Below are 41230 nucleotides of genomic sequence, written 5' to 3' on the forward strand. Positions count from 1 at the left end.
AGCTGGGATCTGAGCCTTGCCAACGTAAACGGAGCGACCTTCAGCTTTGCCAACAGCGGCAGCGATTCCAGCAAAATTGCCGCTACGGTTACAGCCGATGCCACGGCCATGGGAACCAAGGTGGTGGGCAGCTCTGGCGCACAGAGCTTTACGGCCAGCACGGCCGTTACCTTCGACAGCGCAAAACTCAGCGAAAAGCTCGGCGGCACAAGCGCCGACGCCTCAAAAAGCTTTACCTACACTATCGTTGGGCACGACGGCACGACCCAAAGTTTCAGCCTGACCCAGGACAAGACCTATCAGGACCTGCTGACCCAACTTTCCAGCTACGGTGCGGCGAGTGGCAATACGGTGACCCTTGCCAACACGGAGAGCTTTTACCTCAGCGGCGGCGGCACGGGCGGCGGCATGGATGGCGTTACCGCCAAAACAGACGCAACCACCACCGTCACCAACATGACGGCGGCCTCTACCCTGGAATCGCCGCCAGACCTGGTCTACACCTATACCACCAATGCCAGCACCACCCCGCAAACGGTTACCCTTTCGGGCGGTTCCAGCATGACCAGCATCATAGCTGCGCTCAAGGCCAAGGGGCTCACGGGTTCGCTGGTGAGCTCGGACGGCGCAACCACCATCGACCTGCAAACAGGCACCCTGCCGACCACGGGCAACTACTACCTCAAGCTCAACAATATCGACACGTTCAGTGGCCCCAGCATTGCCGGTCAGGTAACCACCTCATCCAACTGGAACATCCGCGCAGCGGCCAACGCCAAGTACACGGTAGACAACTGGCCTGTTGAAATGGAATCTGACACCAACAGCGTGAGCAATGTCATTGAAGGTGTGGTATTTACCATCAAGGACAAGGGCAGCTCTACACTTTCGGTCAATACAGACATTACCTCTGTTGAAAAATCCATTCAGAACTTTCTGGATTCCGTAAACTCGGTCCTGCTGACCATCAACGAACTCAGCAAGTTTGACAAAGACAAAGAGGTCACAACCAACGACCCCAACAAATCTACCAGCAAAAATTACAGCACTTCGCAGCTAACCGCAGAAAAGGGCGGCCTGTTGCAGGGTAACTACGGCGTGCAGCTTTTCAAATCCCGTTTCATGAGCATGCTCAACAGCGCCCCTCCTGGCTTTACGAGCCGCACAACTGCCAGTGATGTACTTTCGGGCGACGTATTGGCCAACCTGGCCAACATGGGCATCAAGGTTGAAACTGACCAGAGCAGCTCAAACTATGGCCTCCTGCAGATTGCGCCTTCGTCCGGCATTGCTGAACTGAAGCAGATGGACCAGAGCAACTACGAAAACATGATCAACAGCCATCTGTCGGATGTGGTGGATTTTTTCTGCTCCACCGGCACGGGTGTGAGCACAAGCCCCGACTTTCGCTACGGCAGCCATATTTCAGGCATTACCAAGGGCGGCACGTACGATGTAAATTACAATGTTGACGCATCGGGCAACATTACCAAGGTTACCGTGGGCGGCGTGGAAGCCACACGCGACACGAGCCAGCCCGGCTACTACTACAGCGTTAGTTCTGGTGACGCACGAGGTCTTTCGCTGCAGGTAGACAACCTTACCCCTGGCGCACACTCTGGCCAGATACGCATCAAGGAAGGCCTGGTGCAGACAGTCAGCACCTTCCTCAAGAGCGAAATGACCTTCACAGATGTGAACGTTACGACCACGGGCACGGCGCAGCAAAACGCCGACGCCATTGCTCTTAAATCGCAAAACGGCGCATTGATGGTGCTGAAAAACAACTATCAGTCCATCATGGAAAATATCGACAAAAAAATCACTCAGGAACAGACACGCCTCGACCAGTGGGAAGCCCGGCAAAAAACCTATTTTGCCAATCTGGAAACCCTGCTCAAAAAGTACAATACCCAGCAGACGCAGCTGGAATCGCAGATCAAGAGCCTGACAAGCTCAAGCAGTTCCTAGCCCCAGGGCCGGGCTACGATAAAAATCGCCAACGAACACCGCCATAAGGACAGCATATGAACAAAGCGGCGCAAGCATATTTTCAGACCAAGGTAGGAACGACGGATCAGGGGCAACTTTTGCTCATGCTTTATGACGGCGCGCTCACATTCCTGCAGCAGGCGCGCACCAAGATGATTGCCAATGACTATGCCGGCAAGGGAATACTTATTTCCAAGGTCATAGACATAATCAACGAACTTTCTGCCTCGCTGAACATGGACAAGGGCGGCAGCCTGGCCGTAAACCTCAACAACCTTTACCTGCTCTGCACGGCACGGTTGCTGCGGGCCAATCTGAAGATGGATCTGGACTCTCTGGACAGCGTGGAATCCATTCTTTCTGGCCTGCGCGGCGCCTATGCCCAGATCATTGAAACTCCCGAGGCCCGCAAGGTGGCTGATGACATTGCCAGCCGCATGCAGCCCATGGGCTCGGTAACAAAAACGACGCAGCCAATCATACAGACCAGCGTTACCGCCGTACCGCGGGCGCATGCCCAGGCGGCTTATGGCCGTAGCGCCATGGGTCAGGCAACACCCGCCGCAACGTCCGCGGGTTCCCCGGCAGAGGCTGCAACGCCGCGCGCGCATGTGCAATCTTTTGACCAGGCCATGCCGCAAACGGCTGCCCCCAGGCTGCCCGGAGCCTACGGCAAGCCCTGAGCCTTTTCAGACAGTACCATGCTACAGCCCACAGGGCTGACAAGGAAAATGACAAAAAGGCGACAGATTAAAATCTGTCGCCTTTTTGCGTTAAATAACACCCTGTTCAAAAAAATACCGCCACCACCTCAGCAGAAAATCCCACACTTTTTCTGACAACCGATTATCACAATCTTTGACATGACCATCCACAGAAGTTACTACTCCAAGAATTGGAACAATCCCGGTGCAATCCCGGTTTTTCCCTCATTGTTACAAAGACACAGATAACGCCACCATGCCAAAATCCAGAACATCTTCAGCTGACTGCACAAACACCTACATCAAACTCTTTGAGATGTTTGACAAGGCGGGCGTTCCTCCGGAAACGCGCTGGCGTTCTCTTTTGCTCTTTTTCAGGGAAATGAAAGATTACCATTATCTTGATCAGGATCAAAAAATCGCCCTGCTTGCGCAGATGGAAGACATATTAAAAAGCAAGCACTATACTGAAGAACATCTGGTATCCACCATCCGCCGGTGCAGCGAAATTTTCAGCAAGCCCATTGTGAAGCAGCTCGACAGCATGGTTCACGAAACGGCTTCAGTTATTGACCAGTTTTTCAGCAAGCTTTCTTCCCGTTATGGCGATATCAGCCACCTGGAATCTGAAAGCATGGCCATTGTTGCCGAAAGCGCAGACAGCACCATGATGCTTGAAAAACTTCAGTCTGCCTTTCACCGGGTGAAGGTGCTTTTTGAAGAAGACATCTGCACGCTTGAAAATCTGGCCTTTATTGACCCCCTCACTGAGGTTTCCAACCGCCTGAGCCTTGACCTGTTCATGAAAAATGCCAGCGGACGCTGGCTGGCCGACAGGCACCCCGTTGCCATCGCCCTGTTTGACATTGATCACTTCAAGGATTTCAACGATACCTTCGGGCATCTTATCGGCGATCAGGTTCTCAAGGTAGTGGGCTCTCATCTAAAACGGGCGCGCGAAGAATTTGACGCGCAGACCGAAGCCATGGCTGGCCGTTTTGGGGGCGATGAGTTTTCCCTTATGGCTTCTGGCCCGGACGCGCACCAGATGGCACGCGTCATAAACCGCTTCTGCTCGGCCATCAAGAATTTCAACCTTCTCATCCGCGATACGGAAGGGAATGTTGTAAAAAACAACCTGCACATCACCGTAAGTGCAGGAATTGCAGTGCTGGACAGCAACACACCGCAGGTTCAGACCATCGAGCAGCTTTTTGAAAGGTCGGACAAGGCGCTCTATCATGCCAAACACAATGCACGATCACGCGCGGTGGTTATCAAGCCCAACGACAAGTTCCTGATTCTGGACGAAGAGAACGACGTTTCGATCTAGAAGACGCTGCCCGCACAGCCGCCTGCAAGACAAAGCCGGGGCAATCGTGCCGCACTGCCCCACAATGGATGGCATTCGGGCAGAGATGCATGGCTGATGAAGACGGCGTGGAGCGTTCCTGCTTCAGGGGTTCCACCACAGGGCAGCAGCGCCCCGAGCATCTGCCCTGTCAGGACACAGCCTGCAGCCTTTCCTGTGGTGTCAGATACTTGCCCCACAACATTTCATCTGCCTTTGTTCCAGCTACCGCTCCAGCATTCCCAGATCCAGCCGAGTTTCATGAAAAGCATCCTGCCGCCATTGGTGGTCTATGGCGGCACCAATCCTGTCCAACAGACTATTCGGGAGGGAATCGCATGAAATCAGCGTGTAAAGTACTGGTAATTGGCCTTTTGGCCCTGAGCATGTTTGCCTGCGCCAAAACCCCGCCGCCCCCAGCGCCCGACACCACCACACCCCTTACCTGGCAGAGCTCTGAACTGAAGACCACGGTAGCCACGGTTACTGCTGTCAATCTCAAGACCCGCAAAGTAACCCTGCGCTCGCCCGAAGGCCGTGCCTTTACCATCCACGTTGGCAAGGATGTCGTGAATCTGCGGCAGGTGAAAAAAGGCGATGTCATTACCGTCACCTTCAGCCGCGAACTGGAAGTTTTTCTTGCTGAACCCGGCGAACAGATCAACGAGCAGACCGTTGTTGTGGCCACGGCCAAGCCCGGCTCAAAGCCGCGTGGCGTAGGCGTGACGCAAACCATTGTGACCGCCAAGATATACGCCGTGGATAAGGCTAACCAGCTGGTAAAGATGGAATTTATTGACGGCACCGATGTGGTCGTGAAGGCGCAGAACCCCGCCAACCTCGACAAGGTCAAGGCTGGCGACACCATTGCCATCAGCTACATTGAAGCTGTGGATATCGCCGTGAACAAGAAGGTCAAACGCTGATCGCAGCGTAACAGCCTGCCATCTGCCATACTCGGGCTCGGCAGGCCGATGTGCCAATCCGCTACAAATCCAACAGGCGGGCTGCATCTGCGGCTCGCCTGTTCTGTTTTTGCACCCGCCGTCAAGTGGGCGGTACGGATGCGCTTTGGATATGCCCCCAAAAACAGAAGAGCTGGCCACCCAGGTGACCAGCTCCCGTATTTCTGAAACGACAATCCAGTCCAGAACAGGCAAACACCTGCACGGCTAATGCACGCCCTTGCTGTTCAGGAAGGGCCCGTAGCGTTTGTCTGTGCCCATGATATGCCCCACCAGCCAGTCTTTCAAAAAACGCATGATTTCCATGGTAACCTTGGCGCGCCCGGATCTGAGCTCGGCTTCAAAAGCCAGAACCTTTTCCACCAGATCATGGTGCGCCTTTTTGTGGGAGGCCGTATCGGGATAGCCAAACTTGTCAAAAAGTTCTTCTTCCGTGGCAAAGTGCTTGACGGTGTACTGCTTGAGCCGTTCGAGCACACCCACAAGCACGGAATCTGAACGGCGCTGGCGCATGGCGGCATTGAGCTCGTTGATGAGATCCACAAGCCCCTTGTGCTGCTCGTCAATAATGCCCACGCCCACAGAGAGATCGTCTGTCCAGCTGATGAGCTGGTCAGAATCAACCACGCCCGCAAGCTTGCCCTTGCCCATGGCGCCGATAATGGCATCGAGCTCTTCTGCCTGGCCGGATATTTCTACCAGTACCCGGATGGAATTGTTCACATGCTCTGCGGTGGCCGCGGCAACGGTGTTTACCTCTGTTACGCCCCGTCGCACCTGCTCGCTGGCGGCGGTTTGCGCGTTGCTGGCCGCGGCGATGGCCGAGACCTCGTTGGCTGCCTGCTGCACAAAATCGGCGATGTGGTTCACATCTTCGGCGGCCTGCTCAGCGGTGCTGGCGCTGTTGATGATATCCTGCGCGGCAGCGTCAACTGCCTGCACGTTTTCGCGCGCCTTGGTCTGAATGCTGCGCAGCGATTCACCAACCTCGCGCGTGGCGTTCATGGTTTTTTCTGCCAGTTTGCGCACTTCGTCGGCAACCACGGCAAATCCACGCCCGGCCTCACCGGCACGGGCAGCCTCAATGGCGGCGTTCAGCGCCAACAGGTTTGTCTGGTCAGCGATATCGGTAATAACGCCCACTACCGCGCCAATGCCCTCGGCCTGCTGGCCAAGGCTTGTCATGGTTTCCTTGAGCGAAAGAATGCGCCCTTTGACCTGCCCGATGGAGGTTACCGCCGCCCGTACTCCCTGCGCACCGGTAACGGCACCATTGCGGGCCATCTCCGCATCTTCCGCAGCCTTGCCCGTATTGTGCGCTATGTCCTGAATGGCCGTGTTGATCTGTTCAATGGCCTGCGAGGCTTCCCGCATGCGTTCGCGCTGCATGATAACGTCGTTATCAACATTTTCCATGTTCTGGCCCAGCTCGCGCACCCCGGCAAAAATACTGGCAGAAGCATTGGCTGCCTTTTGCGAAGCAATATTCATGTCGTTGAGCAGCTTGCGAATCTGCACCTCTGCCTCGCGGCTTTCCTGCAGGGCCTTGTTGCTGTCGGCGGCAAGCCGCTGGGCCTCATCGCCCTTGCGCTGGGCGTCGTCCAGAGCCTTTGCCAAAGATTCAACCATGGCGCAGATGCTGTCACGCAGGTCGGAATATTCCTTGGGCATGGGGTCCAGAGGGCACGCGGCGGAACTTCCGTTGGCAACACCGCGGGCGTAGTTGCGGATAGTACGCAAGGGAAGCATCAGCTGGCTGTGGATTGTCCACAGCAGAAAGAGCCCCGACAGTGCGGCAACGCTAAACAGCGAGGCGTGCACCATCAATGATTCATCCCAAAAAGCGCTATACGCAAACGATGCAGCACCGCCGCACATCAGCACTGCTGCTGCGGAAAACAAACGAATTTTGAGGCTGGTACCTGCTTCCATAGCTATACTCTTCTCTCCCTGAGGGGGGCTGGCACAGTTTTTCTCTGCCCAGTATGAACAGAAATTTTATATACATAAACACCAGGGGGGGGATTTTTGACAACCTTATATAGAGTTTCAGCGCCTTGAATGCAACAGCCGAAAGATATTTATAGAACCGATATAATAATGATAAATTTTATAGTCGGTACTGCGCCTCGCAGAAGCGCCAGCCGTGGGTTGAAAAGCCGATTCGCGGCGTGCTCGCAAGCCGCCCCATTGCGGCCCTTTCAAATGCTTAACGGATAGTTTGGATTTTACCTTATTTAAGGCAAACCAATTTTTTTAAATTGTTAGCTCACAGATTCCAGCATAAAAAAGAGCAGGTGCCACGGGCAACCTGCTCTGTAACAAGAACTGCCACAAAGAGGGCAAAAACACCTTGCAGCTAGCAAGCCAGCTCGCCCAGTTCCTCCAGACGCTGCTCCACAAATTCCCAGCGCTGCAGCATTTCTGTCTGCTCGGCCTCAAGGTCCACAAGACGGTCAGTTGTCTGGGCAAAGGCATCGGGATCGCGCGCAAAAAGCTCCGGATCGGCCAGGGTTGCCTCCAGAGTCTGCTGCTCCTGCTCCAAAGCGTCCAGCCGCTCCGGCAAGGATTCCAGCTCTTTGCCTAGCAGCTCAAATTCGCGCTGTTCCTTAAAGCTGCGTCTGCGGGGTTTGTCGGTGACAAGGCGGGGGGCCTGACGGGCGGCCTTGTCTTCGGTCTTGCGCTCCTGCGCGGGGGTGGCCCGCTGCCGCAACCAGTCTGTATACGCGCCAACATATTCGTGGGCCATGCCGTCGCCCTCAAGAGCAATGACGCTGGTCACCAGGTTATCGAGAAAGCTGCGGTCGTGGCTGACGATGAGCACCGTGCCCGCATAATCTGAAATAAGTTCTTCAAGCAGTTCAAGCGTTTCTGCATCCAGATCGTTGGTGGGTTCGTCGAGCACCAGTACGTTGGATGGCCGGGTAAAGAGCTTGGCCAGCAGCAGCCGGTTGCGCTCACCGCCAGAGAGCACCTTGACCGGCAGGCGCAGGCGGTCGGGCGTGAAAAGAAAATCCTGTAAATAGCCAGCCACATGGCGGTTATTGCCGCCCACGGTGACCACGTCGTTGCCCTCGGCCACGCTGTGCATGACGCTGGCCTCGGGATCGAGGGTTTCGCGCAGCTGGTCAAAATAGCTTACTTCCAGATTCGTACCCAGACGCACCGTGCCCTCTGTGGGCTCCTGCTCGCCCAGCAGCACACGGATAAGCGAAGTTTTGCCCGTACCGTTTTCACCTATGAGCCCCACACGGTCGCCGCGCTGGATAATGGTGGAAAATTCGCGGATAAGCGGCGGTTTGCCGGGGTAACCCACCGAAATATTATCGGCCTCGATCACCAGCTTGCCAGAGCGCCCGGCCTCCTGCGCAGCCATGCGCACGTTGCCCTGCTTTTCGCGCCGGGCGGCGCGCTCGGCACGCAGGGCCACAAGGGCGCGCACTCGGCCCATGTTGCGCGTACGGCGGGCCTTGATTCCCTGACGGATCCAGGTTTCCTCTTGCGCCAGCTTTTTGTCCTGCAGGGCAAAGGCACGTTCTTCGGCGGCTAGCCGCTCCTCGCGCCGTTCGGGGTAACGGTCAAACCCGCAGGAATAATTGTGCAGTTTGCCGCGATCCACCTCCACCACCCGCGTGGCAAGGCGCTTGGCAAACGCCCTGTCGTGGCTGACAAAAATCAGCGTGCGGGCCTTGCGCAGCAAAAATTCTTCCAGCCAGGTGATGGTGGCGATATCCAGATGGTTGGTGGGCTCGTCGAGAATGAGGTCTTCAGAGCAGATTAGCGCTCGGGCCAGCGCCACACGACGCTTGGTGCCGCCAGAAAGGGAGGTAAAGTCGGCATCGGGGTTCAGCCCCAGATGGTTGATGACCGCCAGCACCTCACCGTAGCGTTCCCAGCCGCCAGATATCTCCACACCGTGTTCCGCGCCCGCGTGGGCGGCGGCCAGCGCCTTGCCCTCTTCACCCAGCACCTCTGCCACGAGAGAAAAAACCGTGCCGCTCCAGTGTTCGGGCACGTCCTGAGGCATCTGGCCTATGAGCATACCAGGACGGATAATCATGCCGGAACTGGGCGGCATCTGCCCGCCAAGAAGCGCCAGCAGCGAGGACTTGCCCGCGCCGTTGCGGCCCACAAGGCAAAGCCGGTCGCCAATTTCAACGGATAAATCAGCCGAATCCAGTAACGGCTTGCCGCCAAGGTTCAGGGTAACGCCCTGCATGCTCAAAAATGCCAAAATATTCTCCAAAACGGGTGATATGATTCTGCCCGAGGCCAAATGGCCACGCGTAGTTTTTGGGTTGCCGCCCACGGGGCTGTCAGCATCTGGCCTTCAAAAAAGCCCGCTGTCGCCTCTCCGCAGACGCGTATCATTACCCCAGCGGAGAAGCTGACGCAACGTGCCTGCGCACAGGTTGGCGCCTCGGGCGCGGCTGACGCCGCCATTGTATTGCCCTCTTAAAGAGCGTAACCGAAGCATTGCCGAAAATTTTATCCTTTACCCGCGAGCAGGAACATGCGTAGCGCCATAATTTTTTGCTGGTGTATGATGGCTGTTATTCTTGGTGGATTTGGCCGCGCCTTTGCGGACGACATACAGACGCACGAAACCACCGAGGTCACATCCCGAGGGCCACTGGTGGTCAAGGCATTCCTGGCCGCCGGGCCTGGGCCGCACCCGGCCATTATTGTTCTGCACGGCAGCCAGGGGCTCGAGAAATACCGGAATTTTTACGAACGCAATGCCACTCAGCTGGCACAGGCGGGGTTTGATGCCTACGTGCTGAATTATTATAATGAACAGGATGTGGCGTACTCCAAAACAGTGGAGACCCGGCGCGCCAATTTTTCACGCAGAATTGGCGACTGGGCGCAGATGATCAGCGATGTTGTAACCAAGGTAGAGGCGCAGGAGCCCAAAACCCGGCCCGTGGGCATAGTGGGTTTTTCGCAGGGGGGATACCTGGGTACTGCGGTTGCCAGCCAGGACAAAAGAATTGCTGCCCTGGTGGTTTATTACGGCGGCATTCCCCCCCAGCGCGCTGCTGGCAGCAAACACCCCATCACCCACATGCCGCCCCTGCTGGAACTGCACGGCGATGCAGATACCGTTGTACCCATCGAACGGGGCAGGGAGCTGGTAGAAATGACCCGCAGCCTTGGCCAACCGGCTGAAATGGTGGTGTACCCCGGCGCGGGGCACGGCTTTACCCCCCCTGCCGCCACGGATGCCGAGCACCGCGCTCTGGAGTTTTTTCAAAAGCAGTTGATGGGAAAAAAATAATTATTCAGGCCGGTGAGCAAGAGGCAGGGCGCACAAACGATTTATCCCAGCAAATGGTTGGCCGAATCTTAGCGACCAGACCTAAATTCAGTATATCCCAACAAAAAACCCGGGCAAGCCGGGCTTTTTGTTTTACCACGCGTTCATGTGTATTCGATCCCTTGTATGAATAACCTTCTGCACAGGAATAACAGCGTCTTTTGCGGGATACCCCAGAGCAACGTAACACGGCATTACATAGTTTTCAGGATGCCCGACCACCTGCCTGATGTGTTCAGATTCATCTGTCATCGGTATACGGGTAACTCCCAATATGCCTTCAGCGGCGGCCGCAAGCAGCATGTTTTCGATACAGCACCAGATAGAGGCAAAATCGTTGAGCGAGCTCAGGCAACTTGGCTGCATCAGTGGCCCCCTGACCCTGAAAAAGGGAAGTACCAGGCACCCGGCGTTATAGAGCATGGAAAACTGCCTTGGCATCGCCGCACGATACATATCGCGCTGCACCTCGTCCGTCATGCCGAAACCATCGAGCATGGCCTCGCATTCGTCTTTGTCGGTCATGTTCCTGACCCGGAGAAGCCTGCCCCTCTCCTCCCTGTCGTTCACGATGACAAATTCCCACTGTCGCAGGTGATTGTTGGTCGGGGCTTTGAGGCCCGCGTTGATTATCTGCTCCACAAGGTCCATTTCAACCGGTTTATCCTCAAAATCGCGGATGGTTCTACGAGCGGCAATTGCCTGATAAATATTCACAATACATTCTCCTGATTGTTACTCGTCGCATAGGCCGTGCACGATGCGCCTTTCGGGCTGTTGGCTCTGACGAAAAGACAAAATACCCATGACGGCCACAGGCATGACTGTATAATCAGGAATCGGACAACTGCCTGTCGTATTTCTGCAGCATAAGCGAAATTTTTTCGCGCATCATTCTGCGAAGACTTTGCGGCTCAAGCACATCAAGGCCGTCTGCAAAGGAGAGAAGGTACCCCATCAGCCACTCGTTAACCGGCATTGGCTGGTCAACAATGAAAGAGCCGTCGGGCTGCTGATGAATGTCGAGTTCTGGAAATTCATCAAAAATCCTGAAAGCGTAATTGCCCGTAATGCGCAATACCACTCGCTGGAATTCATATGCCTTGGCATAATCTGGGGTATCCATGGGGTTGGACTGCATGACACGGGTGAAGCTTTCATTCTTCACCACGAGATTGCGCATCCGGGAGGCTCTTACCGCGCATTCTTCCTGCCTGCCCCGGTCAAAAGCCCAGATGTACCAGGCCCGCTCACGAAACAGCATGCACAACGGTTCGGCAATTCGCTGGGATACCTGGTTTTCTGAATTGTAATAGGTAAATTCAATTACCCTTTTTTCCAGAATGGCCTCCTTAAGCCGGTTGAACTTTTCCTTACCAAAGCCGGAATCGTGCCATGAAGAAAAATCCACGCGCAACCAGCGGTCTTCTGCCTTTTTTCTGAACACCGCTGCGAGTTTCTGAAATGATTCGTTTACATCTGGATAACCAGCACCATGCAAGGCCTGCAGGCCATTGAGAACGTCTGCCTGTTCCCTCTCGGTGATGAAGGTCTTGTCCAGGGTAAATTCACGCGGCAGATTCACACCGCCTCTGTACCCACGGCTTGAATGCACCGGAATACCCGCAAGGCTCAGGGTATCTATATCTCGCTGAATAGTGCGAACAGACACGGAGCAGCGCTCCGCAAGCTCTTTGGACGTTGCGCACGTACCATTCAGCAAAAGAAAAAGAATCTTGAAAAGGCGTTCGATCTGCATGCTTTCTGCCTCCTCGCAAAGGCCACAGTACCGTGCAACATCGTGCCGTTTCCTGTTTTTTTGAATCTCAAAAAATCTTCATTATTCTTGGCGGATTGCTTCATGGCAACCCGCCATTTTCGCTTCCCATGTTTCACTGACAATGACAACGGCGCTCTATCCGGCATCAAAGGGACGAAAACAGGCCAGACGTATCGGGCGCATTGTTCGTGCATTGCTGGTCAATCCGTTTCTCTGGTCCGTCAAAAGGTGAATACCAATGTTCTGGCTTTCCGCAAATGGCTCTTCCTCACCTTGCCCAGTGAGCGCGGTTGAATTTTTCGAGAGAACAAGCCGGAAGCTAAAAACTGGCATTTAGGCGTGTCACACGGGGCAATCACCCTTTGGGGTGAACAGAGATTTCGCATAATGCCCTCACCGGGTGATACCGCTGTGTGAATAAATAGAGCAAAAGACGGCTGGAATTGTGCACTTCATTCAGGCCGTTATGTTTTTGTCCTGGAGGAGGCATTTATGGTGGACCCGATTGCCCCGGTTATGCATATGGCGACAGCAGGTATTCTGCTGCGCCGCTTTGCTTTCCGTGCAAGGGCATGTCGGCAAGACGGGCGTGACTGTTGCCGGTTTTCGCAGGCCAGCCAGTGTATTGCTGTTGCTAGTGTTTTCTTCTGGAGCAGGTAATGAATTTTTCCATCTGTCGAAATGTGTTGCGCAGTATGCAGTGTGGTTTTCGGGCTAATAAAAAACATCTGCTGTGTTTTTTACTACTACTAGCCGGAACGTCGCTTATTCACCCCAGTATGGGCATTTCCGCTACTGTTAACTACACCTCGAATTACAAGGATGTTATAGGCAATGCTCCATATCTGAATGGGCCAATAGGCATCGGAGGAACAAATAATATAGCATCACATGCCGAAAATATTTATTCATACGGCAACACCGTGAATATTAACGGTGGCGTCGTCGATTTTGGAATATACGGTGGGTATTATAGTGGAACAGTCCCTGGCATTGATGTCGGGTCCAGCAACAACACTGTGACGATTAATCCGGCTTTTATTGGCAGCAGTACCATTGATATCTATGGCGGATTTGCCAAAAACGTAACCCCTGGTTCAATGACAGCTTCTGGCAATACTGTGAATCTCAATGGCGGAACAGCACGTTATGTATATGGCGGCTTTGCCTATGTGGGCAGCACCACTGGCACAGGAACCGCCACGGCTTCCAACAATATTGTCAATCTCAGCGCCGGATCCATAAACAATATTGTTGGCGGGTATGCCACAGCTGATTTTTTGGGGGGAACGCATGCGGCCTCCGGCAATACCATCAATATCAGCGGTGGTTCGGTATCCAATGTTTACGCAGGGTATGTAAGCGCGCCCAATGGCACCGGACAAGCCACAAACAATACCGTGACCATCAGCGGATCGCCGAATCTGGCAGGCACGACTCTTTATGGTGGATACCTGCTTGCCGGAACAGGTGGAGAGGCATTCAGCGGCAATACCCTGAACGTAAAAACTTCTGGCCTGACGGTGGGCAATCTTTACAATTTTCAGAACCTCAATTTTTACCTGCCGTCCACGCTGTCGGCGGGTGATACTGTACTGACCGTGACCGGCACGGCGAACCTGACGGGCAGCGCTGGGCGGTCCTCCACTGTCAATGTGGGCATTGACGGCAATTCTTCTCCCTTGAAAATGGGCGACTCCATAACGCTCATCAACGCAGGTACGCTGGTCACCAACAGCGGGCTTAACTCCACGGCCAGCGGCAAGGGCATGCAGGGCGTAACCCTGCTGTACAACTTTGACATCACAACAGACAACAACAAGCTGCTTGCTACGGTCTCCACCAGTAGCGGGCCTACCGTAAACGAGCAGACCAAGGCCCTTTCAGAAGGCTTTGTTTCCGGCGTGGGCATGGTGACGCAGGGGGCGGACGTGGCCGCAAGCCAGGGCATGAATGCCGCCGTTTCCGCTGCCAAGGCTGGTCCTGCCGGGGGCGGCAGTGCCCCAGCAGGGTTTGGGGCGCTTTCTGGTGGGTCTGTCAGATACAATACCGGTTCGCATGTGGATATGCACAGCGTATCGCTGCTGGCTGGTTTCGCCTGGGGTGCGAATACCGCCATCGGTCGCCTGACATTCGGACCATTTTTTGAGTATGGCAACGGCTCGTACAGCACGTACAATTCGTTCAGCAACGCTGCTTCGGTTGAGGGTGACGGCAACTCGCGATATCTCGGTGGCGGCATTCTTGGGCGCATGGATTTTGCCCAGACCGGCCCCGGGCACATCTATATTGAGGCTTCGGGACGGGCGGGCGGCCTGCACAACAAATATGAAAGCTCAGACCTGCGCGATGCCAGCGGCCGCAGTGCGGAATACGACTCATCATCCACCTATTACGGTCTGCATCTGGGAACAGGCTATATCTGGAATATAACGGACAATGTGACCCTTGACCTGTATGGCAAGTACTTTTGGACACATCAAAATGGCGATTCCGTCACCCTGTCTACGGGTGACCCCATCGATTTCAAGGATGTGGATTCAAACCGCCTGCGCCTCGGCTCCCGCTTAAGCTACACAGTGAACGAGTACATCAGCCCCTATGTTGGCGCTGCCTATGAGCGCGAATTTGACGGCAAAGCGCGCGCCAGCACCAATGGCTATGACATGAAGGCCCCTTCCATGCGCGGTGATACCGGCACGGGAGAGCTGGGGCTTGTTTACACGCCGTGCGCATCACTGCCGCTGTCTTTTGATCTTGGAGTACAGGGATATGTGGGCAAACGTGAGGGCCTGACTGGCAGCCTGCAGGCCAAGTACGAATTTTAGTTTTCTTGGGAGCGTTGGCATGAGGCGTTTGTGACGCATTGCTGAAAACAGACTGGGGAGAATATACCCTTTCGCCAAATGCTTTTTCCAGTCTGCAAAGCCAGTTATACCGCATACATTCTGCCCCACTCACGCTCGGGGTATTGCCTTTGCAAACGAAACAACGGCGAGCTGCCATCCGGGGCAACTCGCCGTTGTAATTATTTATGATGACGGTGTGTAGGGCTCACCTGAAGGTTGGCAGCCTTTGCAGGCACGCTGGCCAGCAGATGATCATAAAAAACGATTCAAAAACGTGCGCGAGTTCGCTTCACCCCATTCATACCATGGGGATTTCAAGCAAAGCGCTCTGAAATCGTTGCCCAATACTCTGATAGGGCAGCCAACGGCACACCAGCCCATCCCCCAAAAACAGCACGCTACTCGTCAAAACAGGATCGCAAAACATTGATAAATTCGAGAGCGTGCGCCCTCTTTTCTTCTTTCTTATACACACATGAAATTTCTATGTAGCACGCTTCATCTGCGATGGGCACATATATCAGGCCGGGGAGGGTTGCACTGACAATGCTTTTTGAAAACAGCCCGATACAAGAACCAGCGGCAACGGTAGCTAGAGCAGCCAAAAAGCCGTTGGATTCAACCGCAATGCGCGGCACAAACCCAGCTCTGTCACAATTTTCCAAAAACACCCTTCTTGCAATTCCATACTGAGATTCTGGCAGGGTGACAAAAACTTCATTGCGCAGCTCTTCCAGCAAAAGAGATTTTTTACCGGCAAACCTGTGTGTTACCGGAAGCACCGCGTGCACCCGCAATCGCTTGAAAGGTATGTACGCAAGGTCTGCATAGCCCCCATCAAAATGCATACCGTTGGAATATCGCACCAGAGCAACGTCAAGTTGTTCATTGCGCAACGCCTGAATCTGCTCGTGAAAATCAAACTCAAAAAAATGCAGTGCCGACACGTCATATGCGTTATTACGCAGTGTATCTATGAGTTCAAATGCAAGAATACCAGGACAAAACCCAATATTTATTTTTTTAGACTGCTCACATTCACTTTTCACATCGCGAATGGCTTCATTGATCAATGCCAGTATTCTGTTTGTATGTATGTAAAATTTTTTTCCTGCAGCAGTAAGGGTAACACCAGTAGGATTTCTACATAGTAACAATGTATTAGCTTCATTCTCAATCTCTTGTATTGCTCGAGTGACAGATGATTGAGAGATATTTAACATCTCAGCAGCATGAGAAATGTTTTGCGTTGAAGCAACCTTCTGAAAATATTTCAAATGTCGAATTTCCATATTGGCCTCACGCATACTCCATATGAACTATCTTAATAGCATAAAATTGTTCATATAGACTAACAACAGCGCTGCAACTTTTTTTACAAATATATGCCTTACCGTGTTGTTCAATACAACAAAGGCGCCACAGACACCTCATTGTTCCTTAATCCTTATTAACCAATATTACATTTTTTTCAAAGAAATATTCCCAACTTGCAGTTATGCTAAAATTGCATTCCTCATGCATAAAAAACATTTTACATAAATTTTATATTTCCCTACCAATCATATATACTCAAAATACTATCCTGACTTAGGAGACCTTATGACTGGGCAACTCACCCTTCAGCAAAAACTGCTCTCAGGATTCCTCGCCACTTCACTTATCACCCTTGTGGTCGGGATATTTTCGGTTTCAAAAATAGAAACCATGAAATCTGCCGACTCAACGCTTTATGAAAAAGCCACCGCTCCAATGAAAGACCTTATTTCAATTGTCGAGCATTACTACAAAATGCGCATCATTGTGCGTGAGCTTGCCAACAACGAAGAGCTTGCAAATATCCCTCAGCAGATTGAAGAAATAAAAAGGATACGTTCATATATAAATAAAAGAACTGAATCCGTTGAGAGTTCGCTCATTTCTGAAGAGGGCGTGGCCATTATCAATGAATTCAAGCAGGCTGCAGCCACCTATGAGCAAACTTCAAAGAACATGATAACCAAGGTTCTGGATAAAAAATATCCAGAGGCAAGGGCTGTTCTTGCCAATGAGGTGGTTCCTGCTGCAGGCAACTACCAGAAGATCATGGACAAAATAGTGGCCACAAAAAGCCTGCATGCAAAAAACCTGGCCGAGAGCAACGTGGAGCTGGCCGAAGCAACCAGCAGATATCTTTATGGCATACTGCTAGCCTGTCTGTTTTTTTCCATTGGCCTTGGCGTGCTTTTGACTGCCAGCGTTATGAGGCAGCTTGGCGAGGATCCTGGCTATCTCGCGCAGGTAGCAGGTGCCATTGCTGGCGGTGACCTTGACGTTACTTTCCGGGCAAAAAAGAAAGCTGGCGGGGTTTACATGGTCTTGCAGAACATGGTGCAAACCATGAAAGACAAGATCGCAGAGGCAGAAGAAAAAAGCCAGGAGGCCTCCCGTCAGGCGAAGCAGGCAGAAGCAGCCACGCAGATGGCAAAGGAGGCAACTGCCGCTGCAGAACGGGCCAAAGCCGAAGGAATGCTTCAGGCTGCCCAGCATCTGGAAGGCGTGGTGGGAATTGTTTCTGCCGCTTCCGAAGAACTTTCAGCCCAGATAGAGCAATCGAGCCGCGGGGCAGACGAACAATCGGGGCGAGTGCGTGAAACAGCCACTGCCATGGAAGAAATGAACGCAACCGTGCTTGAAGTGGCGAAAAACGCCCAACAGGCGGCAGACATATCACATCAGGCACGGCAACAGGCGCAGGAAGGGTCTCAAATTGTAAACAATGCAGTCAAAAGCATTGAATCTGTTCACACCCAATCCATTGCCATCAAGGAAGATATGAACGCACTGGGCAAGCAGGCTGAGGGCATTGGACAGATCATGGGCGTTATTGCCGACATCGCAGATCAGACCAACCTGCTGGCCCTTAACGCGGCCATTGAAGCGGCACGCGCCGGAGATGCAGGGCGCGGGTTTGCTGTAGTGGCTGATGAAGTGCGCAAGCTGGCTGAAAAGACCATGACAGCCACCCAGGAAGTGGGCCAGGCCATTGCGGGCATTCAGGAAGGCACGCGCAAGAACATACACAATGTGGATCAGGCTGGGGCTTCTATCGAAGAAGCAGCAAAACTTTCTGCACAATCCGGCAAGTCTCTCAAGCAAATTCTGGATTTTGTTCACATGGTTAACGATCAGGTTCAGTCCATCGCCACTGCCAGTGAACAGCAATCAGCTGCCAGCGAAGAGATCAACCGCTCGGTGGAGCAGGTGGCCACCATCTCGGCTGAAACGGCACAGGCTATGGAGCAGGCATCAAGGGCAGTTACAGAATTGGCCCAGCAGTCGCAATCACTGCAACGGCTTATTTCTGAAATGAAGAGCCACAGTTAAGCCCCCAACAAATACGCCATGGTGAGGCCCTTTATAAGAAGGGCCTTTTTCAATTTATGCAGGGACAACTGGCGAAGCTTCATCTAGAAACCAAAGATAAAAACTTAATTGAACCACAAATCGAACTACAAACGGCGCAGAAACAAAAATAGGCTGCCATGCAATTAAGCATAGCAGCCTTAATTATTTACTAATGGCGGAGAGGGTGGGATTCATAATTACAAACAATTACCTGAAATAATTAAATTATCTAACTAAACAAAAAAGATATATACGGTTTGATGTCCAAAATAAATTAGCCTCAAAAAAATTGCGAACAATTATCTATCTAAGGCTTTTCAACTGGATCATGTAACGTTCTCCATAAAAAAGACTAATCAATACAGCAAGTTTATTGTAGTATTTAGTTTGCATATTTTCCAAGTGTAAAAATAGATTTTGCCGTAAGCAAACAATGACGAAACTCAGGAAAACAAAATTCCACACGTCTAATTAGTGACAAGCATCTATTTATTGCATCCTTGTCACTACTAACATTGGCAATTATTGATGATTTTTCTCTCAGAAAATTAAGCGCCTGCTCCGAATTACTGTAAGAATTAAAGACATTCAGAACTGCGCATAGACATAGAAACTCTTCATTTTTATGTTGCTCAACAATCCTTGACAGAATCCATTCAACTATAGTTTCAGCCAGTTCTGTAGAGTAACTTATCGATGCAATCCGGCTCACTCCTTCAACTATCTTAAATAAATCATCATCCTTAATTTCTGCATATGAGGTCTTCAATCGTTTACATGAAATTATTATTTTTTCAATATGTTCAGGGCTAACCCGAAATAAATGAGAGCAGGCATAGAGAGAAAGCAAGAACTCTTTCGCCTCAAACATCTCAAACCTTCTGGCAATCTCTAACGAAATTTCATCAGGAATGATTAGCTCACGATAGTGCTGGCTCAACCCAGAGAACGGCGTTGGATGCAGGACATAAATATTGTTTTCAGCAGTTGCCTTCTTTGAATTGGCACCTAAAAGCAAGTCGCTCCATTCTTTCGGCACGCCTTTCGTGCAAAAGACATCAATAGAAGCTATTATTCTATTACAAAGAAACCCAACAATATACGGCTTTGAAATTTGACAATTTTGCCATAACGGCGATTCAAGCCCGCCAGTTAAACCTGATAACAAAAACAAATCGTTTTGTTCGTCTCTTAAACACTTCAACAACGCAGTTCTATCAAATTCATATTTATTTAAAATTCGGGAAACGTACCCAGACCACCCCCAAGCACAAAGTCGCTGGAAGTAAAGAGGAAAATCTTTCAAAATATTTTTTTGAACAAGCGAGGGGGACACAAAGTGCAAGCTAATCTCAAAATCAATAAATTCATTTGAGGATGATGCTTCGACAATCCTCTTGATGATGTCCTTACCAATCGCAACGTAACAATTATTTTCACAAGATAACGCTGCACAGATATCAAATATAAGCATAAGACTAAATGGATCTTTAAACGTACTTGCACAATGTTGCAAAAACTCAACAGAAAAATCACACCTCTTATGCAAACATGTATCCAACATTTGCTTTGAAGGGATTACAGAGCTTGGCCCAAATTCATACAACGCCTTCTTCAAGTTTCTAGCAAGCAATCGTCCCCGTAGGACAGCTGAACTAAGAAAAAAACCATCAATATTGTGCGACATCGGCTTACCAAACAGCGCAACAAATGTATCAACAGACTGGGGGGTGAGAGAATCAGCCAATAGCTTATGCGTCCGTGATATTTCAGCTTCTATCTTATCCAATACAACAGAAGGTAATTTGCCAATGTCATCAACGAGCTCCCAATAATCAGAGTTAGTCAACTCAACATTAATACTCTTTTTCCACTTTCGAACAAGCTCGCGCGGAAAGTCATATGTTTCCTTGAGGACGTTAAGAATTCTTTGGCGAGCTTTTGTTGAATCCGTAAGGATACAACCTGCGGTTAACTCACAGCTACTGTCCCCATTAACAAATTGAATTGCTCCACTCCCTGTTTTTTCAACCCTTAAACTTGTTTTATTGCCGCTATCATCAATCAAATTATGCACATGACCATTAGCAATTTCTCTTATTTTCCCCAAGAAGTTATTATATGAAAAAGACGCATTGCATATTGTGACTTGCCCAAAACATTCCATATATTTTTCATAGAATTCGGGGTCTTTTAGCAATAGGGATTTAATTCGAGGGTGCAATTGCAACATGCAAAATTTTAATATTTCTGCATAGCTATAAGGGCTACCCTCGCCCTCATGATTGCAGACCATATCGTTTATTACCTTACGAAACAGATCACTAAGCGATGGATAAACAAACGTTGCTAAATAATTATCTGCTTTTAGTATGAAGTCCTCAACAAACTCGAAATAGGCTTTCACCTTACTAGGTTCGTGGAGAAAGTTTGCGTCGGCAAGCAATGCAACAATTGCTCCGGCAGTGCGGGCATATGCTCCCGCAAAGCCCCGCGAATCTGAAGTAGGTAAGCAGCAATACAAAGCATCTAAAATTTTATGTATATAAATAGATTTTTTTCGAGCCGCCTCAACAACTTCCTCATTAATCCAGACATCCTTTATTGCAGTTGTGCATACTTTGACACAAGATAGAATGAAAGGCATTTCATCCGGCAAAACTAGAATAGATGTTTTACCAATCATACAAAAATATTCTATAAATTCAGTTAACTCGATTGATTGTTTATTCTGCTGAAAACTTTGATTTGCAGCCGCAAGAACTTCTTGGCTTGTCAACGGAACAAAGACCGTTCCACACCTTCGCAATTTTTTATAAATATCACTCAAACCTTGTTCAGTAATAACTGATGCACACTGTAGACGCCTTAGCACGTCCAAACTAGACATTATTATCGGGGACTCCCCAATATTTTTATTTACAAATCTATCATCAACTACGATGGCATCACGTTCATGGCCATGGGCTAACAAAGCCTGCAAGGAGAAACCGTCATAATCCTCGTCGCTCTTATTTCTTATCAAAAATTGTATTTTACCTGACGCAATGCCTCCACTAACTTCATTTCTAATCATTGTAATAATATCTTCAACATCAGACTGCCTGTCTACATAAGAAAGTAAACCAAGATAATGAAGACGCATTTCTTCCGATATAAAAACTTCTAAATTAACTTTTAAAAGATTTTCAATGATTCCATACCTTATAAGACAATCCAAGGCATAGCTATCTAGAAAAAGTTGTGTATGCCTTGAAATTTTTTTATGACTGACAGAATATAAATGGTTTGACTTATGATATTGTACAATTTTTTCTTCATTATCTTTTGCAATGACTCCTTCGTGTGAAAGAAAACTTACAATTTCAATTAAATCTATTAACACAGAATCTATAGCAGACAAATCTACCTTTTTTGTTAGAAAACTTGCAGTATCATATTCGTCTTTGGCAATAACGACATATCCATTGTTTTTTTTGGCCTGAACGACCAGCATACTTAAATCCCTGCTCAAGCCAGCAGGGATATCATCAGAAATAGCACACGCCTCACTTTTACAAGTTTTAACTTTTTGTTCGGCAATGAGGCGCTCCACGAGCCGCGCTTCTGTAACTTGTGACGCCTGATGGAAACGAATTTTTTCAATATCTTCTAGAAACTCTGTCATGCAAGAATTTGTAATTGCAACTTTGTCGAATGCACTAAAGACTATATTTAATGATTTTAAATAGGCCAAAGTGATCAAACTGGATCTATCGATAGCAATACTTTTTATTTTAGGAATTTCGTCTATTCTGTTTCCACAAAAAAGAGGAATACAATTTTTTTTTCGCCAATCAAGCTGCTGCTCATTATAAAGCATCTGTCCAGCGAGGACATTAGATAATGCTCCATTCTTCTGAATAGCAAAAATTAAAGGAATAGTGCCAAGCCTGACATTCTCTGAAATACTGCTTTCATATTCATGGGCCTGTCTAAATATTGTTTCTAACTCACTATAGGGAACAGCAGTTAAAGGTCCTTCAGCCGTAGTTGAAAGTTCCTGCGCTTGAGTAAGTGCGCTTTCAGCAATTTTTTTTAGCTGGCTATCGCCGATACGAATGGCTAAGGAATATATCCGAGTTAGAGCAAATGCGTCATTTGAGTCAGATGCCTTTACCGAGGCGGCCTTAAGTAGATCTATGGCGATCTGCCCAGGGGCTTTGATTAACCAGCTCAGTCCGGCATAGCGAACGAGCTCATCATAGGAGAGTGTCTCGGCGTTATTTTTTGCGTAAACAAGCTCGTCAAGCCCATCTTCCCAATTTCCTGTTTCCTGAGCGATCAGCAGAGCGAGTCTGTAATTATTATCATTTTTTTCACGATGTTTAGGAAGCAGCTTCAGGATTGAAGACGCTTCAACAATATCGCCATTAAAGTAAGCAATCCATGCATTAAGGCTTTGCAAATTAGGATTTTCTGCAATCAACAGCTGCACAACACCTTGGCACAAAAAATCGTTTGCTTTTTTATATTCTCCACATTTGATAAAATGGTAAAGAATTCTTTCCGCTTCTTCGTAGCTTGGCGTTTTATTAAAAAAATAAGTCAGATGTTCTGCTGCTTCTAAATATCTGTGGTTATCTTCAAGTGCCTTAATCAACAATCGCCTTTCCCCCTCACCGCTCGTAAGCTCAAAACCCTCACGATATGGTGCCACAGGATCCTCTAAATTTTCTTTGAGAAATAGCGACTTAAGAGTATTAGCTTTTATTTCACCAATAACATCACGGTTATCATTGATATATTTCTCACACTCATCTCTTCTACCGCATTTGTGGAGGACCTCCGCCTTAAGACTAACAAAATATTCCATCTTTATTACTTTTGTAATGCTGGCACTGTTCTCATCAAGAAGCTGCAAGACAGCTTGTGGCGTATCTTGATTCATTGCTAACAATAAGATCGCAATAGTTTCATTAAATGTTAATTCACCAATACTTTTTTGCAAATTTAGGTATTTATTCATGCCACGCATATCCAGTGAATATCCGTAGTCAAACGCAAAACGAGAATACCTGACTGCCTTTTCGGTATCAGCGATTAATTCATTGAAAGCATGACGCTTTTTTTCTCGAAAATTATCGTCTGGATGTTCGAGCTCAAGCCATAACTTAACTTCTTCAATAGCAGCCTGGAATTTTGGAATTTTTAACAATAAATAGTTATCTATAAAATTTGTTGCATCCTCCAACGCTGACACCCTTAATCCTCTCATTTCAGGCGTATCATCAAATTTGACTAATTTCGGATGGATTGGCAGAGTTGAAAATAGTGAATCTTTCTCCATACACCCCGTACAAATTGCTACTTTTATTAATGCCCTAATTGGAATAATAGCCGGACAATCCTGAATTTGAGTCTTAGTAGCCCTAACAAGCAGCTTTAAGGAAAAATTATAATCACCAATTTCACATTGCTTAATAGCGAAGCCCAACAGTTTTGTTCCCGACAACAAGCTTGAATCTTTAATTTGATAATTATAGTATTCTAATGCAGACAAGTTATCCTTCTGAGTGAGCAAAACATTGAAAACAAACTCTTTGACACTTAATGAATCAATATTTTTTGCTTCAGTTAGGACTTCGTCTACACGACCAGCACTCAACCTTATTCTAAGGTTATCAACGACAAACTCCTCGTCAGCGGATAATGCTTTTGCTTCTTTTAACCATTTCTCCCCCCGCTCCGAATCATTTTTATTGCAGCATGCCCTTGCCATCTCACGAAAAATTGTAACACGAATTGGCCTACTTACAGACGACAGATCACCGAGTTCTGCTCTACTTGCTAGTTCAGAGATCTCATTAAAAGAATCAACTTCCTCAAAAGGCTCACGCCAAAGTACTAACTTCAAGGCATCTTGTGCTATTTTATCTATTAAAGGCTGTGATTGAAATCCAATGCGTATATTATTTAAACGTTCGTTTATACGTTCCTGCCCCAGTATTATTGGCTCAAGTTGTTTCTTGAAATCAATTGACATCTGCGCAAATCTAAGCTGCCCGAATTCATCAATAATTTTAGATTGAGCATCTAACAATGCAGTAACACTACAAACAAGCAACTTATGTGTCAGTTCAATTATTTGTCTTGCTGAAAAATTATTTTCACCAGATATTTCCATATATGTAGATGCCAACAACTCATCAAATTCATTGTGTTCTTTGAAACTATCTCCAGAAAACTTTCCGATAGCCTTTTCTATGAACATATCTCTCGTCTTTTGATTATTGAGCCACTCTTTCATATGTGGTTTATTATAAATACTGTCATGATTTGAAAGAAACGAAAGACAGCTGTTTTCCAGATTATCAAGTGAAGATAATTTCGTGTAACTCAATACATTTAATACATGCTCCAGTTGTTCAATTAAGAACGTACGAGAAACTGAATTCCCAGAAATAATTTTTCTACGTTCGATAACTGGCCTACATTTATTCCAACCACCACGAATAAGGGGGGGGATTAGTATCCCCAAAATTTTCATCATATGGTCGTTCATGATGGATAAACCTCGCTTACCGGTTAAGTACGAAACCTACTAGCATAAAAATCTTTCATCTTAGTACCGCCTCAAAAAAATGACTTCTGAATAGTAGCTATAACCTCATTTCTAAAATTATCAGCACAATGAATCTACCAGAACATCATTTCAATGACACAATCTATATTTTCACAAGTATTGATGCCAGACAAGGGAAGCTTGCGAACTCGCTTCCCTTGTTTTTTCACAGCCCGATTAGATGCTAGGCATCTAGTTTCTGATCCATCCAATACATGCTTGCACCAACACCAGAAACAGTGTCGTGCATATAGATGTCAAACTTGCCAGCCACCACGAATCGCCCCGCAGCGCCTTGCCGTAACCTTCCATTACTACACGCGATTTATCAAAAGATTCCTTTGATGCGATTGCCGCCGCCTCGCCGTTTTCCATGCACTGCTCCATACGCGCCCGGTGCTGGTTCAAACCCTCAACGGGTTATTTCTTTTCTTGGTGAGCTGCGGCCCCGATCTCGCTCGGCAGGGCTGGTGTTGACGTTAGAACGCGAGTTCACCCTCCCCCCCACCAACAGATTGCTATCATCTCATATTTTAGCTATTATGTTAAAAAATAAAGTTAAGAGCTATTATGTTAGACGATATTTTAAAAACTCCACAGGAAATCCGGCTCGGCATCGCCGCCAAGGCGCAGGCCAAACGTCTTGCTCTCAATATGAGCCAGAAAGATTTGGCGGCCCGTAGCGGCGTTTCCCTTGGCTCTGTGAAGCGCTTTGAAACAACAGGGGAAATCTCGCTCGCGTCCCTGCTGGCTATCGCCCTGATTCTTAACGAACTTGAAGCCTTTTCCGGCTTGTTCAACCCGCCGCGCACAGAAAACCTGTTCAAGCCGCAATCCCCAGCACCCCGCAAGCGGGCAGGAAGAAAACGCCATGAATCTTGACGTCCATCTGCATGCATACGGTGTACGGCGCCATGTGGGAAAGCTCGCCGCGCACAGCAACACCATTCTGTTTCAGTATGCGCCAGAATTTCTTGATTCGGGCATCAACATTTCGCCGTTCAGGCTTCCGCTCAGCCCAGAGGTCAAGGAAGACCCCAAGCGCACCTTTGACGGCCTGTTCGGCGTATTCAACGACAGCCTGCCCGATGGCTGGGGGCTGCTTCTGCTGGACAGGGCATTACGAAAAAAAGGCTCATCGCTCCATGCCTGCCTGCCCTTGCAGCGCCTTGCCATGGTGGGTGTCCACGGCATGGGCGCGCTGGAGTACACCCCGGCGGCGGAACAGGCAGAAGAAGCCGTTTCTGTGGCGGAACTGGATGCTCTGGCAGAGGATTCGCTACGGATTCTGCGCGATGCGCCTGTGGATGCGGGGCAACTGGACAAGCTTATTCAGCTCAACGGCTCATCCGCAGGGGCCAGACCCAAAATTCTGGTGAACGTTGCCGATGATTACCGCATTGTGCCGCAGGGGGCGGGGGAACCCCAAGGAACCCCCTGGATCATCAAATTTCGCTCCGCGCACGAACCGCCAAACACCGGGCTGACGGAATACGCATATTCCCTGGCGGCCAAAGAAGCCGGGCTGGATATGCCGGAAACGCACCTGTTTCCGTCGGCAACCTCGCCGGGATATTTCGGCGTCCAACGCTTTGACAGGGTGCATGGCCAAAAGGTGCATGTGCACACCGCCTGCGGTCTGCTGCACGCATCGCACCGCGAACCATCGCTCACCTATGAAAGCCTGCTGCGCCTGACGCTGCTGCTCACCAAAGACATGCGCGAAGTGCTTAAAATGGTGCGGCTCATGGTGTTCAACGTGCGCTCCGGCAACAGGGACGACCACTCCAAAAACTTTTCCTTTCTGCTGAACAAGGAAAACCAGTGGCGCATGGCTCCGGTTTATGACCTTACGCCGTCAGAGGGCATTAACGGGGAACAGACCTGCATGGTCAACAACAAGGGCAAGGATATAACCGAAAAGGATTTTTTGGCGGCCGCCGCAACTGTGGATGTGGATGCTCGGACAGTGCGCGAAATTATGCAGCAAGTGGACGCGGCTTTGGCCGAGGTGAAGAAGTAAGGTGCGCAAATGTGCAGGAAGGAGGCCGTCTGAGTGACAAATGGGAAATTCCGCAAGCAGCCTGAGAACTGCTCATAGAGGAAACGCCAGAAAAAATATCCGGCTTGGCATCTGATTTTCACAGCACGAAAGAAGGCTGCCATGCGGTTACGCATAGCAGCCTTCTTTTATTAACCTGCTGAGATGATAGCCTAAATCCCTACGGCAATACTCAATGGCCTAGCCAGCGGAGAAACACGAACAGAAGCATGAAAGCAATCGCTGTGCATCCAGAAGTTATACTTGCCAACCACCACGAATCGGCCCGCAATTCCTTGCCGTAACCATCCATTACTGCACGCGATTTTTCAAAATATTCCTTTGATGCGATTGCCGCCGCCTCGCACTTTGCCAAACACTGCTCCATACGCGCCCGGTACTGATTCAAAACCTCAACGGGATAATCCCTTACTTGGTGAGCTGCGGTTCCGATCTCCCGCGCGGCCTGAGAGGTACTTCTCTGCAATTCTCGTAAAAGCTGAATCAGCTCCTGTGAGTTCTTGATTCGTGCCTCCTCTTGCAAGCTCAGAACCATCAGGCTTGCTTCTATCCTTGTCTGATCTATCTCGCTCGTTGCGGCTGGTGGCGTTGTCGCTTCCGATGCCCTGCTCATGTTCTTCAATTCGTCTATTTTGCTCATGGAGTAATCCTCTAAGTTGCAATGCGCCCCATGTGTAGCCTTTGCCGAGCTTGCTGCCCTTGAACGTCACGTCACCAAGCGCAAAGCTGATCCCCGAAACAAACCCGGTGGAGGCTTTATTTAAACGCACGGTCACGCCCTGGGCTGCCAACTGCTGACAAAACGCATTCAACGCAATTTTTTGCGTAAGGGCTGCATCAATTATTTTTTGTAGGTTCATGCGGGTGGAGGACTCGCCAGTGCGCAGGGCGTGCTCAATTTCCCCTTTCGTAAGGGCTGCCCGCAAAGTTTCCCGGCTTGAGCGCACTTGCCGAAGAGAAAACCGTTGCTCCAGCTCCCGCATTATTGTTTCCTGTCGCCTGTAGTCGTGCGCGTCACTCACAACTTTTCCATCAAGCGCAATCCTGTTCACCAGAATATGAATGTGTGCGTGCGCGGCGTCTGTATGTCGGCTAATGACATATTGATTGTTTACAAAGCCCATGCCCTGAAGCCACGAATGCGCAGCCTCACACCACTGCTCATCTGACAAGGATTCTTCCGGGTGTAGGCTCAGGCTCACATGGCAAACGGCCTTGGACAGATTCGGCCTCAAAGCGCGAATAACTCCAAATTCCGCAGCAAGGGCGCGTGGTGTGCGGCCCGCCATATTGGTTTCAAGCAACAGGCTTTTGTGGGGCTGCAAATCGTAGGCTGCTGCCCCACGAAAGCCTTTGCCCTTGATGCACTTGGCTATCAAGGCACAGTCCTTGCCTCTGGCGGCGAGCTGCCAGCAACACCCATAAGGGAAGCTTGCAAGCACATGATCTGGCTAAGCAGCTCCCTCAATAGCCCGAAGGGAACAGCCGTTCGCCCCGCATTGGCAGCCTTTGCGATTTGGTTGAGATTTACGCCCAACCGCGCAAGCTCGCCGTAGGCCTTGCGGTTAACCTCTGGCACAGGGGGCGGCGGCATGCGTTTGCTTAAAGCTGCTGTGCGCAACCACTGCGCAGGGCTCATGCCCATGTGCCGCGCACGAAGCTGAAGCGCCTCCCACTCTGCCGGATTTCCCCAACGGGTTTCTTTCCGATGTAGGGGAAAATATTCATCTCCAGACGCCGAAGATTCAATTCCGCGTGGCCTTCTGTCCACTTATGGGCGTTTTTTTGCGCCCACTCACGAGCTACAGATTCAAAGAACTTGTCTGGAGCTACGGCGGCTTTTTGCTCACGCACCAGCGCCACAGGGTCAACGCCGTCTTTAATCATGCGCCGCTTATCATCACGGCGCGAACGAGCTTCGGCCAGAGATATGAGGGGGTATTCACCGAGGGAAAGACGATTTTCCTTGGAGTCTATCCAATAGCGGAGACGCCAATACTTTTTACCAGAAGGCTTTATCTCCAGATAAAGCCCATCTGCGTCTTTGAGGGTATAAATTTTCTCGCGGGGCTTGGCCTTTTTAATGGCCATATCGCATAGAGCCATAAGCGTTTCCTCCATAGACCGGACATCTTTTGGACATAGGAAACGCCAAAATAAAAAATGTCCGGCGCAGTATCCGGTTTACGCTCGGCTTTGAGCGTTTTTTACCGGACATCGTCGGACAAAGTAAAACTCCGAATTCGGCTACTGTCAACGACTAGCGGACGAATTCGGAGTTCCTTGAATCATCGAATGGCGGAGAGGGTGGGATTCGAACCCACGTAGGAGCTATTAACCCCTAACTCGATTTCGAGTCGAGCGCGTTACGGCCGCTTCGCTACCTCTCCGCACGACCACAAAGGGCGTTGGGAGCCCCGCTTGCAGCCGAAGGTGGTTTATAGTCTATCTTTGGGTGAAAGGCAATGGTTCTGCGGCACAGATGCCGCCAAAGCGTACAAGTTTCAACCCTTAGCCGTTTTAATTGCCGTAAAACCGGGCTGGCGGTGGTAAAATCCACCTTGCCCGCACATCACTGCGGCAGCCGTGATCACAACCCGCGCGCAAAAATTTGCTGAGGAGGCTGGTCAGCCACGCTGCTTACAAACACACGCTGCACAGTGGGTCTTGTTCAGATGCTCTATCCAGCTAAAAAAGATTACACAAAATCTAAATTAAAAATTTATGCGTGCAATCTGGGTGGAGTTCCCACAGAAACAGGCATGAAAAGCCACGCCAGCAGCCCAAGCTCAAGGCGCGTGTTGCCCTACCACTCCCAGTCGCACTAGCCCTTGGCGAGCGCGGCCATCACTTCCAGCGCATCAGTCTGTTCGGGATCTGTTTGCAGGGCACGCAGGGCGGCTTCTTCGGCGTCGTGCTTTTTGTGCCAGTCCAGATACATCCTTGCCATCTTGCCAAATGTAGAGGCGTGCCCGCCAAAGGTACGCAGCACCGCCTTGTACACGGCTTCGGCCTTTTCGTATTCACGCAGTTCCATCCACGCGGCAACGGCCCCGGTGTAGGCCGCAGCCTCGCGCGGTTGCAGGGTCATGGCTTCCTCGTACATGGCGGCGGCCTCGGCAAAAAGCCCTGCGGCGGCAAAAATCTGGCCCATTTGCAGACGGATGCCGTCTTCGTCGCCAAATTCTTCAACAATACGCTTCAAAAAAGCGCGCCCCTTGGCCACTTGGCCTTCACGCAAAAAATCGAGCCCGGTACTGATGAGCTGTTTTTTGCGCGCCAGGCGGTCTTCGGCCTTCTGCTGCACGGCCTGTTCTGCCGACGTCTGTAAAATTTTTGCCAGCCCATCCAGCACGGTAGAGAGCGCGGCCTCCTTGCCCTGCTGCAGGGTGATACTGCGGGGTTTGCCTGTATTGCCGGGGTCAAGAAGGGGCTGCAGCACGCTGTGACGCACCAGCACAGCCAAAAACTCATCTATCTGAATTCCCAGCTCTGCCCGTGCCGAGCGCACCAGTCTCACTTCCGCAAGCTGGCGCACAGCCTCGCTCATGCTCACCAGCGCGCGCTCCACCTCGTCACGCCGCAGGTAGCCCATGGCTCGGGCTATATTTTCACGAATGGATTTGGGAACAGTGGTCAACATGCCGAACCTTCCTCACTCCAGTGCTGCCGCACGGCCTGAGCGTTGTTCCGCAAAATCTGCAAAGCGGCATCTGGCACAAGAAAATCGACATTACGGCCCGCCAGCCAGAGCTGGCGTACCCGCGAGGCGCTCACCGCCAGCCACGGCACATCAAGAAAATGCGCCATCCCGCCTCCGGGCAGGGCCATGCAGGCGCACCCGGGCAGCAGTGACGGCCGCTGCCGAGCTGCGGGCCACAGCGCAGTTGCCGCAGCCATAAAATCCCCAGCGGTATGCCCCTTGCGGGGAACAACCACAAAGTGACACAACCGGGGCAGCTCAAGCCCCCTGTGCCAGGTAGAAAGCAGGGCAAAATCTGGGCTGCCCAAAATAAAATATAGCTCTGCCTGCGGTTCGGCCTCGCGGTAGGCGCACAGGGTGTCCCACGTGTACGATGGCCCCTGCCGCAAGCCCTCAACCCGGTTGCAGCGCAACCAGGGAATGGACTCTGCGCAGGCTTCAACCATACGGGCGCGCAGCTCAAATGACAGCATGCCGCTCTGGGACTTATGCGGTGGCACGGCGCACGGCACCATGTCCACACCCTGCACAAGGTCGCCCAGGGCTTCGCACGCCTCTATGGCCAGGCGCAGATGCCCCACGTGTGGCGGGTTAAAGCTGCCGCCCAGTATGGCTCTTCCCGGCGGGGGGGACGCCGTTTCAGTCATCTACCGGCGCACCTGCCCCTGCCCCAGCACCACAAACTTGGTGGTGGTCAGCTCATCCACCCCCATGGGACCGTAAGCATGCAGCTTTGAAGTTGAAATACCGATCTCCGCGCCGAGTCCAAGCTGGCCACCGTCGTTGAAACGGCTGGAGGCATTGACCGCAACCATTGAGGCATCTGCCTCGCGCAGAAAGCGCATGGCGTGCTCGTGGTTGTTGGTGCAGATGATCTCCGTATGGTTGGAGCCGTAGCGGGCAATATGGTCCAGCGCCGCATCCATGCTTTCCACTACGCAAACAGCCAGCACCAACGCATGAAATTCCTGCCCAAGATCATCGGGCTGCTGCGCCACGGCGGTTGACCCCAGCAGGGGGAGCGATGCCGGGCAGGCGCGAAATTCCACGCTGGCAGCGCCCAGTCTGGCCGCAATCTTGGGCAAAAATGCCGCAGCCACGTCGCGGTGCACCAGCAGGCATTCCAGCGCGTTACAAACGCCGGGGCGCTGTACCTTGCCGTTGAAAACGATCTCGGTCGCTGCATCAAGGTCGGCATCCGCATCAATGTACGCGTGGCACACTCCCTTGAAGTGCTTGAGCACGGGCATGGTCGCCGCCTCGGTCACCGCGCGCACAAGCCCCTCGCCCCCGCGCGGAATGATCACATCAATATACTTGTCGAGCTTGCACAGGGCGTTTACAGCCTCATGCCCGGGAATGGAAACAAGCTGTGCGGCATCGCCGGGCAAGCCAGCCTGAACCAGAGCGTCGCTCAGGGCTTTGGCAAGGGCGATGTTAGAGCGCAGGGCCTCGCTGCCGCCGCGCAAAATAACCGCGTTACCAGCCTTGATGCACAGAATGGCAGCGTCAATGGTCACGTTGGGGCGTGCTTCGTAAATCATGGCAATCACGCCCAGGGGCACACGCATACGGCCCACAAGGATGCCGTTGGGGCGCTGCCACTGGCGCTCGGTGGCGCCTACGGGATCAGGCAGGTTGGCCACGTGGCGGCAGGCGGCGCGCATTTCATCCATAATAGAGGGCGTGAGCGTGAGGCGGTCAAGGCGGGGTTCGTCCTGCCCGGCGGCACGTGCCGCAGCAAGGTCTTCGGCATTGGCGGCCAGAATTTCGGCCTCCCGTTCCTGCAGCAGCTCTGCCAGCCCCAGCAGGGCTTGCGTTTTGGCATCGGGGTGCGCCTTGGCTATAGCCCTGGCTGCTTCCTTTGCCCGCGCACCGAGGCGCGTCATTTCTTCTGCAGGCGTCATGCGAACTCCTTGTGCTGATGGTCAAGGCCGCGCAGGCAGCCTGACCAGAGGGATATTTGTTTTGACAGAGGGGTTGATTCTGGCCTAAGTAAAAAGCTTCCGTCCAGCTCCGCCGAAGACGATTCGCGCAGGGCAAATGCGTGGAAAAACAACGGCGGTTCCGCCTCCCTGTAAGGAGTTTTGATACATGAATCCGCAAAAGAATCAAGGCGCGGAGGATTCCCCCCTGCTGCGCGACCTTCAGGCCGAAGTAAGCTCTGAAAGCGCCCCCATGCTCCAGTTCATGCTGCGTCACGCTGGCACCATCGCCAGCATTGTGGTGTTGTTTGTGCTGGTTCTGGCTGGCACGGGCATCTGGCGCTGGTACAGCACCAGCAAAAACGAAGATGCGCGTCAGGCTCTGGCGCGTATTGTCCTGCAAACCAGCGGCCCCGATCAGGTCAAGGAACTTGCTGCCCTGGCGGAAAAAGCCCCCGCTGACGTGCGCTTTTCGGTCTATCTGGCCCTTGGTCAAAGCGCCATGAGCACTGGCGACGTCGCCACTGCGGCCAGCGCCTACGCCAAGGCCGCCCAGACCGGCGAAGGCTCGCTGGCGATGGTTGCCGGCATGAACGAAGCCGCGGCCATGCTCAAGGCTGGCAAATATGCCGAAGCCCTGACCCTGCTGCAAAAGCTGCAATCTGCCATGCCGGGCGAGGTTACCGCTCCCCAGCTCAAGCAAATGACCGCCGAGGCCGCCGTGGTCGCCGGGCAGACCGAACAGGCCGCCCGCATGTATCTGGCTCTCTCGCGCGAAGCACAGGGCCTCAACAGCGAATACTTCCGCGCTCGCGCCTACTCGCTGGCTCCCAAGATTGTTGACGAGGAAGCAGCTCAGGCTGCGACCCCGGCAGCGCCAGACGGCGCTGGCGAAAAAGCCCCCGGCAAAGCCCAGTAAATATTTCTTCGCAAGCCCGCGCATGTGCAAACAGCGCGGGCTTGCGTCATTGTAGGCGGGGCCGCATGGGCCACGCCATCTTGCATCCAGTTGCGGTTCAGGCAGCACATGTCTGGGCCTGGAGGGAACATGAGCAATCATCCACTGTTGCAGGGCGCTCGCGGCGAGCGGCACCTGCTGTTGGGCAACGAGGCCATTGTGCGCGGCGCGCTTGAAGCGGGCGTACATATGGTCAGCTGCTACCCTGGCACGCCCTCTTCGGAAGTGCCGGATACGTTCCACCGCCTTGGCGGCGAGGGCCGCTACAGGCTGGAATATTCCGTCAACGAAAAGGTGGCCCTTGAAGTGGCCGCCGGTGCTGCCCTGGGCGGCGCCATGAGCCTTGTGACCATGAAACACGTGGGCGTCAACGTGGCCGCCGACCCGCTGTTCACTTCGGTGTACACGGGCCTGCCCGGCGGCATGGTGCTGCTGACCGCAGACGACCCCGGCTGTCACTCGAGCCAGAACGAACAGGACAACCGCACCTACGCGCGCTTTGCCCTGCTGCCCTGTTTTGAGCCTGTCTCTGCGCAGGAAGCCAAGGATATGACCCGCGAGGCTTTTCGCCTTGCCCGCGAACTGCAACAGCCCGTTATGCTGCGCACCACCACGCGCGTCAGCCACATGCGCGGCGCGGTCGACTTTGACGACCTGCCCGCCACACAGCCCAAGGTGGAATTCAAGCGCGATCCCAGCCGCTTTGTGCCGGTTCCCGCCGTTGCCCGCAAACGCCATCTGGTGCTTGACAGCCTCGTCGAAAAAGCCCGCCAGTTTGCGGAATCCAGCCGTTTCAACACGGTGCGCGAACCGCAGACGCCCACGCGCCTTGGCATCATCACCAGCGGCGTGGCCCGCAACTATCTGGCCGACGCCCTTGCGGCTGGCGGCTGGGAAGACCGCGTGCGCGTGCTTGAGCTGGGCATGACATGGCCCCTGCCCACCAACATGATTACCGAATTTCTGCGCGGCTGCGACCGCGTGCTGGTGCTGGAAGAAGGTGTTGACCTTCTGGAACAGGACATCCGCGCGCTGGTGCAGAAGCAGGACATCCACGTTCGTATTGAGGGCAAGGATTCCGGCCTCACCGGCCAGGGCGAATACTCCACCACCCTTGTCATACGCCGCCTCTCCTCATGGCTCGACACTCCCTGCCCGGCCAAGCCCGTGCGTAGCGTTGACCTTGAGCTGCCCGGCCGGCCGCCGAACCTCTGCGCCGGTTGCTCGCACCGTGCCGTTTACTATGCCACCCGCCAGGTTTTTGGCGACGATGCCTTCTACTCCAGCGACATCGGCTGTTACACCCTTGGCCTGCTGCCGCCCCTGCGCGCTGCTGATTTTCTGGTGTGCATGGGCTCTTCGGTTTCTGCGGGCAGCGGCTTTGCCCGCGCTTCTGGCAAGCCGGTAGTGGCCTTTATCGGCGATTCCACGTTCTTCCATTCCGGCATGACCGGCCTTGCCAACGCGGTTTTCAACCAGCACGACATTATTCTTGTCATTCTGGACAACGGCACCACGGCCATGACAGGCCACCAGCCCAACCCCGGCATGGTACAGGACATGCTCGGCTCCATGAGCCAGCATATGGATATCGAAACCATTGTGCGGGCCATGGGCGTTACCCAGTGCACCAAGGTGCGCTCGTTCAACGTCAAGGCCGTTACCAAGGCTCTGGAAGAAATGAAAACCCAGAGCGGCGTGCGCGTGCTGATTACTGAGGAGCCCTGCGTGCTGTATGCCCGCCGCCAGCTCAAAAAGGCACAGCCCCAGGTGGCCGAAGTGGCCGAGCAGGGGCCGGAAGCCATGCGCTGCCTCGAGCAGCTGGCCTGCCCCGCCTTTTACCGTGAGGGCGACAATCTTGCTGTAGACGCCACGCTCTGCACGGGCTGCATGGTCTGTCTGCAGGTTGCGCCTACGGCCTTCAAGGCGCGGAAGCGGTAGGAAGGGGAACACTATGAAGACTCAAGAAATGCAAAAGCGGATGCGTATATTCTTTACCGGTGTTGGCGGTCAGGGAACCCTGACGGCTACCACCCTTCTGGCCCGCACGGCTCTTGAAGCCGGCCTAGACGTGGTGGCAGGCGAAGTGCACGGCATGGCCCAGCGCGGTGGCGTTGTGGAATCTGTCATGCTGCTCGGCGGCTGGCGTTCGCCCAAGCTCGACTTCGGCGAAGCCGACGTGCTGCTTGGCTTTGAACCGCTGGAAACCCTGCGCGCCCTGCCCTATCTGCAGCCCGGCGGTGCCATCTTCTCCAGCAGCGATCCCCTGCCCCCGCTTAGCGTTGCGCTGGGCAAGGCAGAATACCCTGACATGCAGCACATCATGGAAAAAGCCCGACAGGTCGCCGGTCAGTGCCACTTTGTGCCCTGCCGCGAACTTGGCCTGCAGGCCGGATCTGTGCAGAGCGGCAATACCGTGCTGCTGAGCGTGGTCTGCGCCTCTGGCGTGCTGCCTTTTGGGGTGGATGCCCTGGAAGCGGCCATCAAAAAATTCCTGCCTCCCAAGCTGCAGGAATCCAACCTCAAGGCTCTTGAACTGGGCAAGGCCTGTTGCGCAAGCAAGTAAGACCCCGCAGCAGCGCGGCAACGACCCGCACTGCTGACCAGCAATCACAATGCACAAAGCCCCTTCTCTGGAAGGGGCTTTGTTTTTGGAAGAGGCCATCTGTAAGCGCGGGGGTCAGATCAGCAGCTCTGCATCTGCTCGATGAGGTCCCCAAGATTTCGGGCCTGGGCAGATAGCCCGGCCACCGCGCGCGAGGCCGCGCTCATGGCCGCTGCCGTCTGGCGCGACAGATCCGTTACATCACCGATGGTGCGGTTGATCTCGTTGGTTGCCACGGCCTGCTGCTCGCTGGCAGTGGCAATGGCGCTGACCTGATTGGCGGTTTCTTCCACTGTGCCAACTATGCCTTCCAACGCCTGGCCCGACTGCTGGGCCGCCTGCGTTGCCAGCGCCACGCCCTGTACGGCTTCATCCACCGACTGGGCGCTGCGGACCACGCTTTGCTGAATGGCCTTGATGGCCGTATCCACATCGTGCGTGGAAGCCATGGTTTTTTCCGCCAGCTTGCGCACTTCGTCAGCCACCACGGCAAAGCCGCGCCCGGCATCGCCAGCACGTGCGGCCTCTATGGCGGCATTGAGGGCCAGCAGGTTGGTCTGGTCTGCGATATCTGAAATAACATTCATGATGCGGGTAATGGCCTGTGCGTGCCCACCCAGTTGCTCCATATCGTCCTTGAGCCGCATGGAGGTTGCGCGCACGGTCTCAATGCTCTGCAAGGCGTGCTGCACAACCCTGGCACCAGCTTCGGCCCGGGTACGCGTTTCTGCCGACGAATCGGAGGCCACCGTCGCATTTTGCGCAACCTCGCCCACCGTTGCGTTCATCTGCTCCATGCCCGTGGCGGCATCGGTCAGGCGCTGGGCGGTGCTGTCGGCACTTGTTCCGGCCTGCTGGATGGTCGCGCCCACCTGCTCAGAGGCCGTGGCCACCACATGGGCCACTTCTTCCAGCGCTTCCGCCACCTGTTCCATGGCTTCTGTTTTTGCGCGGGCGTCGCGCTCTGCTGCCTCGGCCTGCTGCAAGGCAGCGTTGGCCCGCGCCGATTCCTCCTGCGCTTTTTCCGATTCGCAGCGGGCACTCTCGATGTGGGCTTTAAGCGCCTGCACCATGAGCACCAGCGAGGCGTAGACCCCCTGCTGGCGGTCCGAATGTTCAAGATCATAATCGCCAGCAGCCACGCGCCCGGCGATAAGTTGCAGCTGCGCGGGGTCCTTGCCCAGCTGCCGCTTGATGGCCAGCGTAATGCCCACGGTCACGGCAATGCTGAAAAGTATGCCCACCAGTGCGAGGGCCGCACCAGCAATGCGCGATTTGCGCGCAACATCCTGCGCTTCTGCCGCCGCAGCCTGGCTGCGCTGCACATCGTGCTGCACCAGCTGGTCAAAATATCGGGCAAGGCGGATAAAATCGGCCCGGCTGCGGGTAAACAGCGCAATTGATGCGTCTGTGTCGCCCTCGCTCGCCAGCCGGATGATTTCCTCTCGCGTTTTTTCCTCCGCACCGAGCTGGGCAACAATGTTGGCCCACAGTTCGGCATCCACGGGTTCACCATCGTTCTTGCGCGCCTGGACAAGAGATTGGTACGCTTCCGCATGATGGGCAAACTGCTTGAGGGCGCGTTTGATGCGATCGCGGTATTCGGCAATGGTCACCCTGTCTGTGTGCGGGGTGAGAGCCGCCAGATCTGAACGGGCGGAATACAGCAGGGCTGCCATGGTCTGCACCGCCACAAGTGAAGGCACATACTGCTGATCCATGTGCCCCACTGCGTGGTCTATGCGCTCGGTGTTGATATAGTACACGCCGAACAGGGCCAGCATAAGGACAATGATGCTGCTGAACGAAAGAACAAGTTTCGTGGTCAGCTTCATGAAAACTCCCTTATAAATTTTTTTGCAGGGGTATTGGCAGCAAAGTTGCGCAAAGGTTCATGATTCAAGCTGGTAGTTGCTGCCCAGCATGCGCTTGCACTGTTTTTTTAGCGCCGCGGCAGCACGCGCCAGATCAAAACTGCTCTGGTAGCTGTTGGCCCGCACGCCCACAATGGTCAGCGACATGAGGGGAAAGCGCTCTTCGGCATTGCTGCGGCTTTTGCCTTCGATGTAGCCGCGCTGCACGTCTTCGGCGCTGTAAAAGGCAGGGACGCTGTCGTTAAAGGCCTTGATAATGGTTTCGCACATGCCGGATGCGGCAGGGCCATCGGCAACGGCGATGAAGTCATCCCCGCCGATGTGCCCCACGAAGTCGTCCTTGCCAGCACTTTCCTTGATTATGGACGACAGACGCTTGAGCGCCCTGTCGCCATTTTTAAAGCCGTATTTGTCGTTGTAGGCCTTGAAATTGTCGATGTCGAAGTAGAGCACAAAATGCGGCAAACCAAGGCGCACGAGCCTTTCCAGCTCGATATCGATAAGGGCGTTACCGGGCAGTTCCGAGAGAGGATTAAGCTGGCGCGCGTTGGCGACTTCAAGCTCGATACTTTTTTCCAGCAGTTCCTTGACCGTTACAATGCCCTGATAACGGCCCTCGCGCGTGACGGTAACAAAGTCGTACAGCTTGGTATCGTCGCGGCGCATGGCCTGCCGGGCCACCAGATCAATGGTGCACTGATGGTCGACGCACAAAAAGTTTTTGTCCATCACGGCTTCCACGGCTTTGTCCGCAAAAAGCGAAAAACCAAATCTGCCACTGAGTTGCTCGTGCAGGCGGTTGCGCGTAAGCGCTCCCACTGGCAATTCCCCCATGACCACGCAAATGCCGTTGAGCTTTGTGTTTTTTTCAAACAGCTCAACAACCGAACGAATGGGCATGTGGGGAGGTACAACTGTGCCTGTTCTGCAAATGTGCCGCACATGAAACTTGTGCACCCGCGCGCCAAAAAAACGGTTTTTTATCTTGTTTTCGCGGTGGATGACCTGAAGCGCCATCGGCTCCACCGCTTGCGGTGAAGGCGTGGGCTTGCGGATAAAATATCCCTGCCCGTATGGCACATCAAAACTGATGAGAGTAGCCAGCTCTTCTTCCGTTTCGATGCCCTCGGCTATGATGCGTGTATTGGTAAGGGCGGCAAATTCCTGCATGCTCTTGATAAGAGCCTGCCGCGTGAGATCCTTGTCCACCCCGCGTATGAGGCGCATGTCAAGCTTGATGAAGTGCGGCTGCACGTCAGAGATCAGATTGAGGCCAGAGTAGCCCGCGCCTGCGTCATCTATGCTTATCTGGTAGTTCTGCGCCTTGTAGTGCTCGATTATCTGTTTGAAGCCGCGCAGGTTTTCCACCGATTCGCGCTCGGTGATTTCAAAAACAATGTCTTCTGCGCTGATGGCAAACCGGGTGAGATATTCCTTGGTGAACCCCATGCCGAAATGGGGATCCTGAATGATATTGGGATTCACGTTGAGAAAAAGTCGGATGCCCGCGGGTATCTGGCGAGCAGCTCGCAGGGCACTGCGGCGGAAAAGGTGCTCCAGTTCGAGCATGCAGCCGTTATCAAGAGCGCACTGAATGAGGGTCTCAGGATTTTCCAGCACGGTACCTGCCGGTCCGCGTCCCAGAGCCTCGTAGCCAAATACCGCACCATCGCGGAGCGAAATGATGGGCTGAAGCACACTGGTGATTTCCTGGTTATGCAGCAGGTCGAGAAAGGCCTGTCGCTCGGGTACGCCTGTTGCGTAGGCACTGCCACCGTCAGGAGCAGGGGCCCCCATGAGAGTTTTGGAGACTGGCGGCGGCGCAAGGGCAGATGTACAGCGCAACTGGCTCTGCATGTTTGGCAGAAGCATAGCCGCATGCGGCAAATCACAAAAAGTTTCTACAAAAAGATCCTGCGCGGAAGAATCGGCCATGACCCCCTCCACATAAAGTGCGTTGGCGGCATGAGCGTCGATGTCCCCGATACTTTTAACCGCGCGGACATCCCGACTCATTGCCACAAACATCACTAAGCAGATACTGTGGCGGGTCTGTTACAGGAATAATTGAATTTGAGGGCGAATTGATTTCTTTTTGGCGAACAGGCAACAATTACCAATAAGGATCGAAGATGGCATTGGTATTTATGACAGATGCATGACGGAGTGGGTGTCGCGAAAGTTACGGATGAAGGGAATAAGTTCACTGGCAAGGCAAGCAGTATCACCCATCCGATGCGGCAAAAATCCACATCAAATACTGTCAGACTCATAGCCTCACAGCCTGAAAACAAGAATGGGCTGATGATTCGGCAACTTCAATTTTTCATTCTCCAGAAAAATTGCGTACCAGACACACATATTTTTTTTAAGCATGCCCGTGCTGATAAAAAAATCAGTCAGCCAGGGCAAGAATGCGAACATTATTGCCGTGCGCTTCAACCGCGCGATAGAGGTCGTCAAAAGAAATCCAGACTGTTGCTGTGTTCTCATTGGGGTGCACACCAAGACAGGGGTTACCTTCCAGATCTGCATCAAATATGAGCTCAACCTCGCGACCTTCATCGTTGAGAACACCAAAAGGCGTTACCTCTCCCTGAGCAAGATTGAGATACCTTGCCAGACGTTCCTGTGAAGCAAAACTGAGCCGGGAAGAACCAAGCTTTTGCTGCAAGGCTGTCAAAGGCACTACCTTGTCCTTGGGCAGGGTCACGATAAAATGCCGCTTTCCTGCGGAATCACGCAAAAAAAGATTTTTGCAGACATCACCCTTGAGCATAATCCCCAAGTCACCCATTTCTTTAATAGAGAACACAGCGGGATGCTCCGTCACGGAATATTCCACACCCTGTCGCTTCAAGTAATCATAAACTTTTTGGCGTTTTTCCATAGCTGCCATCAATCCTTCCGGGCACAAAACCAAGCATGACGTTTCTGTTTTCTGCATGATTGAAGAACATGAGTGACGAGTCTTACAATAGCACAGGGACCTTAGACCAAGGGTGTTGTATCTGCAAGAACACTCAAGACTACACGCACAGATGCATTCAGGCGGGAAAGACCTGTTCGCATAAATCAGCCCCTGACAGGTTCTGGACGGCAGCTATCAAAGGGAAATGTCAAGAGATGGCAGGTGAGGGAAAGAAGAAGA

At 52.4% G+C, this 41230-nt stretch carries 29 protein-coding genes and 1 tRNA gene (1 of these 30 only partly in view); 13 read left to right on the top strand and 17 right to left on the bottom strand.

Features of this window, described 5'->3' with window-relative positions; translation table 11 throughout:
• The 4 genes from fliD to F8N36_RS12005 all read left to right on the top strand — a co-directional run.
• Positions 1-1971 carry the 3' portion of a flagellar filament capping protein FliD gene (fliD, locus tag F8N36_RS11990; protein WP_291333045.1) on the top strand. 1116 nt of this gene lie to the left of the window's left edge, so only the last 1971 of its 3087 coding nucleotides appear in the window; its start codon lies off the left edge, out of view; its stop codon occupies positions 1969-1971.
• 56 nt (positions 1972-2027) lie between these two features.
• Entirely contained in the window at positions 2028-2675 is a 648-nt protein-coding gene (fliS, locus tag F8N36_RS11995) for a flagellar export chaperone FliS (RefSeq protein ID WP_291333046.1), read from the top strand.
• 277 nt (positions 2676-2952) lie between these two features.
• On the top strand, positions 2953-4029 hold the full coding sequence (locus F8N36_RS12000; protein ID WP_291333047.1) for a GGDEF domain-containing protein: 1077 nt from the start codon (positions 2953-2955) through the stop codon (positions 4027-4029).
• Positions 4030-4385: 356 nt separating this feature from the next.
• A complete protein-coding gene (locus F8N36_RS12005; RefSeq protein ID WP_291333048.1) occupies positions 4386-4973 on the top strand; it encodes a hypothetical protein in 588 nt (195 codons plus the stop codon).
• 246 nt (positions 4974-5219) lie between these two features.
• Here F8N36_RS12005 and F8N36_RS12010 read toward each other — a convergent pair whose 3' ends face one another.
• Both F8N36_RS12010 and F8N36_RS12015 read right to left on the bottom strand, forming a co-directional pair.
• Positions 5220-6944, bottom strand: coding sequence for a bacteriohemerythrin (locus F8N36_RS12010; protein WP_291333049.1), 1725 nt, complete (start codon positions 6942-6944; stop codon positions 5220-5222).
• Between the two features lie 427 nt (positions 6945-7371).
• A complete protein-coding gene (locus tag F8N36_RS12015) occupies positions 7372-9246 on the bottom strand; it encodes an ATP-binding cassette domain-containing protein (RefSeq protein WP_291333050.1) in 1875 nt (624 codons plus the stop codon).
• 309 nt (positions 9247-9555) lie between these two features.
• On the opposite strand from F8N36_RS12015, the gene F8N36_RS12020 reads away from it, so the two are divergent.
• Positions 9556-10293: an alpha/beta family hydrolase gene (locus tag F8N36_RS12020; protein ID WP_291333051.1), complete on the top strand. Its 738-nt coding sequence runs from the start codon at positions 9556-9558 to the stop codon at positions 10291-10293.
• A 132-nt stretch (positions 10294-10425) separates the two neighbouring features.
• On the opposite strand, the gene F8N36_RS12025 is transcribed toward F8N36_RS12020, so the two are convergent.
• On the bottom strand, positions 10426-11049 hold the full coding sequence (locus F8N36_RS12025) for a nitroreductase family protein (protein WP_291333052.1): 624 nt from the start codon (positions 11047-11049) through the stop codon (positions 10426-10428).
• A 115-nt stretch (positions 11050-11164) separates the two neighbouring features.
• Positions 11165-12091, bottom strand: coding sequence for a YafY family protein (locus F8N36_RS12030; RefSeq protein ID WP_291333053.1), 927 nt, complete (start codon positions 12089-12091; stop codon positions 11165-11167).
• 42 nt (positions 12092-12133) lie between these two features.
• Between F8N36_RS12030 and F8N36_RS12035 the strand changes: the two genes are divergently transcribed.
• The gene (locus F8N36_RS12035) at positions 12134-12406 is read left to right on the top strand and encodes a hypothetical protein (RefSeq protein ID WP_291333054.1); all 273 of its coding nucleotides are present in this window, start codon (positions 12134-12136) and stop codon (positions 12404-12406) included.
• Between the two features lie 629 nt (positions 12407-13035).
• Complete coding sequence (locus F8N36_RS12040; RefSeq protein ID WP_291333055.1) at positions 13036-14940, top strand: autotransporter outer membrane beta-barrel domain-containing protein; 1905 nt, start codon at positions 13036-13038, stop codon at positions 14938-14940.
• A 419-nt stretch (positions 14941-15359) separates the two neighbouring features.
• Here the strand turns inward: F8N36_RS12040 and F8N36_RS12045 are convergent, their stop codons facing one another.
• A complete protein-coding gene (locus F8N36_RS12045; protein WP_291333056.1) occupies positions 15360-16253 on the bottom strand; it encodes a LysR family transcriptional regulator in 894 nt (297 codons plus the stop codon).
• Between the two features lie 310 nt (positions 16254-16563).
• On the opposite strand from F8N36_RS12045, the gene F8N36_RS12050 reads away from it, so the two are divergent.
• The gene (locus tag F8N36_RS12050; protein WP_291333057.1) at positions 16564-18327 is read left to right on the top strand and encodes a methyl-accepting chemotaxis protein; all 1764 of its coding nucleotides are present in this window, start codon (positions 16564-16566) and stop codon (positions 18325-18327) included.
• 403 nt (positions 18328-18730) lie between these two features.
• Here F8N36_RS12050 and F8N36_RS12055 read toward each other — a convergent pair whose 3' ends face one another.
• Both F8N36_RS12055 and F8N36_RS12060 read right to left on the bottom strand, forming a co-directional pair.
• A complete protein-coding gene (locus tag F8N36_RS12055) occupies positions 18731-24892 on the bottom strand; it encodes a hypothetical protein (RefSeq protein WP_291333058.1) in 6162 nt (2053 codons plus the stop codon).
• Between the two features lie 252 nt (positions 24893-25144).
• Positions 25145-25327 carry a hypothetical protein gene (locus tag F8N36_RS12060; protein WP_291333059.1) on the bottom strand — a complete coding sequence of 61 codons (183 nt, stop codon included), beginning with the start codon at positions 25325-25327 and terminating at the stop codon, positions 25145-25147.
• A 195-nt stretch (positions 25328-25522) separates the two neighbouring features.
• Here F8N36_RS12060 and F8N36_RS12065 point away from each other — a divergent pair, with 195 nt between their 5' ends.
• Both F8N36_RS12065 and F8N36_RS12070 read left to right on the top strand, forming a co-directional pair.
• Positions 25523-25834, top strand: a complete 312-nt coding sequence (locus F8N36_RS12065) for a helix-turn-helix transcriptional regulator (protein WP_291333060.1) — start codon at positions 25523-25525, stop codon at positions 25832-25834.
• On the top strand, positions 25824-26975 hold the full coding sequence (locus tag F8N36_RS12070) for a type II toxin-antitoxin system HipA family toxin (RefSeq protein ID WP_291333061.1): 1152 nt from the start codon (positions 25824-25826) through the stop codon (positions 26973-26975). Before F8N36_RS12065 ends, F8N36_RS12070 begins: the two co-directional genes overlap by 11 nt.
• A 431-nt stretch (positions 26976-27406) precedes the next feature.
• Here F8N36_RS12070 and F8N36_RS12075 read toward each other — a convergent pair whose 3' ends face one another.
• From F8N36_RS12075 to F8N36_RS12100, 7 genes are all read right to left on the bottom strand, one after another.
• Positions 27407-28393 carry a relaxase/mobilization nuclease domain-containing protein gene (locus F8N36_RS12075; protein WP_291333062.1) on the bottom strand — a complete coding sequence of 329 codons (987 nt, stop codon included), beginning with the start codon at positions 28391-28393 and terminating at the stop codon, positions 27407-27409.
• Positions 28390-28659, bottom strand: coding sequence for a plasmid mobilization relaxosome protein MobC (gene mobC / locus F8N36_RS16335; protein WP_366247048.1), 270 nt, complete (start codon positions 28657-28659; stop codon positions 28390-28392). Before mobC ends, F8N36_RS12075 begins: the two co-directional genes overlap by 4 nt.
• Positions 28650-29135: an Arm DNA-binding domain-containing protein gene (locus F8N36_RS12080; protein ID WP_291333063.1), complete on the bottom strand. Its 486-nt coding sequence runs from the start codon at positions 29133-29135 to the stop codon at positions 28650-28652. Before F8N36_RS12080 ends, mobC begins: the two co-directional genes overlap by 10 nt.
• Positions 29136-29310: 175 nt before the next feature.
• A tRNA-Ser gene (locus tag F8N36_RS12085) sits at positions 29311-29404 on the bottom strand.
• Between the two features lie 434 nt (positions 29405-29838).
• On the bottom strand, positions 29839-30657 hold the full coding sequence (locus tag F8N36_RS12090) for a tetratricopeptide repeat protein (protein ID WP_291333064.1): 819 nt from the start codon (positions 30655-30657) through the stop codon (positions 29839-29841).
• Positions 30651-31364 (bottom strand): nicotinate (nicotinamide) nucleotide adenylyltransferase, encoded by a 714-nt coding sequence (gene nadD / locus F8N36_RS12095; protein ID WP_291333065.1) that lies wholly within the window; start codon positions 31362-31364, stop codon positions 30651-30653. The genes F8N36_RS12090 and nadD overlap by 7 nt, the downstream gene beginning before the upstream one ends.
• Positions 31365-32624 carry a glutamate-5-semialdehyde dehydrogenase gene (locus F8N36_RS12100; protein WP_291333066.1) on the bottom strand — a complete coding sequence of 420 codons (1260 nt, stop codon included), beginning with the start codon at positions 32622-32624 and terminating at the stop codon, positions 31365-31367.
• A gap of 187 nt (positions 32625-32811) precedes the next feature.
• On the opposite strand from F8N36_RS12100, the gene F8N36_RS12105 reads away from it, so the two are divergent.
• The 3 genes from F8N36_RS12105 to F8N36_RS12115 all read left to right on the top strand — a co-directional run bounded on the left by F8N36_RS12105 (position 32812) and on the right by F8N36_RS12115 (position 36166).
• Positions 32812-33561 (top strand): tetratricopeptide repeat protein, encoded by a 750-nt coding sequence (locus tag F8N36_RS12105; RefSeq protein ID WP_291333067.1) that lies wholly within the window; start codon positions 32812-32814, stop codon positions 33559-33561.
• Between the two features lie 129 nt (positions 33562-33690).
• Positions 33691-35541, top strand: coding sequence for an indolepyruvate ferredoxin oxidoreductase subunit alpha (gene iorA / locus F8N36_RS12110; protein WP_291333068.1), 1851 nt, complete (start codon positions 33691-33693; stop codon positions 35539-35541).
• Between the two features lie 13 nt (positions 35542-35554).
• Entirely contained in the window at positions 35555-36166 is a 612-nt protein-coding gene (locus F8N36_RS12115; RefSeq protein ID WP_291333069.1) for an indolepyruvate oxidoreductase subunit beta, read from the top strand.
• A gap of 119 nt (positions 36167-36285) precedes the next feature.
• Here the strand turns inward: F8N36_RS12115 and F8N36_RS12120 are convergent, their stop codons facing one another.
• The 3 genes from F8N36_RS12120 to F8N36_RS12130 form a co-directional block, all read right to left on the bottom strand.
• Positions 36286-38040 carry a methyl-accepting chemotaxis protein gene (locus F8N36_RS12120; RefSeq protein ID WP_291333070.1) on the bottom strand — a complete coding sequence of 585 codons (1755 nt, stop codon included), beginning with the start codon at positions 38038-38040 and terminating at the stop codon, positions 36286-36288.
• 57 nt (positions 38041-38097) lie between these two features.
• Positions 38098-40014, bottom strand: coding sequence for a bifunctional diguanylate cyclase/phosphodiesterase (locus F8N36_RS12125; RefSeq protein WP_291333071.1), 1917 nt, complete (start codon positions 40012-40014; stop codon positions 38098-38100).
• 460 nt (positions 40015-40474) lie between these two features.
• Positions 40475-41026, bottom strand: coding sequence for a prolyl-tRNA synthetase associated domain-containing protein (locus tag F8N36_RS12130; RefSeq protein WP_291333072.1), 552 nt, complete (start codon positions 41024-41026; stop codon positions 40475-40477).
• Between the last annotated feature and the right edge of the window lie 204 nt (positions 41027-41230).

This window comes from Desulfovibrio sp. (assembly GCF_009712225.1).
Taxonomy (GTDB): Bacteria; Desulfobacterota; Desulfovibrionia; order Desulfovibrionales; family Desulfovibrionaceae; genus Desulfovibrio.

Bases quoted from the DNA above. Each gene is read 5' to 3' on its own strand.
- F8N36_RS12055 (WP_291333058.1), bottom strand. From the start codon at position 24,892: ATGAACGACCATATGATGAAAATTTTGGGGATACTAATCCCCCCCCTT.
- F8N36_RS12010 (WP_291333049.1), bottom strand. From the start codon at position 6,944: ATGGAAGCAGGTACCAGCCTCAAAATTCGTTTGTTTTCCGCAGCAGCA.
- F8N36_RS12115 (WP_291333069.1), top strand. From the start codon at position 35,555: ATGAAGACTCAAGAAATGCAAAAGCGGATGCGTATATTCTTTACCGGT.
- nadD (WP_291333065.1), bottom strand. From the start codon at position 31,364: ATGACTGAAACGGCGTCCCCCCCGCCGGGAAGAGCCATACTGGGCGGC.
- F8N36_RS12060 (WP_291333059.1), bottom strand. From the start codon at position 25,327: ATGGAAAACGGCGAGGCGGCGGCAATCGCATCAAAGGAATCTTTTGAT.
- F8N36_RS12120 (WP_291333070.1), bottom strand. From the start codon at position 38,040: ATGAAGCTGACCACGAAACTTGTTCTTTCGTTCAGCAGCATCATTGTC.
- F8N36_RS12100 (WP_291333066.1), bottom strand. From the start codon at position 32,624: ATGACGCCTGCAGAAGAAATGACGCGCCTCGGTGCGCGGGCAAAGGAA.
- F8N36_RS12020 (WP_291333051.1), top strand. From the start codon at position 9,556: ATGATGGCTGTTATTCTTGGTGGATTTGGCCGCGCCTTTGCGGACGAC.
- F8N36_RS12030 (WP_291333053.1), bottom strand. From the start codon at position 12,091: ATGCAGATCGAACGCCTTTTCAAGATTCTTTTTCTTTTGCTGAATGGT.
- iorA (WP_291333068.1), top strand. From the start codon at position 33,691: ATGAGCAATCATCCACTGTTGCAGGGCGCTCGCGGCGAGCGGCACCTG.
- F8N36_RS12000 (WP_291333047.1), top strand. From the start codon at position 2,953: ATGCCAAAATCCAGAACATCTTCAGCTGACTGCACAAACACCTACATC.
- F8N36_RS12130 (WP_291333072.1), bottom strand. From the start codon at position 41,026: ATGCAGAAAACAGAAACGTCATGCTTGGTTTTGTGCCCGGAAGGATTG.
- F8N36_RS12070 (WP_291333061.1), top strand. From the start codon at position 25,824: ATGAATCTTGACGTCCATCTGCATGCATACGGTGTACGGCGCCATGTG.
- F8N36_RS12105 (WP_291333067.1), top strand. From the start codon at position 32,812: ATGAATCCGCAAAAGAATCAAGGCGCGGAGGATTCCCCCCTGCTGCGC.
- F8N36_RS12065 (WP_291333060.1), top strand. From the start codon at position 25,523: ATGTTAGACGATATTTTAAAAACTCCACAGGAAATCCGGCTCGGCATC.
- fliS (WP_291333046.1), top strand. From the start codon at position 2,028: ATGAACAAAGCGGCGCAAGCATATTTTCAGACCAAGGTAGGAACGACG.
- mobC (WP_366247048.1), bottom strand. From the start codon at position 28,659: ATGGGCATGAGCCCTGCGCAGTGGTTGCGCACAGCAGCTTTAAGCAAA.
- F8N36_RS12005 (WP_291333048.1), top strand. From the start codon at position 4,386: ATGAAATCAGCGTGTAAAGTACTGGTAATTGGCCTTTTGGCCCTGAGC.
- F8N36_RS12125 (WP_291333071.1), bottom strand. From the start codon at position 40,014: ATGGCCGATTCTTCCGCGCAGGATCTTTTTGTAGAAACTTTTTGTGAT.
- F8N36_RS12080 (WP_291333063.1), bottom strand. From the start codon at position 29,135: ATGGAGGAAACGCTTATGGCTCTATGCGATATGGCCATTAAAAAGGCC.
- F8N36_RS12050 (WP_291333057.1), top strand. From the start codon at position 16,564: ATGACTGGGCAACTCACCCTTCAGCAAAAACTGCTCTCAGGATTCCTC.
- F8N36_RS12090 (WP_291333064.1), bottom strand. From the start codon at position 30,657: ATGTTGACCACTGTTCCCAAATCCATTCGTGAAAATATAGCCCGAGCC.
- F8N36_RS12045 (WP_291333056.1), bottom strand. From the start codon at position 16,253: ATGGAAATTCGACATTTGAAATATTTTCAGAAGGTTGCTTCAACGCAA.